General features: G+C 72.9%; 49 protein-coding genes (2 of these 49 running past the window's edge). 19 read left to right on the top strand and 30 right to left on the bottom strand.

The window, feature by feature from the left end:
- Positions 1 to 265, top strand: partial view of a PPK2 family polyphosphate kinase gene (locus ACIQVI_RS00485; protein ID WP_403589551.1) — the end only. Its footprint begins 617 nt before the window's first position; only the last 265 of its 882 coding nucleotides appear in the window; the start codon falls outside the window, past its left edge; its stop codon occupies positions 263 to 265.
- A gap of 101 nt (positions 266 to 366) precedes the next feature.
- On the top strand, positions 367 to 1,251 hold the full coding sequence (locus tag ACIQVI_RS00480; RefSeq protein WP_403589549.1) for a polysaccharide deacetylase family protein: 885 nt from the start codon (positions 367 to 369) through the stop codon (positions 1,249 to 1,251).
- 4 nt (positions 1,252 to 1,255) lie between these two features.
- Here ACIQVI_RS00480 and ACIQVI_RS00475 read toward each other — a convergent pair whose 3' ends face one another.
- The 3 genes from ACIQVI_RS00475 to ACIQVI_RS00465 form a co-directional block, all read right to left on the bottom strand.
- A complete protein-coding gene (locus tag ACIQVI_RS00475; RefSeq protein WP_403589547.1) occupies positions 1,256 to 1,465 on the bottom strand; it encodes a hypothetical protein in 210 nt (69 codons plus the stop codon).
- 68 nt (positions 1,466 to 1,533) lie between these two features.
- Complete coding sequence (locus ACIQVI_RS00470; RefSeq protein WP_403589545.1) at positions 1,534 to 2,184, bottom strand: ABC transporter; 651 nt, start codon at positions 2,182 to 2,184, stop codon at positions 1,534 to 1,536.
- Positions 2,181 to 3,032, bottom strand: a complete 852-nt coding sequence (locus tag ACIQVI_RS00465; RefSeq protein ID WP_403589543.1) for an ATP-binding cassette domain-containing protein — start codon at positions 3,030 to 3,032, stop codon at positions 2,181 to 2,183. Before ACIQVI_RS00465 ends, ACIQVI_RS00470 begins: the two co-directional genes overlap by 4 nt.
- 153 nt (positions 3,033 to 3,185) lie before the next feature.
- On the opposite strand from ACIQVI_RS00465, the gene ACIQVI_RS00460 reads away from it, so the two are divergent.
- From ACIQVI_RS00460 to ACIQVI_RS00450, 3 genes are all read left to right on the top strand, one after another.
- The gene (locus tag ACIQVI_RS00460; protein WP_351972896.1) at positions 3,186 to 3,869 is read left to right on the top strand and encodes a peptidyl-tRNA hydrolase; all 684 of its coding nucleotides are present in this window, start codon (positions 3,186 to 3,188) and stop codon (positions 3,867 to 3,869) included.
- A gap of 114 nt (positions 3,870 to 3,983) precedes the next feature.
- Complete coding sequence (locus tag ACIQVI_RS00455) at positions 3,984 to 5,402, top strand: DUF692 domain-containing protein (RefSeq protein ID WP_403589541.1); 1,419 nt, start codon at positions 3,984 to 3,986, stop codon at positions 5,400 to 5,402.
- 2 nt (positions 5,403 to 5,404) lie between these two features.
- On the top strand, positions 5,405 to 6,466 hold the full coding sequence (locus ACIQVI_RS00450; protein ID WP_403589539.1) for a TIGR04222 domain-containing membrane protein: 1,062 nt from the start codon (positions 5,405 to 5,407) through the stop codon (positions 6,464 to 6,466).
- 213 nt (positions 6,467 to 6,679) lie between these two features.
- On the opposite strand, the gene hemQ is transcribed toward ACIQVI_RS00450, so the two are convergent.
- Entirely contained in the window at positions 6,680 to 7,393 is a 714-nt protein-coding gene (gene hemQ, locus ACIQVI_RS00445) for a hydrogen peroxide-dependent heme synthase (RefSeq protein ID WP_403589538.1), read from the bottom strand.
- A 17-nt stretch (positions 7,394 to 7,410) separates the two neighbouring features.
- Complete coding sequence (hemG, locus tag ACIQVI_RS00440) at positions 7,411 to 8,862, bottom strand: protoporphyrinogen oxidase (protein WP_403589536.1); 1,452 nt, start codon at positions 8,860 to 8,862, stop codon at positions 7,411 to 7,413.
- A gap of 170 nt (positions 8,863 to 9,032) precedes the next feature.
- Here hemG and ACIQVI_RS00435 point away from each other — a divergent pair, with 170 nt between their 5' ends.
- Both ACIQVI_RS00435 and ACIQVI_RS00430 read left to right on the top strand, forming a co-directional pair.
- Entirely contained in the window at positions 9,033 to 10,103 is a 1,071-nt protein-coding gene (locus tag ACIQVI_RS00435) for a DUF4349 domain-containing protein (protein WP_403589534.1), read from the top strand.
- Positions 10,104 to 10,127: 24 nt separating this feature from the next.
- Entirely contained in the window at positions 10,128 to 11,501 is a 1,374-nt protein-coding gene (locus ACIQVI_RS00430) for an FAD-dependent oxidoreductase (RefSeq protein WP_403589532.1), read from the top strand.
- Positions 11,502 to 11,579: 78 nt separating this feature from the next.
- Here the strand turns inward: ACIQVI_RS00430 and hemE are convergent, their stop codons facing one another.
- Positions 11,580 to 12,656: a uroporphyrinogen decarboxylase gene (gene hemE / locus ACIQVI_RS00425; protein ID WP_351974323.1), complete on the bottom strand. Its 1,077-nt coding sequence runs from the start codon at positions 12,654 to 12,656 to the stop codon at positions 11,580 to 11,582.
- Positions 12,657 to 12,747: 91 nt separating this feature from the next.
- Between hemE and ACIQVI_RS00420 the strand changes: the two genes are divergently transcribed.
- The 5 genes from ACIQVI_RS00420 to ACIQVI_RS00400 all read left to right on the top strand — a co-directional run bounded on the left by ACIQVI_RS00420 (position 12,748) and on the right by ACIQVI_RS00400 (position 19,357).
- Complete coding sequence (locus ACIQVI_RS00420) at positions 12,748 to 13,440, top strand: DUF3000 domain-containing protein (RefSeq protein WP_403589530.1); 693 nt, start codon at positions 12,748 to 12,750, stop codon at positions 13,438 to 13,440.
- A 327-nt stretch (positions 13,441 to 13,767) separates the two neighbouring features.
- The gene (locus ACIQVI_RS00415; protein WP_015037008.1) at positions 13,768 to 14,433 is read left to right on the top strand and encodes a response regulator transcription factor; all 666 of its coding nucleotides are present in this window, start codon (positions 13,768 to 13,770) and stop codon (positions 14,431 to 14,433) included.
- An 81-nt stretch (positions 14,434 to 14,514) separates the two neighbouring features.
- On the top strand, positions 14,515 to 15,798 hold the full coding sequence (locus ACIQVI_RS00410; protein ID WP_389669174.1) for an HRDC domain-containing protein: 1,284 nt from the start codon (positions 14,515 to 14,517) through the stop codon (positions 15,796 to 15,798).
- A 218-nt stretch (positions 15,799 to 16,016) separates the two neighbouring features.
- Positions 16,017 to 17,231 (top strand): acetyl-CoA C-acyltransferase, encoded by a 1,215-nt coding sequence (locus ACIQVI_RS00405; protein ID WP_351971079.1) that lies wholly within the window; start codon positions 16,017 to 16,019, stop codon positions 17,229 to 17,231.
- Entirely contained in the window at positions 17,228 to 19,357 is a 2,130-nt protein-coding gene (locus ACIQVI_RS00400; protein WP_403589528.1) for a 3-hydroxyacyl-CoA dehydrogenase NAD-binding domain-containing protein, read from the top strand. The genes ACIQVI_RS00405 and ACIQVI_RS00400 overlap by 4 nt, the downstream gene beginning before the upstream one ends.
- 83 nt (positions 19,358 to 19,440) lie before the next feature.
- Here ACIQVI_RS00400 and ACIQVI_RS00395 read toward each other — a convergent pair whose 3' ends face one another.
- The 10 genes from ACIQVI_RS00395 to ngcE all read right to left on the bottom strand — a co-directional run bounded on the left by ACIQVI_RS00395 (position 19,441) and on the right by ngcE (position 32,942).
- On the bottom strand, positions 19,441 to 20,529 hold the full coding sequence (locus tag ACIQVI_RS00395) for a hypothetical protein (RefSeq protein ID WP_403589526.1): 1,089 nt from the start codon (positions 20,527 to 20,529) through the stop codon (positions 19,441 to 19,443).
- A 110-nt stretch (positions 20,530 to 20,639) separates the two neighbouring features.
- The gene (locus tag ACIQVI_RS00390) at positions 20,640 to 22,118 is read right to left on the bottom strand and encodes an amino acid permease (RefSeq protein WP_403592154.1); all 1,479 of its coding nucleotides are present in this window, start codon (positions 22,116 to 22,118) and stop codon (positions 20,640 to 20,642) included.
- A gap of 200 nt (positions 22,119 to 22,318) precedes the next feature.
- On the bottom strand, positions 22,319 to 24,241 hold the full coding sequence (dxs, locus tag ACIQVI_RS00385; protein ID WP_351971082.1) for a 1-deoxy-D-xylulose-5-phosphate synthase: 1,923 nt from the start codon (positions 24,239 to 24,241) through the stop codon (positions 22,319 to 22,321).
- Positions 24,242 to 24,487: 246 nt separating this feature from the next.
- Positions 24,488 to 25,807, bottom strand: coding sequence for a sugar ABC transporter permease (locus ACIQVI_RS00380; protein WP_403589524.1), 1,320 nt, complete (start codon positions 25,805 to 25,807; stop codon positions 24,488 to 24,490).
- On the bottom strand, positions 25,804 to 26,592 hold the full coding sequence (locus tag ACIQVI_RS00375) for an ATP-binding cassette domain-containing protein (RefSeq protein ID WP_163013871.1): 789 nt from the start codon (positions 26,590 to 26,592) through the stop codon (positions 25,804 to 25,806). Before ACIQVI_RS00375 ends, ACIQVI_RS00380 begins: the two co-directional genes overlap by 4 nt.
- Before the next feature lie 311 nt (positions 26,593 to 26,903).
- Positions 26,904 to 27,968 carry a substrate-binding domain-containing protein gene (locus ACIQVI_RS00370; RefSeq protein WP_351969773.1) on the bottom strand — a complete coding sequence of 355 codons (1,065 nt, stop codon included), beginning with the start codon at positions 27,966 to 27,968 and terminating at the stop codon, positions 26,904 to 26,906.
- Positions 27,969 to 28,090: 122 nt separating this feature from the next.
- Positions 28,091 to 29,302, bottom strand: coding sequence for an ROK family transcriptional regulator (locus ACIQVI_RS00365; protein WP_351969772.1), 1,212 nt, complete (start codon positions 29,300 to 29,302; stop codon positions 28,091 to 28,093).
- Between the two features lie 223 nt (positions 29,303 to 29,525).
- A complete protein-coding gene (locus ACIQVI_RS00360; RefSeq protein WP_351969771.1) occupies positions 29,526 to 30,464 on the bottom strand; it encodes a carbohydrate ABC transporter permease in 939 nt (312 codons plus the stop codon).
- Complete coding sequence (locus ACIQVI_RS00355; RefSeq protein WP_121831248.1) at positions 30,464 to 31,393, bottom strand: carbohydrate ABC transporter permease; 930 nt, start codon at positions 31,391 to 31,393, stop codon at positions 30,464 to 30,466. Before ACIQVI_RS00355 ends, ACIQVI_RS00360 begins: the two co-directional genes overlap by 1 nt.
- Before the next feature lie 106 nt (positions 31,394 to 31,499).
- Positions 31,500 to 32,942 (bottom strand): N-acetylglucosamine/diacetylchitobiose ABC transporter substrate-binding protein, encoded by a 1,443-nt coding sequence (gene ngcE / locus ACIQVI_RS00350; RefSeq protein WP_351969770.1) that lies wholly within the window; start codon positions 32,940 to 32,942, stop codon positions 31,500 to 31,502.
- 543 nt (positions 32,943 to 33,485) lie between these two features.
- Between ngcE and ACIQVI_RS00345 the strand changes: the two genes are divergently transcribed.
- Positions 33,486 to 34,394, top strand: coding sequence for a VCBS repeat-containing protein (locus tag ACIQVI_RS00345; protein ID WP_351969769.1), 909 nt, complete (start codon positions 33,486 to 33,488; stop codon positions 34,392 to 34,394).
- A gap of 92 nt (positions 34,395 to 34,486) precedes the next feature.
- On the opposite strand, the gene acnA is transcribed toward ACIQVI_RS00345, so the two are convergent.
- Entirely contained in the window at positions 34,487 to 37,201 is a 2,715-nt protein-coding gene (gene acnA, locus ACIQVI_RS00340; RefSeq protein WP_351969768.1) for an aconitate hydratase AcnA, read from the bottom strand.
- A gap of 531 nt (positions 37,202 to 37,732) precedes the next feature.
- On the opposite strand from acnA, the gene ACIQVI_RS00335 reads away from it, so the two are divergent.
- Together ACIQVI_RS00335 and ACIQVI_RS00330 are read left to right on the top strand one after the other, a co-directional pair.
- Positions 37,733 to 38,089, top strand: a complete 357-nt coding sequence (locus ACIQVI_RS00335; RefSeq protein WP_351969766.1) for a VOC family protein — start codon at positions 37,733 to 37,735, stop codon at positions 38,087 to 38,089.
- 51 nt (positions 38,090 to 38,140) lie between these two features.
- A complete protein-coding gene (locus tag ACIQVI_RS00330; RefSeq protein ID WP_351969765.1) occupies positions 38,141 to 39,670 on the top strand; it encodes a UDP-N-acetylglucosamine 1-carboxyvinyltransferase in 1,530 nt (509 codons plus the stop codon).
- A 75-nt stretch (positions 39,671 to 39,745) separates the two neighbouring features.
- Here ACIQVI_RS00330 and ACIQVI_RS00325 read toward each other — a convergent pair whose 3' ends face one another.
- Positions 39,746 to 40,834: a hypothetical protein gene (locus tag ACIQVI_RS00325; protein ID WP_403589520.1), complete on the bottom strand. Its 1,089-nt coding sequence runs from the start codon at positions 40,832 to 40,834 to the stop codon at positions 39,746 to 39,748.
- 106 nt (positions 40,835 to 40,940) lie between these two features.
- Between ACIQVI_RS00325 and ACIQVI_RS00320 the strand changes: the two genes are divergently transcribed.
- Positions 40,941 to 41,696: a hypothetical protein gene (locus tag ACIQVI_RS00320; protein WP_403589518.1), complete on the top strand. Its 756-nt coding sequence runs from the start codon at positions 40,941 to 40,943 to the stop codon at positions 41,694 to 41,696.
- Positions 41,697 to 41,764: 68 nt separating this feature from the next.
- Here the strand turns inward: ACIQVI_RS00320 and ACIQVI_RS00315 are convergent, their stop codons facing one another.
- From ACIQVI_RS00315 to ACIQVI_RS00300, 4 genes are all read right to left on the bottom strand, one after another.
- The gene (locus tag ACIQVI_RS00315; protein ID WP_403589516.1) at positions 41,765 to 42,001 is read right to left on the bottom strand and encodes a hypothetical protein; all 237 of its coding nucleotides are present in this window, start codon (positions 41,999 to 42,001) and stop codon (positions 41,765 to 41,767) included.
- Positions 41,998 to 42,573: a hypothetical protein gene (locus ACIQVI_RS00310; RefSeq protein ID WP_403589514.1), complete on the bottom strand. Its 576-nt coding sequence runs from the start codon at positions 42,571 to 42,573 to the stop codon at positions 41,998 to 42,000. Before ACIQVI_RS00310 ends, ACIQVI_RS00315 begins: the two co-directional genes overlap by 4 nt.
- A gap of 49 nt (positions 42,574 to 42,622) precedes the next feature.
- Positions 42,623 to 43,468, bottom strand: a complete 846-nt coding sequence (locus ACIQVI_RS00305; protein WP_351969760.1) for a helix-turn-helix transcriptional regulator — start codon at positions 43,466 to 43,468, stop codon at positions 42,623 to 42,625.
- A 75-nt stretch (positions 43,469 to 43,543) separates the two neighbouring features.
- A complete protein-coding gene (locus tag ACIQVI_RS00300; RefSeq protein WP_351969759.1) occupies positions 43,544 to 43,795 on the bottom strand; it encodes a hypothetical protein in 252 nt (83 codons plus the stop codon).
- A gap of 387 nt (positions 43,796 to 44,182) precedes the next feature.
- Here ACIQVI_RS00300 and ACIQVI_RS00295 point away from each other — a divergent pair, with 387 nt between their 5' ends.
- Positions 44,183 to 44,659, top strand: a complete 477-nt coding sequence (locus ACIQVI_RS00295; RefSeq protein ID WP_403589511.1) for a hypothetical protein — start codon at positions 44,183 to 44,185, stop codon at positions 44,657 to 44,659.
- Here ACIQVI_RS00295 and ACIQVI_RS00290 read toward each other — a convergent pair.
- From ACIQVI_RS00290 to ACIQVI_RS00280, 3 genes are all read right to left on the bottom strand, one after another.
- Positions 44,656 to 46,215: an MFS transporter gene (locus ACIQVI_RS00290; protein ID WP_403589509.1), complete on the bottom strand. Its 1,560-nt coding sequence runs from the start codon at positions 46,213 to 46,215 to the stop codon at positions 44,656 to 44,658. The genes ACIQVI_RS00295 and ACIQVI_RS00290 overlap by 4 nt on opposite strands.
- 98 nt (positions 46,216 to 46,313) lie before the next feature.
- Positions 46,314 to 46,727, bottom strand: a complete 414-nt coding sequence (locus ACIQVI_RS00285; RefSeq protein ID WP_351969756.1) for a RidA family protein — start codon at positions 46,725 to 46,727, stop codon at positions 46,314 to 46,316.
- On the bottom strand, positions 46,724 to 47,887 hold the full coding sequence (locus ACIQVI_RS00280; protein WP_403589507.1) for an acyl-CoA dehydrogenase family protein: 1,164 nt from the start codon (positions 47,885 to 47,887) through the stop codon (positions 46,724 to 46,726). The genes ACIQVI_RS00285 and ACIQVI_RS00280 overlap by 4 nt, the downstream gene beginning before the upstream one ends.
- Positions 47,888 to 48,466: 579 nt before the next feature.
- Here ACIQVI_RS00280 and ACIQVI_RS00275 point away from each other — a divergent pair.
- Positions 48,467 to 50,092 carry an AMP-binding protein gene (locus ACIQVI_RS00275; protein WP_403589505.1) on the top strand — a complete coding sequence of 542 codons (1,626 nt, stop codon included), beginning with the start codon at positions 48,467 to 48,469 and terminating at the stop codon, positions 50,090 to 50,092.
- An 81-nt stretch (positions 50,093 to 50,173) separates the two neighbouring features.
- On the top strand, positions 50,174 to 51,001 hold the full coding sequence (locus ACIQVI_RS00270) for a PaaX family transcriptional regulator C-terminal domain-containing protein (protein WP_403589503.1): 828 nt from the start codon (positions 50,174 to 50,176) through the stop codon (positions 50,999 to 51,001).
- A 13-nt stretch (positions 51,002 to 51,014) separates the two neighbouring features.
- Here the strand turns inward: ACIQVI_RS00270 and ACIQVI_RS00265 are convergent, their stop codons facing one another.
- The 5 genes in view from ACIQVI_RS00265 to ACIQVI_RS00245 are tightly spaced (at most 32 nt apart) and all read right to left on the bottom strand, a layout consistent with a single transcriptional unit that may run on beyond the window.
- Positions 51,015 to 52,001, bottom strand: coding sequence for a UbiA family prenyltransferase (locus ACIQVI_RS00265; RefSeq protein WP_403589501.1), 987 nt, complete (start codon positions 51,999 to 52,001; stop codon positions 51,015 to 51,017).
- Positions 51,998 to 52,849 (bottom strand): class I SAM-dependent methyltransferase, encoded by an 852-nt coding sequence (locus ACIQVI_RS00260; RefSeq protein WP_403589499.1) that lies wholly within the window; start codon positions 52,847 to 52,849, stop codon positions 51,998 to 52,000. Before ACIQVI_RS00260 ends, ACIQVI_RS00265 begins: the two co-directional genes overlap by 4 nt.
- Positions 52,846 to 54,462, bottom strand: a complete 1,617-nt coding sequence (locus tag ACIQVI_RS00255) for an AMP-binding protein (protein WP_403589498.1) — start codon at positions 54,460 to 54,462, stop codon at positions 52,846 to 52,848. The genes ACIQVI_RS00260 and ACIQVI_RS00255 overlap by 4 nt, the downstream gene beginning before the upstream one ends.
- Positions 54,459 to 55,811 (bottom strand): protoporphyrinogen/coproporphyrinogen oxidase, encoded by a 1,353-nt coding sequence (locus ACIQVI_RS00250; protein ID WP_403589496.1) that lies wholly within the window; start codon positions 55,809 to 55,811, stop codon positions 54,459 to 54,461. Before ACIQVI_RS00250 ends, ACIQVI_RS00255 begins: the two co-directional genes overlap by 4 nt.
- Before the next feature lie 32 nt (positions 55,812 to 55,843).
- Positions 55,844 to 56,830, bottom strand: partial view of a DegT/DnrJ/EryC1/StrS family aminotransferase gene (locus ACIQVI_RS00245; RefSeq protein ID WP_403589494.1) — the 3' portion only. The gene runs 237 nt beyond the window's last position; only the last 987 of its 1,224 coding nucleotides appear in the window; the start codon falls outside the window, past its right edge; the stop codon is at positions 55,844 to 55,846.

Raw genomic sequence — 56,830 nt, 5'->3', positions numbered from 1 at the left:
CGACCCCGACAAGCACTGGAAGTTCAACACCGGGGACACCGAGGAACGCGCCCTGTGGCCGGACTACCGGAAGGCCTATGCGCTGGCCCTGGAGCGCTGCGGCACGGACGCGGCCCCCTGGTACGTCGTCCCGGCGGACCGCAAGTGGTACCGGAACTGGGCGATCAGCAAGCTCCTGCTCGAACACCTGGAGGCGCTGGACCCGAAGTACCCGCCGGGGGACTTCGACGTGGAGGAGAGCCGGAAGCGGCTGTTGGCGTCCTGAGCGGCGCCGTCCGGGGGCACGCCGCGGCCCGTCGCGTGGACTCGGGCGCCGGCCCTGCCGGGTCGCGAGCATTAATAACTTTGATCGGATAACTTCCGATCGTGAATATTCCTGTACGAAAAGTGGCGGCTCTCGGCCTGCTGGGCGCCGTCCTCGTCGGCTGCGGCGAAGGCGCCGCCCCCGAGGCCCCGCACGCTCCGGCGGCCGTCGACACCCCCTCGCCACGCGCGAGCGCGACCGCCGCCCGCCCCAAGCCGGGCGCCGAGCCCGCCGCCGCGCCCACCATGGCGCCCGGGCCCGGCGGACTCGCCCCCGTCTACACGCGCCGGGTCGCGAGCTCGCCGAAGAGCGCCGAGAAGGTCGTGGCGCTCACCTTCGACGCCGACATGACGGCCGATCAGGGGCCCCGGGCCGCGCGCGGCGAGCGCTTCGACAACCCGGAGCTGATCGCGACCCTGCGCCGCCTGAAGGTGGACGCGACCGTCTTCATGACGGGCCGCTGGGCGGAGGAGTACCCGGAGCAGGCCAGGTCCATCGGCGGCGACCCGCTCTTCGAGATCGCCAACCACTCGTACAGCCACTACGCCTTCGCGTCCCCCTGCTACGGCCTGCCCACCGTCGCCGGGCCCGACATGGCGGCGGACGTGCGGCGCGCCTTCGACGCCTTCCGCGACGCCGGGGCCCTCAACGTCGTCCCGTACTTCCGCTTCCCCGGCGGCTGCTACGACGACGCGGCCCTGCGCGCCCTCGGCCCCGCCGGGGTGACGGCGGTCCAGTGGGACGTGGTCGGCGGGGACGCCTTCGCGAAGGACCCGGACGCCGTCGCCGAGCAGGTGCTCGACGGCGTGAAGCCCGGTTCGCTCGTGGTCATGCACTGCACGCGCAGCGCCGCGCCCGTCACCGAGCGGGCGATCCGCCGGATCGTCCCGGAGCTGCGGGCCCGCGGCTACCGCTTCGTGAAGGTCTCCGACCTGATGCGCGGCTGAGGGATCAGCCCGAGCAGGCCGTGCGCTGGGCCTCCTGCCACTCGCACACCGGGCAGAGCGTGATCCCCTTGGCCGACTCCGGGTACTCGGTCGGCTCCCGGCACAGCACGCAGGCGGCGAAGGGGCCCTCGGACGCCGGTTCGTGCTGCGGACCGGGCTCGGGGGCGCAGTACGACGCGGACGCGGGCGCGGAGGCGGGCGTGGACTCGGTCATGCGTCCGAGCGTACTCCCGGCGCCCGTCCGGGGCGGGCTCGTTCCGGACGGGCGCCGGGGCGGCCCGCTCACTCCAGCCGGGCCGTGGCGCGGCAGGCGAGGAGCGCCGCCGTCGCCGCGAGGAGCAGGGCGCCCGCGCAGGCGAGCCAGGGCGGGTCGGCGGTCCCCGCGCGGGCCCCGGCGGTCAGGACCGTCATGGCGTGCTTCGCCGGGGAGCCGGTGACCACGAAGGCGAGCAGGGAGCCGAGGAGCAGCGCCGAGAGGGACCAGCCGGAGCCCTTCAGGAAGGGGCGGGAGGCCAGCGCGCCCACGGCGGCGCCCGTGAGGCCGCAGGCCAGCGCCGCGAGGAGCCCGGTGCCGGCCGCGACGGGGACCGGGATCCCGCGCCGGTCGCTCATGAGCGTCACCAGGAGGACGGCGGCCGTGCCGGACAGCAGCGGCCAGGCGGTCCCGGCGAGGAACGCCGCGAGGTGCGCGCGGTCCCGGCCGGCGGCGGCCGCCACCACGTTCCGCGCGGCGGACGGCTCCTGGGTGAGGCAGATCCGCACCGTCCAGGCCGTCACCGGCAGCAGGGCGGCCGCGGTGAACCCGAGCGCGTCGAGCACGGGCTCGGCCGCCTGCACGCCGGCGCCGATGGACACCGCGTACAGGAGGAGCGGCGCGAGCCACCGCTGCGAGCGGAAGAGGAGGCCCGACTGGTAGCGCAGCAGCGCCGTCATGTCCGTACGCCCCCTTCCTCCGTGACGTCGGCCCTCGCCGTACCGAGCCGGTGGACGTGCCAGGAGGCCGCGAGGAGCGCCCCGAGCAGGGCGTCGGAGTGCGCCGCGCCCACCGTGAGGACGGTGGTGCCGTCGGGGCCGGGCGCCACGGCCGGTTCCCCCGGCAGCCGCCCGGGGAGCGCGGCCCCGCCGGAGACGGTGATCCGCACGGGGGCCTCCGGGGGCTCCGCCGCGGGCTCCCGCGCGGGCCGCACCCGCCCCGCCTCCACCCCGTACACCGCGCCCGCCTCGCCCCGCAGCCGGCGCGGGTCGTGGTCGACGAAGACGACCGTCGCGCCCGCCGCGACGCGTGCGCGGACGGCGGCGTCGAGTTCCGCGCGGGCCCCGGCGTCGAGCCCGGTCCAGGCCTCGTCGAGGACGAGGAGGGCGGGGTCGGCCAGCAGCGCCTGGGCGACGGCGACCTTCTGGCTCGTGCCCTTGGAGAGCTCCGCGAGCCCGGTACGGGCGTGCCCGCCGGCCCCGAAGCGCTCCAGCCACTCCCCCGCCCGAACCCGGGCGGCCGCCCGGCCGAGGCCCTGGACGCGGCCGAGGTGGACCAGATAGCCGAGGGCCGTGAACGGCAGCGCGACGGGGAAGCGCTCGGGGACGTACGCGGTGCGGGCGGGCCGTCCGGTGACGCGCCCCTCGGTGGGCGCGTCGATGCCGGCGAGCAGCCGGAGCAGCGTGGACTTCCCGGTGCCGTTGGTGCCGGTGACCCGGACCAGGGCGGCGGGCAGGTCGAGGTCGACCCCGCGCAGCACCCACGGCCCCCGGGGACCGTGCCGGCGCCCGACCCCCTCCAGCCTCAACCGGCCGCGCCCTTCCGCGAGACCGCCACCGGGGAGCCGGGGCGCGCCCCGGCGGAAAGATCGCTCTTCATGGCCGCATCCTGGCGCGGAAGGGACGATTCCCACAAGAATCCCTCGTCACGGCGCCCGTGGCGGCGGTGGCAGACTTGCCGGGTGAGCAGCGAAGAGACCGATGTCCGCGACGAGAAGCCGCAGTTCGTCCTCCCCCTGGTGGTACGGATCGAGCGCGACGCGCCCCCGGCCCGCACCGACGCCCTGGAGACCGCGGCGCGGGCCGTCCTGGAGATCCTGACCGACGGGCGTTCCACCGGCGAGGGCGCGTGGGCGCGGGCCATGACCGACTGGCAGGACGCCCGGATCCGCAAGGTGGTGCGCCGGGCGCGCGGCGCCGAGTGGCGGCGGGCGTGCGCGCTCCCCGGCCTCACGGTCACCGGCGCGGAGGCGGAGGTGCGGGTCTTCCCGCCGGTCCCGCTCGACGGCTGGCCCAAGGACCTGGCCCGCCTCCAGGTCTCGGGCACCGACCTCGACGACCCGGCCGCCCCCGGCCCGGTGCCGGAGGGGGCGGCGGTGCTGTGGTTCAACCCGGACCTGGACATGTCGGCCGGGAAGTCGATGGCCCAGGCGGGGCACGGCGCCCAGCTCCTCTGGTGGGCCATGCCGGAGGACGGGCGCAAGGCCTGGCGCGAGGCGGGCTTCCCCCTCGCCGTGCGCACCGCCCCGGCCGCGGACTGGCCCGCCCTCACGACGAGCGGCCTCCCGGTCGTCCGCGACGCGGGCTTCACGGAGATCGCCCCGGGCTCGGCCACGGTGGTGTCGGCGTTCCCCCGGACCGGCTGAGGACACCGCCGGGGCCCCGAAACCTCAAATGAAGCTCTGAACGTCCCCCTCCCGGGGTTCGAACGTTTCCGCGTGGGCCATCACGTGGACAACTGAGGACCGAAGGAGGGGGACATGACGGAACTCGGCATCGGCATCGGCTGGCGTCCCGAGATCGCGGAGGCGGTGGAGGGACTGGCCGGAGTCGACTGGGTGGAGGTCGTCGCGGAGAACATCTGCGCGGACCATCTGCCCGACTCCCTGACCAGGCTGCGGCGGCGCGGCGTCACGGTCGTCCCGCACGGGGTCTCGCTCGGCCTCGGCGGCGCGGACCGGCCGGACCCGGGGCGCCTCGCGGCGCTCGGCGAGAAGGCGGTGGCGCTGGGGGCGCCGCTGGTCACGGAGCACATCGCGTTCGTACGGGCCGGAGGGGCGCTCACGGCGTCCCCGGCGCTGGAAGCGGGCCACCTGCTGCCCGTGCCCCGCACCCGGGACGCCCTCGACGTGCTCTGCGAGAACGTGCGCATCGCGCAGGACGCGCTGCCCGTGCCGCTCGCCCTGGAGAACATCGCCGCCCTGATCGCCTGGCCGGGCGAGGAGATGTCGGAGGGGCGGTTCCTCGCGGAGCTGGTGGAGCGCACGGGGGTGCGGCTCCTCATCGACGTCGCCAACCTGCACACCAACCACGTCAACCGCGGCGAGGACCCGGCACGGGCCCTCGCCGAACTGCCCGTCGAGGCCATCGCGTACGTGCACGTGGCGGGCGGCGTCGAGCGGGACGGCGTCTGGCACGACACGCACGCCCACCCGGTGCCGCGCCCGGTCCTGGACGTCCTCGCCGACCTCGCGTCCCGGGTCTCGCCGCCCGGGGTGCTCCTGGAGCGGGACGACGACTTCCCTCCGGCGGAGGAGCTGGCGGAGGAACTGACCGTGATCCGGGCGACGGTGTCCGGGGCCGCGTCCGCCCGCCGCGACGCGGGCGCGTCCGCGCGTGCGGACGCGGGGAAGCGGCCCGCCGAGCGTGCGCTGCTCATCGGCGCCGGGGCCCGCGTCTCCGGCGGGCCGATGCCCGGCCCCGTCCCGGAGGCTCCCCCGGCGGTGCCGGAGGAGAATGTCGCGCCCGCGCCCGTCCCCGTACGGGACGAGGGGGCGCGGCAGCGGCTCGGACTCGCGCAGGCCTCGCTGCTGTCGGCGCTCGTCGCCGGGACGCCCGTGCCCGAGGGGTTCGACAGCCGGCGGCTCGGGGTGCAGAGCCGGGCGCTCGCGGCCAAGCGGGCCGGGGTGGTCGCCAAGGTCGCGCCGGAGCTGCCCGGGATCCTGGGCCGGGAGTTCCGGCCCGCGTTCCTCGCGTACGCCAGGTCCCGTCCCATGAGCGGCGGTTACCGCCGGGACGCGCTCGACTTCGCCGAGCACCTGCTGATCGCCGGGCGGCCGGAGGACCCGGTCGCGCACCGCCGACTCACCCGGTGGTGGCAGGAGCGCTCCGGCCACCGCCCGCCCGGCCCCGCCGCACGGCTCGTCCGCGCCGCCCGCCACGCGCTCGTACGGAGATGACCATGGACGTCCTGGTACCCCTCTACTACCTCGCGGGCGCCGTCGCCGTCGCCGTGCTCGTCACCCGGCTCGTCCGGTCCCGCGGCGGCTCCGGCGGGCCGGTGCACGACCGGTACGAGGCCGCCTTCCTCAACGGCGGTCCCGCCAGGGTCGTCGACAGCGCCCTCGCCGCCCTCCAGGCGGACGGCCGGATCGCGGTCGGCGGGCCCGGCATCGTGGCCGTCGTCCGCCCCACCGCGCGCGACCTGGTGGAGCGCGCGGTCCTCCAGGAGCACGCCGCCGCCCCGCACGGGGCCCTGCACCACCTGCGGCTCGCCGTGATGCGGCACCCGGCGGTGCAGGAGATCGGTGACGGGCTCGCGGAGCGCGGCCTCCTCGTGGACCCGGCGACGCGGCGCACCACGACCCGGTGGTGCGCCGTGGTCGCCGCCACGGCGTTCCTGCTGTTCCCGGTCTCCGTCCTCCTCACGATCGTCGACTTCGGCACGAGCGAGGACTTCTCGGTGCCGTTCGTCATCAAGGTGGTGCCGGTGCTGTTCGTCGTCGGGATCACGGCCCTCGTCTGCGGGGCGGTCGCCGCCGGGCGGATCACCCCGGCCGGGCGGCGCGCGGTCGCCGCGTACGGGCGCGAGCGGGGGCACCTCGCGGACGCGGGCCACCTCGTGGCCGTGCACGGACTGCGGGCGCTGCCGGACCCGGTGCTCCGGGAGCAGCTCCTCGCCGCCGCCCGCGTCAACGGGCCGCGGAGGTCCGGACGCGGTGCGCGCGGACGTGGAGGGCACGGGGGGCGCGCGGGGTCGGGGCACCACCACTCCTCCTCGGGCGCGGACGCGCTCGGCGTGGTCACCGTGTGGTGCGCGGACTCCGGCTCCTGCGGCGGAGGGGGCGGAGGCGGAGGCGGCGGGAGTTCCTGCTCGTCGGGCTCGTGCTCCTCCGGCTCGTGCTCGGGAGGGGGCTCCGGCGGCGGTTGCGGCGGGGGCGGGGGCGGCAGCTCGTGCTCGGGGTCGAGCTCCAGCTCGTGTTCCAGCTCCAGTTCCAGCTCGTGCTCCAGTTCCAGCAGCTGACCGCCCGTGCCCTACGCGGAAAGCCCGGGAAAGCCCGGAAAAGGTCCCGGAAATGACGCCGGTGCGGCGCGCGTGAAGCGCGCCGCACCAGGAGCCGGACCCGGTGTCGCTGGAGCGGCGGGCGGATGGTTTCCGCCGGCCGTCTGATCTTCCGGGTCGGGGGGTGGCGCGCCCGGCCGTGGGCCGGGCCGCCACCGGGTCTTCGTACGGCCGTCAGGCCAGGCCCGCCACCAGGTCCGCGACGTCCTTGCGGCGGCCGGTGAAGAACGGGACCTCCTCGCGGACGTGCATCCGCGCCTCGGAGGCGCGCAGGTGGCGCATGAGGTCCACGATGCGGTGCAGCTCGTCGGCCTCGAAGGCGAGGAGCCACTCGTAGTCGCCGAGCGAGAAGGAGGCGACCGTGTTGGCGCGGACGTCGGGGTAGCCGCGGGCCATCTTGCCGTGGTCCGCGAGCATCCGGCGACGGTCCTCGTCCGGCAGCAGGTACCAGTCGTAGGAGCGGACGAAGGGATACACCGAGACGTAGTCGCGCGGGTTCTCGTCGGCCAGGAAGGCCGGGATGTGCGACTTGTTGAACTCGGCCGGGCGGTGCAGCGCCATGTTCGACCAGACCGGCTCCAGGGCGCGGCCCAGACGGGTGCGGCGGAAGAGGTTGTACGCCTCCTGGAGCTCGTCGCTCGTCTCGGCGTGCCACCAGATCATGACGTCGGCGTCGGCGCGCAGACCGGAGAGGTCGTACGTGCCCCGGACGGTGACGTCCTTGGCCGCGAGCTGGTCGAACAGCTCCTGGACCTCGTCGGCGTAGCCGCTCCGGTCCTCGGGCAGGACGTCGCGCAGCTTGAAGACGGACCACAGGGTGTAGCGGATGACCTCGTTGAGGTCCTTCGCCTTCTTACCGGCGTTCGGGATCTTTTCGGGCGCACTCATACGCCCATTCTCGCCCGTCACGAGGAGTGCCCCGCACCCGGGGCCGCCGTTTCCGACGTGGCGATGATCTCGTCGGCCGCGCGGTGGGCCGAGGCGACGCAGGCGGGGACGCCGACGCCGTCGTACGCGGCGCCCGCGATCCGCAGTCCGGGCAGGTCCGCGACGGCCTCGCGGATCCGGGCGACCCGGGCGAGGTGGCCGATCGGGTACTGGGGCAGGCCGCCGGGCCAGCGGGTGACCGTGGTGGCGACGGGGCGGGCGCCGAGGCCGGTGGCGGCGGCGAGGTCCTTGAGGGAGGCGGCGACGAGGTCGGCGTCCTCGCGGTGGATCTGCTCCTCCTCGCCGTGGCGGCCGACGGAGGTGCGCAGCACGAACAGGTCGGGGGCGGCGTCGGCGACCCACCGCCACTTGTGCGAGGAGAAGGTGGAGGCCTTGATCGTGTGGCCGTCGACGGGCGGCACGAGGAAGCCGGAGCCGGTCAGGTCCGGCATCTCCGGGCGGCGGAAGGCGAGGGTGACCAGGGCCATGGAGGCGTACTCGATCGCGCCGAGCTCGCGCGCGGCGGCGGGCGCGTGCTCCGCGAGGAGCGCGGCGGCGGGCCCGGCGGGGGTGGCGAGGACGACGGCGTCGGCGGTGAGGACCCGGTCGCCGCTCACGACCTGCCAGCCGGTGGCCCCGGTGCGGCGCAGCGCCGTCACGGGGGCGCCGAGGAGGATCTCGCCACCGGCGGCGCGGACCGCGTCGGCGACCGCGCCGGGCAGGGTGCCGACGCCGCCCCGGACACCGGCGAAGACGGAGCCGCCGAGGCCGGTGGCGGCGCCCGCCGCGTCGGCCGGGACGGCGGCGCCGGCCCGCTGGACGGCGCGGACGGCGGCGGTGAGCGTGGCGTGCTCGCGGGCGGCCGCGAAGAGGGCGGGGACGGCGGCCTTCATGGAGATGCGGTGGGCGTCCCCGGCGTAGACCCCGCCGAGGAGGGGTTCGACGAGGCGGTCGACGACCTCGTGGCCCATGCGGGCGGCGACGTACGCGCCGATGGCGATGTCGTCGCCGATCTCGGTGGGCGGCAGGTCGAGGTCGGCGGCGATCCGGCGCACGCCCTCCTCGGAGAGGAGGCCCCCGACCGCGCGGGCGTCGCCGGGGACGCCCATGACGTGGCCCTTCGGCATGGGCACGAGGGAGCCCCGGGACCAGACGGACGCGGTGGTGGTGGCGGGGGCCTGGAGCCGGTCGCCGAGGCCGACGGCGCGGGCGAGGGCGATCGCCTCGGGGCGGCGGGCGAGCAGCGACTCGGCGCCGAGGTCCACGGGCGCTCCCGCGATCTCCCCGGCGAGGAGCTTGCCGCCGGGCCGGGCGTCCGCTTCGAGCAGGGTCACCCGGTGACCGGCGAGGGCCAGCCGGTGGGCGGCCGCGAGGCCGGTGATCCCGCCTCCGGCGACGACGACGTGGGGTCCCGTGGTGTCCGCGTTCATGGGACCACTCTCTCAAATCGCCCGCCCGCTCCCGTTCCGAGGCCGGACCGTGACCGCATCGCTACCGCAGGACGGCAACCCGCGCCGCGGGGTCGTGCGTCAAAGGGGCATCGATCATCACCACCTTGGGGGTTCCCGTGCGGAGAGCGAGTACGACGGCCGCCGTCCTGTTGACGGCGTCACTGGTCCTGACGGGCTGCGGGGCGGGCGGTACGGACGCGGGTGACAAGGCGGCGGGCGCGCGGGCCGCGCAGCCCGCCGAGCGGGCGCCGGACGGGGGCACGGCGGACGGCTCCTCGGGGGCTTCGGGGGCCTCCTCGGGCTCCGGATCCGGGGCCGATGCGAGTTCCGGCTCCGGCTCCGCGAAGGCCACGGCGAAGGCGCCGGCCCAGCAGCACGTCATCCGTACCGCCACGCTGTCCGTGGAGGTCGCGGACGCGGCGAAGGCCCTGGTCACGGCCCGCACGGCGGCGCTGGACGCGGGCGGACGGGTCGAGAACGAGTCGACGGAGCGGATCGACGACGCGTACCTCGCCTCGCGGATCGTGCTGCGGGTGCCGCAGGAGAAGTACGACTCCGTTCTCGCCGAACTGGCGGGCACCGGAAAGCTGCTGAACCGCAAGGCCGACGCCGAGGACGTCACCGACCAGGTGGTGGACGTGCAGAGCCGGATCGCCACCCAGCGGGCGAGCGTGGCGCGGGTGCGGGAGCTGATGGACCGGGCGGACCAGCTGTCCGACGTGGTGACCCTGGAGGCCGAGCTGAGCCGGCGCCAGGCGGACCTGGAGGCGCTGCTCGCCCGGCAGTCGTCGCTGAAGGACCGGACGTCGCTGGCGACCATCACCCTCCAGCTCACCGAGAAGCGGAAGGAGCAGCCGAAGGCCGAGGAGCGCGAGGAGGGCCGTCCCGGTTTCCTGGACGCCCTGGCCGGCGGCTGGAACGCCCTGGTCGGCGTGGTGTCCTGGATCCTGATCGTGCTCGCCGCGCTGGCCCCGTGGCTCGCGGTCGGCCTGGTCGCCCTCGTCCTCTGGCGCCGGCTGATCCGTCCCCGCCTCGCCGCCCGCCGTCCCGCGCCGGTGCCGGGGCCGCGCCCCGAGGGACCGGCGGTCGAGCGGAACGCGGCCGGGGCGCCCGTGGGGCCGGAGCCCGCGCGGACCCCGCAGGCCCCGGAGTCCCCGGGGACCCCACAGGCCCCGCAGGCCCCTCAGGCACCGAAGTCCCCGCAGGCCCCCGGGGAGTAGCGTCCGCGAAGTAGCGTCGTCCCCATGAGCGAACGACTGGTGGTCATCGGTGGCGACGCGGCGGGCATGTCCGCCGCGTCGCAGGCGCGCAGGCTCAAGTCCGCGGGGGAGCTGGAGATCGTCGCCTTCGAGCGCGGGCACTTCTCCTCGTACTCGGCCTGCGGCATCCCGTACTGGGTCGGCGGAGACGTCGGCTCGCGCGACGAGCTGATCGCCCGGTCCCCCGAGGAGCACCGGGCCCGTGACATCGGCCTGCGGACGCGGACCGAGGTGACGGAGATCGACGTCGAGCGGCAGCGGGTCCGCTCGCGGGACCTGGAGTCCGGTACGGAGGAGTGGACCGGCTTCGACAAGCTGGTGATCGCGACGGGGGCGCGGCCGCTGCGCCCACCGGTGCCGGGGATCGACGCGCCCGGGGTGCACGGCGTGCAGAACCTGGACGACGGCCAGGCCCTGATCGACGCCCTCTCCGGCGCGGAGGGGCGGCGGGCGGTGGTGATCGGCGCCGGGTACATCGGGGTGGAGATGGCCGAGGCGCTCCTCAACCGGGGGTACGAGGTGACCGTCCTCAACCGGAGCGAGCAGCCGATGGCGACCCTCGACCCGGACATGGGCCGGCTCGTGCACGCGGCGATGGACGGGCTCGGGATCAGGACGGTCAACTCGGCGGAGGTCACGAAGGTCCTGACCGGGCCCGGCGGCCGGGTCCGGGCGGTGGCGACGGACGAGGAGGAGTACCCGGCGGACGTGGTGGTCCTGGGCACGGGCGTGGAGCCGGAGACCTCGCTCGCCCGCGCGGCGGGACTCCCCCTCGGGGCGTACGGCGGGCTGCTCACCGATCTGGCGATGCGGGTCCGGGGGCACGGGAACGTCTGGGCGGGCGGCGACTGCGTGGAGGTCCTGGACCTGGTCTCGGGCCGGATGCGGCACGTGGCCCTCGGGACGCACGCGAACAAGCAGGGCCAGGTCATCGGGTCGAACGTCGGCGGCGACTACGCGACCTTCCCCGGCATGGTGGGCACGGCGGTGTCGAAGGTGTGCGACCTGGAGATCGCGCGGACCGGCCTGCGGGAGAAGGAGGCCCTGGAGGCGGGGCTGCGGTTCGTGACGGTGACGGTCGAGTCGACGAGCCGGGCGGGCTACTACCCGGGGGCCGCGCCGATGACGGTGAAGATGCTGGCCGAGCGGCGGACCGGGCGGCTGCTGGGCACCCAGATCGTGGGCCGGGAGGGCGCGGCGAAGCGGGTGGACGTGGCGGCGGTGGCGCTCACGGCGAAGATGACGGTGGAGGCGATGACGGCCCTGGACCTGGGGTACGCGCCGCCGTTCTCGCCGGTGTGGGACCCGGTGCTCGTCGCGGCCCGCAAGGCGACGGCTGCGGTCCGCGCGGCGGGCTGAGGGCGGGGACGGCGACGGCCGCCGGGGCGGGTGCCCCGGCGGCCGTCGCCGTCGCGTGAGTGCGTGCCCGCGGCCGGGTCAGACGGCCGTGCGGGTGTGGACGTACTCGACGAGGCGGGTCAGCGCGTCCGGGTCGGTGGTCGGCAGGACGCCGTGGCCCAGGTTGAAGACGTGGCCCTCCAGGCCCTCGGCGGCGGCCAGGACCTCGTCCGTCTTGGCCTCGACGGCCTCGCGGGTGGAGAAGAGCACGGCGGGGTCGAGGTTGCCCTGGAGCGCCTTGCCGGGGCCGACGCGGCGGGCGGCCTCGTCCAGCGGGACGCGCCAGTCGACGCCGACGACGTCCGCGCCCGCCTCGCCCATGAGGCCGAGGAGCTCGCCCGTGCCGACGCCGAAGTGGATGCGCGGGACGCCGTATCCGGCGACCGCGTCGAAGACCTTCACGGAGGCGGGCATCACGGAGCGGCGGTAGTCGGCCGGGGCCAGGGCGCCGACCCAGGAGTCGAAGAGCTGCACGGCGGAGGCGCCGGCCTCGATCTGGACCTTGAGGAAGGCCGAGGTGATCTCGGCGAGGCGGTCGAGGAGGTCGGCCCAGAGCTGCGGGTCGCCGTACATGAGCGCCTTGGTGTGCTCGTGGTTGCGCGACGGACCGCCCTCGACGAGGTAGCTCGCGAGGGTGAAGGGCGCGCCGGCGAAACCGATGAGCGGGGTGTCGCCCAGTTCGCCGGTGAGCATCCCGATGGCCTCGGTGACGTAGTGGACGTCCTCGGGGGTCAGGTCGCGCAGCCGGGCCAGGTCGGCGCGGGTGCGGATCGGCTCGGCGACGACCGGGCCGACGCCGGGCTTGATGTCGAGGTCGATGCCGATGGCCTTGAGGGGGACGACGATGTCGCTGAAGTAGATGGCGGCGTCGACCTTGTGCCGGCGCACCGGCTGGAGCGTGATCTCGGTGACCAGCTCGGGCCTCATGCAGGACTCCAGCATGGGGATGCCCTCGCGGACCTTCAGGTACTCGGGGAGGGAGCGCCCGGCCTGCCGCATGAACCAGACGGGGGTGTGCGGCACCGGCTCGCGCCGGCACGCCTTGAGGAACGCGGAGTCGTACGTCCGCGACTGCTGCTTCGTCTGCTGGCCCTGCGGGCTGTCGTTGGCACTCACGCCCAGAATCTTCGCATGTGGCGGGAAGCCGCTCGTCCGGGCCGGGTGTCCCTCCCTGCGCGGCGGCCCCGTTCCGCCTACTCTTCCCCGCATGGCTGCGGCTCAGGGACACTTTTCCGATCATTCCGACGGCGATCGAGGGACGGACGAAACGGCGGGCAGTACGGAGACGAACCCGGTGCCACCGGCTTTCCGGCGAGCGGTGGAGGCCTTGCGCTCGGCGCGGCTGCGGTCCGGGATCGAGGTGGACCCGACCAGGCCGCCGCAGCGGCTGGCGCCGTACGCGTACGCGGTGGAGGCGGCCGTCGTGGACGGCGAGGACGACCTGGCGGACGGGCGGCTCGTCCTGCTGCACGATCCGGACGGGCACGAGGCCTGGAAGGGAACGTTCCGCCTGGTGACGCTGGTCCGGGCGGAGCTGGAGCCGGAGATGGCGGCGGACCCGCTGCTGCCGGAGGTGTGCTGGTCCTGGCTGACCGGGGCCCTGGAGGCGCGGGGGCTCGCGTACGGGGAGGCGAGCGGGACCGTGACGATGGCGGGCTCGCACTACTTCGGCGGGCTCGCGGACCGGCGGCCGGCGACCCAGATCGAGATCCGGGCGTCCTGGACGCCGCGCGAGGGCCTGGGCGGGGCGCCGGACACGGGGGCGCACCTGGCGGCCTGGTGCGACCTGCTCTGCCAGATCGCGGGGCTCCCGCCCGCGCCGGTCGAGCCGGGGGCGGGGACGACCACGGGGGCGGGCGTCGTCTCGCTGCCGCAGCGGCGGGGGCCGCAGCAGGTCTGACGGGTCCCCGGAGCGCTCCGGGGCGCCGTACAGGACGCGCCGTACAGGACGTGTCGCGCGAGACGTGTCGTACGAGACCGTGTCGCACAAGGCGTTCGGAAAGGCGCTCCGGGCTCCCCCGGGAGGGTGAAGTCGCGGGGCCCGCTCGTAGGATGATCGATCAAGCGTCCGAATTGCCCTAATTGTTACTCACCAAATCGTGATCTTTCCCTAAAGGCGGGCGGCCCCGGTGCCGAAGGAGTCAGTGACCCCTTCACAGCACGGGTTCGCCCTCCCGGCTTCTTCCCCGAGCCGGCTCCGTCCCCCACCTTCCCCCCAGGAGGCCTGGTGTCCGTTCTCCTCGAGCAGCCCGCAAGCCTGGTCGCCTACCGCCCGAACAAGCCGACGGCCATGGTCGTCGTGGCCGACCCGCGCGTCCGTTCCACCGTGACCCGCCACCTGTGGGCCCTCGGAGTACGCGACGTGATCGAGGCTTCGTCCATCGCGGAGGCCCGTCCCCGCGTCGGCAACCCGCGCGACATCTGCGTTGCCGACGTCCACCTGCCCGACGGCAGCGGCCTGACCCTGCTGTCCGAGACCCGCGCCGCGGGCTGGCCCAACGGCCTCGCCCTCTCGGCCGCCGACGACATCGGCGCCGTGCGCAACGCCCTCGCGGGCGGCGTGAAGGGCTACGTCGTCACCGGCACCCGGACCAACATCGGTCACCCCACCCGCCCCGGCGCCGCCCCCATCGGCGCCGCGGCGGCCCGTCTGGGCCACCGCCGCCCCCCGGGTGCCCCGAGCCACCCGGGCGGCTACCGCGAGCTCTCCGGCCGTGAGGTCGAGGTGCTGCGGCTCGTCGCGGAGGGCCAGTCGAACAAGGCGATCGGCGTCTCCATGGGCCTGTCCGCCCTGACCGTGAAGAGCCACCTCGCCCGCATCGCCCGCAAGCTGGGCACCGGCGACCGCGCCGGAATGGTCGCGGTGGCCCTGCGGACGGGGATCATCCACTGACGGGCGGTGGACAACCGGCGGGCACCTGTCGACGGAACGTTCCGTCGACAGGTGCCCGCCGTTCACCGATACCCTTGACGGGTGACCGACGCCCAAGAGACCGCAGCAGACGCGGCACTGCGCACCACCGGGGGCGGCCCCCCGGACGACGACGTCCCTGCGAATGGGCTTCCGATCCCGTTGCTGGCGCCCCGCGAAGGGGTTCCGCCCGTCGTCGAGACCGAGGACGCCCTCGCCCGGGTGATCGCCGCCTTCGCCGCCGGAACCGGCCCCGTGGCCGTGGACGCCGAGCGCGCCTCCGGCTACCGCTACGGCCAGCGCGCCTACCTCGTCCAGCTCCGCCGCGAGGGCGCGGGCACCGCCCTGATCGACCCCGTGGGCTGCCCCGACCTCTCCGGGCTCGGCGAGGCGCTCGCCGGATCCGAGTGGATCCTGCACGCCGCCACCCAGGACCTGCCCTGTCTGCGCGACATAGGCATGGTGCCGACCTCCCTCTTCGACACCGAGCTGGCCGGGCGGCTCGCGGGCTTCCCGCGCGTCGGCCTCGGCGCGATGGTCGAGTCCGTCCTCGGCTACGCCCTGGAGAAGGGCCACTCCGCCGTGGACTGGTCGACCCGGCCGCTCCCCGAGCCCTGGCTGCGGTACGCGGCGCTCGACGTGGAGCTCCTGGTCGACCTGCGGGACGCCCTGGAGGAGGAGCTCGACCGGCAGGGGAAGCTGGAGTGGGCGCGCCAGGAGTTCGACGCGATCGCCTCCGCCCCGCCCGCCCCTCCGCGCAAGGACCCGTGGCGCCGGACCTCCGGGATGCACAAGGTGCGCCGCCGCCGCCAGATGGCGGTCGTACGGGAGCTGTGGACGGCCCGCGACCGGGTGGCCCAGCGGCGCGACGTCTCCCCCGGCAAGGTGCTGAGCGACGCGGCGATCGTCGAGGCGGCGCTCGCGGTGCCGGTGAACCTGGCCGCGCTGACCGCCCTGACCGGCTTCGGCCACCGGATGGGCCGGCGCCAGCTGGAGCAGTGGCAGGCGGCGGTGGACCGGGCCAGGGCGCTGCCGGAGAGCGAGCTGCCCCAGCCGGGCCAGCAGCCGGCCGGGCCGCCCCCGCCGCGCGCCTGGGCCGACAAGGACCCGGTCGCGGCGGCCCGCCTGTCGGCGGCGCGCGCGGCGGTCTCGGCGCTCGCGGAGGAGCTGAACCTGCCGCAGGAGAACCTGATCACCCCGGACACCGTGCGCCGGGTCTGCTGGGAGCCGCCGTCCCCGGCCGACGCCGACCGCGTCGCCGCCGCCCTGACGGGCCACGGGGCGCGCCCCTGGCAGGTGGAGCTGGTGACGCCGCTCCTGGAGAAGGCGCTGACGGCGACCGCGTAGCCCTCGGGCGGGCCCCCGCTCACGGAACCCCCGCACCCGGAAGGGTGACGGGGGTTCCACCGTTTTCGGCCATCTCCGGCAGAGTTCCCGGTGTGACCTTCGCCGCTTGGCCCCCGGGGGGTGGGCAGCATGGTTACCCGCAAGTAGCATGGGGGAGCAAGCGCACGCTTAGGCGTGCGCCGCAGCAGTGCCATCCCGCACCCTGGAGGAGAGCCATCGTGCCTCGTACCGTCAGGGACGTCGTCTTCGTCGACGGCGTCCGCACCCCGTTCGGCAAGGCGGGCCCGAAGGGCATCTACCACGAGACCCGCGCCGACGACCTCGTCGTGAAGGCCATCCGGGAGCTGCTGCGCCGCAACCCCGGCCTCGACCCCGCGAAGATCGACGAGGTCGCCATCGCCGCGACCACGCAGATCGGCGACCAGGGTCTGACCCTCGGCCGTACGGCGGGCATCCTCGCCGGCCTGCCCCAGTCGGTGCCGGGCTACTCCATCGACCGCATGTGCGCCGGCGCGCTGACCGCCGTCACCACGACCGCCGGTTCGATCGCCTTCGGCGCGTACGACGCCGTCATCGCCGGTGGCGTCGAGCACATGGGCCGCCACCCCATGGGCGAGGGCGTCGACCCGAACCCGCGCTTCGTGTCGGAGAAGCTGGTCGACGAGGCCGCCCTCTTCATGGGCATGACCGCCGAGAACCTGCACGACCGCTACCCGAGCATCACCAAGCGGCGCGCCGACGAGTACGCCGTGCGCTCGCAGGAGAAGGCCGCCAAGGCGTACGCCGACGGCAAGATCCAGCCGGACCTGGTGCCGATCTCGGTCCGCCGCACCTCCCCCGAGGGCGGCGAGACGGGCTGGGGCCTGGTCACCGCCGACGAGCCGATGCGCCCGGGCACCACCCTGGACTCGCTGGCGAACCTGAAGACGCCGTTCCGCGTCCACGGCAACGTCACCGCGGGCAACGCGGCCGGCCTGAACGACGGCGCCACCGCCTCGATCATCGCCTCCGAGGACTTCGCCCGGGAGAACGGCCTCCCGGTCAAGATGCGCCTGGTCTCGTACTCCTTCGCCGGCGTCGAGCCCGAGGTCATGGGCTACGGCCCGATCCCGGCCACCGAGAAGGCCCTCGCCCAGGCCGGCCTGTCCATCGAGGACATCGGCCTCTTCGAGATCAACGAGGCCTTCGCGGTCCAGGTCCTCGCCTTCCTGGAGCACTACGGCATCGCCGACGACGACGCCCGCGTCAACCAGTACGGCGGCGCCATCGCCTACGGCCACCCGCTCGCCTCCTCCGGCGTCCGTCTGATGACGCAGCTGGCCCGCCAGTTCGAGGAGAACCCGCAGGTCCGCTACGGCCTCAACACCATGTGCGTCGGCTTCGGCATGGGCGCGACGGTCATCTGGGAAAACCCCCACTGGGAGGGCAAGTGAGCACCACCGCCGAGCTTCTGAAGGGCGCCGCCGAGCTCTTCCCGGACGAGGTCGTCACCAGCGCCCACGTACGGCACTTCGAACTGCCCGCAGGTGCGGGCCGGTTCGCCCTGATCACGCTTGACAACGGCTTCGACCACACCAAGCCGACCACCTTCGGTCCGCAGTCCCTCGCCAACCTGAACACGGCGATCGACCAGGTCGAGGCCGAGGCCGCGAACGGCGAGATCACCGGCGTCGGCATCACCGGCAAGCCGTTCATCTTCGCCGTCGGCGCCGACCTCAAGGGCGTCGAGCTGCTGAAGAAGCACGACGAGGCGCTCGCCATCGGCAAGGGCGGCCACGACGTCTTCAAGCGGCTGTCCTCGCTCGCCGTGCCGACCTTCGCGTACTACAACGGCGCGGCCATGGGCGGCGGCGTCGAGGTCGGTCTGCACTGCACCTACCGCACCGTGTCGAAGGCCCTGCCGGCCTTCTCGCTGCCCGAGGTCTTCCTCGGCCTGGTGCCCGGCTGGGGCGGCTGCGCCATCCTGCCGAACCTGATCGGCGCCGAGAAGGCCGTCTCGGTCATCATCGAGAACTCGCTGAACCAGAACCGTCAGCTCAAGGGCAAGCAGGTCTTCGAGCTCGGCATCGCCGACGCGCTGTTCGAGGGCGCGGACTTCCTGGAGCAGTCGCTGATCTGGACGGCCTCCGTCCTGAACGGCACCACCACCGTCGAGCGCCCCGAGGTCGACCGCGGCGAGGCCTGGGACCAGGCCGTCGCCAAGGGCCGCTTCGTCGCCGACTCCAAGGTGCACGGCGCCGCCCCGGCCGCCTACCGCGCCCTCGACATCATCGAGGCCGCCAAGGACGGGGACCTGCAGAAGGGCTTCGACGCCGAGGACCAGGCCCTCGCGGACCTGATCATGGGCGGCGAGCTGCGCTCCGGCATCTACGCCTTCAACCTGGTGCAGAAGCGCGGCAAGCGCCCCGCCGGCGCCCCGGACAAGTCTCTGGCCCGCCCGGTCACCAAGGTCGGCGTCGTCGGCGCCGGTCTGATGGCCTCCCAGCTGGCCCTGCTCTTCCTGCGCCGCCTGGAGGTGCCGGTCGTCCTGACCGACATCGACCAGGAGCGCGTCGACAAGGGCGTCGGCTACGTCCACGCCGAGATCGAGAAGCTGCTCGGCAAGGGCCGCATCAACCAGGACAAGGCCAACCGCCTCAAGGGCCTGGTCTCCGGCGTCCTGGACAAGGCCGTGGGCTTCGCGGACGCGGACTTCGTCATCGAGGCCGTGTTCGAGGAGATGTCCGTCAAGCAGAAGGTGTTCGCGGAGGTCGAGGCGGTCGCCCCGGCGCACGCGATCCTCGCCACCAACACCTCCTCGCTGTCGGTCTCGGAGATGGCCTCCAAGCTCAAGCACCCCGAGCGCGTGGTCGGCTTCCACTTCTTCAACCCGGTCGCGATCCTCCCGCTCCTGGAGATCGTGCGCGGCGAGCAGACGGACGACGCCTCCCTCGCCACCGCCTTCGGCGTGGCGAAGAAGCTGAAGAAGACCGCGGTCCTCACCAAGGACGCCCCGGCGTTCGTCGTGAACCGCATCCTGACCCGCTTCATGGGCGAGATCCAGAACGTCATCGACGAGGGCACCCCCGTCGAGACCGCGGAGAAGGCCATCGAGCCGCTCGGCCTGCCGATGTCGCCGCTGGTCCTCCTGGAGCTGGTCGGCCCGGCGATCGGCCTGCACGTCTCCGAGACGCTGAACCGCTCCTTCCCCGAGCGCTTCACGGTCTCCCCCAACCTGAAGGCGGTCGTCGAGGCCGGCAAGCGCGGCTTCTACGTGTACGACTCCGGGAAGCCGGAGCTCGACCCTGAGGTCGCCGCCCTCCTCAAGCAGGGCGACAGCGTCCTGACCGAGGAGCAGGTCCGCGACCGCGTCCTGGACGCGGTGGCGCAGGAGATCGGCCTGATGCTGGAGGAGGGTGTCGTCGCCGAGGCGCAGGACATCGACCTCTGCCTGATCACGGGCGCGGGCTGGCCCTTCCACCTGGGCGGCATCACGCCGTACCTGGACCGCGAGGGCGTCTCCGAGCGCGTCAACGGCAAGCGTTTCCTGGCGCAGGGCGTGGCGAGCGTCCCGGCGTAACGTCCCCGGGTTCGTACGGACGGCCCCGGCACCTTCCCAAGGTGCCGGGGCCGTTCCCGTTCCCGTACGCGCCCCGCCGGGGGTCAGCGCACCGGGCGCCAGTTCTCCAGTACGAAGCCGTCCGCCGCGGGCCGCTGACGGGTGGTGAGCAGCGAGGTCCCGCCGGCCAGCGCCATCGCGACCAGGCGCCCTTCGAGGTCCCGGGTGAGGGCGGTGGTCAGTTCGCCGTGCCGCTCCCCCGTCTCCGACCAGCGGGCGCCCGCCTCCTCCTGCTCGCTCGGATAGGCGGCGAGGGCCAGCCGGCCGTCCTCGGACCGCTGGGCCAGGACGGTGCAGTCGAAGCCGTCGACGAGGCAGCGGGTGACGGAGAGCGGGCCGGTGCCGACCGCGTCGGTGAGGGGCGTGGGCTTCAGGGAGCGCTCGGGCGACCAGGCGCACACCTTTCCGTCCTGGTCCACGTAGAAGGCCGTGACGTGCCCGGAGGGGCCCTTCACGGCCGCCAGGGTGCCCATGGTGACCGGGGCGGGCAGGAGGTCCTCGCGGATCGGCTTGGCCCCCGACTCGCGCTGCACGTAGCGCAGGAGTCCCGTGGCGTGCGAGGTGTACAGCTCGACGAAGCCCGAGCCGTTGGTGACGGCCACCGGCAGGGGGTCGGTCTTGGAGCCGTGCAGGTCCCACCAGGGGTTCCAGCCGCCCGCGTCCTTCTGGGCCCGCACGCTGATGCCGCCGCCGCCGTTGCGGCAGAAGACGTACGCGCGCCCGATGCCGTCCACGGTCACGGAGGGCGTTCCGGTCCACTGGTAGGAGGCGCCGTTGGGGTGGGTGATCGAGCGCCACTCCAGGGCCGGGCGGCCCGTCTGGTACTGGGTGGTGTGCACCAGCTCGACGTGGTCCGCCCCGCCGCCCGCCACGGGCCGCAGGCCGACGAGGTGGACGTAGCCGTCGGCGCCCTGGCCCGCCGAGAGGCTGGGCAGCAGCGCACCGCCGCCGCCGAGGGACACGGGCCCGCTCCAGCCGCCGCCGTCCTCGGTCCAGCGCACCACTTCGCCGTCCCGGGGCAGATAGACGCTGAATCTGCCCTCCTTGCCCCGGGCCAGCCAGGATCCCCGCAGGCGGGGGGCGGTGGAGGAGCCGTGGGGGTGGGCGGCGGGGGCCTCGGATCGATTCGCCATGAGGGGTGCAGCGCTCCGGTCATCGGGGGGTGCGGGTCGGGTACGAGCCGACTGTAGCGGCCCCTTCGAACGCTCTTCCCCTCGCCCGCCGCCCCGCTCCCGGAGGCCCCTCAGGAGCGGACTTCGCGGCCCTCCCGGGCCAACCGGCTGTGACTCCGCCCGTACAGGAAGTACACGACGATGCCGATCGCCATCCAGACGGCGAACCGGAACCAGGTCTCGCCCGGCAGGTTGAGCATCAGCCAGAACGAGGCCGCGATGGAGAGGATCGGCAGCACGGGCACCCAGGGGGTGCGGAAGGCGCGCGGCAGGTCGGGGCGGGTGCGGCGGAGGACCATGACGCCGATCGCGACGACCACGAAGGCGAAGAGGGTGCCGATGTTCACCAGGGTCGCCAGCTCGTTGATGCTGGTGAAGCCGGCGACGATCGCGATGATCACGCCGAGCAGGACGGTCGGCCGGTACGGGGTCCGGAACCGGGGGTGGGTGACGGAGAAGAAGCGCGGCAGCAGGCCGTCGCGGCTCATGGCGAAGAAGACGCGGGTCTGGCCGAGCAGCAGGATCAGGCAGACGGTGGTGAGGCCGACGGCGGCGCCGAAGCTGATCACGCCCGCGTAGAAGGGGTGGCCGGCGGCTTTGAAGGCGTCGGCGAGCGGGGCGCTCACGGACAGCTCCGTGTAGTGCTGCATACCGGTGACGACGAGGGCGACGGCCACGTAGAGCACGGTGCAGATGAAGAGCGAGCCGAGGATGCCCCGGGGCATGTCCCGCTGCGGCAGCTTGGTCTCCTCGGCGGCGGTGGCCACCACGTCGAAGCCGATGAAGGCGAAGAAGACGACGGAGGCGGCGGTGAAGATGCCCATGACGCCGAAGTTCGTCGGCTCGTAGCCGAAGAGCAGCTGGACCAGCGGGGAGTCCCAGTTGGAGCCGCCGCCCTCCGGGGTGACGGCCGGCGGGATGAAGGGCTTGTAGTTGTCGCCGACGATGAAGAACAGGCCGGCGACGATCACGATCATCACCACGGTCACCTTGATCGCCACGACGAGCGCGGTGATCCGGGCGGAGAGCTTCATGCCCAGGACGAGGACCACGGTGAGGACCAGGACGAGGATGAACGCCAGGATGTCGAAGGTCCCGCCGGGCGCGTCCGGGCCCTCCAGGGCGGCCGGCAGGTGCCAGTCGATGTTGTCCATGAGCGAGCGGACGTAGCCGGACCAGCCGACGGCCACCACCGCCGTCCCGAGGGCGAACTCCAGGACGAGGTCCCAGCCGATGATCCAGGCGGGCAGCTCGCCGATGGAGGCGTACGCGAAGGTGTACGCCGATCCGGCCACCGGCACCGTCGAGGCGAACTCGGCGTAGCACAGGGCGGCGAGGGCGCAGACGATGCCGGCGGCGACGAAGGCGAGGGCCGTCGCCGGGCCGGCGTTCTCCTTGGCGACCTTGCCGGTGAGGACGAAGATGCCGGTGCCGATGATGACGCCGACGCCGAAGACCGTCAGGTCCCAGGCGGACAGGGACTTCTTGAGGGCGTGCTCCGGCTCCTCCGTGTCCCGGATCGACTGCTCGACCGATTTGGTCCGGAACACCCCGGAGTTCGCCCGTGGCTGTTGGTCCGTACTCACCGTGGTACCTCCGCGCTCCGCCCGACGTCGGTCTCGGTGCCTCCGCGGGTCGGAGGCTGTGATGACGTCTGCCCGGACAGAGCCAGAATGCACGCGAATGGGCCGGTCGGCACCCGGGAGGGTGAACCGACCGGCCCAAAGGGTGGTCCCGACGTGCCGCGGGGTCAGTCCCGGGCGGGCTCCGCCGTCTTGGCGCCGCTCTCCTCGTACCTGCCGTCGAGGCGGGAGACGAGGCCGGTGACCTGCCGGGCGACGTCCGGGGCGGTCAGGCCGATCTCGGCGAGGACCTCGGCGCGGGAGGCGTGGTCGAGGAAGCGCGGCGGGATGCCGAAGTCGCGCAGCGGCACGTCCACCCCGGCGTCGCGGAGCGCCTGGGCGACGGCCGAGCCGACGCCGCCGACGCGGCTGTTGTCCTCGACGGTGACGACGACCCGGTGGCGCTCGGCGAGCGGGGCGAGGGCCTCGTCGACGGGCTTGACCCAGCGGGGGTCGACGACGGTGGTGGAGATGCCCTGCCGGTCGAGCAGGTCGGCGATCTCCAGGCACATCGGCGCCAGGGCGCCGACCGAGACCAGGAGGACGTCGGGCCGGTCGGTGCCGGGCTCGCGGAGGACGTCCATGCCGCCGACGCGGCGCAGGGCGGGGACGGCGGGGCCGACCGCGCCCTTGGAGAAGCGGACCACGGTGGGCGCGTCGGTGACCTCGACGGCCTCGCGCAGCTGGGCGCGGACCTGGTCGGCGTCGCGCGGGGCGGCGAGCCGCAGGCCGGGCACGACCTGGAGGATCGACATGTCCCACATGCCGTTGTGGGAGGCGCCGTCGGTGCCGGTGACGCCGGCCCGGTCGAGGACGAAGGTGACGCCGCACTTGTGCAGGGCCACGTCCATCAGGACCTGGTCGAAGGCGCGGTTGAGGAAGGTGGCGTACACCGCGAAGACCGGGTGGAGGCCGCCGGTGGCGAGGCCGGCCGCGGAGACCGCGCCGTGCTGCTCGGCGATGCCGACGTCGAAGACCCGCTCGGGGAAGGCCTTGGCGAACTTGTCGAGGCCGACGGGCTGGAGCATGGCCGCGGTGATGGCGACGACGTCCGGGCGCTCCTTGCCGAGGGCGACCATCTCGTCGGCGAAGACGCCGGTCCAGTCGGCGCCGGAGGTGGCGATCGGGAGGCCGGTGTCGGGGTGGATCTTGCCGACGGCGTGGAAGCGGTCGGCCTCGTCCTGGAGGGCCGGCTGGTAGCCGCGGCCCTTCTCGGTGAGGCAGTGGACGATGACGGGGCCGCCGAAGCGCTTGGCGCGCGTCAGGGCGGACTCCAGGGCCTCGATGTCGTGGCCGTCGATGGGGCCGACGTACTTGAGGCCGAGGTCCTCGAACATGCCCTGGGGGGCGATGAAGTCCTTGAGGCCCTTCTTGGCGCCGTGCAGGGTCTCGTAGAGCGGCTTCCCGACGACCGGGGTGCGCTCCAGGATGTCCTTGCCGCGGGCGAGGAAGCGCTCGTAGCCGTCGGTGGTGCGCAGGGTCGCCAGGTGGTTGGCGAGGCCGCCGATGGTGGGCGCGTAGGAGCGCTCGTTGTCGTTGACGACGATGACGAGCGGGCGGTCCTTGGCGGCGGCGATGTTGTTCAGCGCCTCCCAGGCCATGCCGCCGGTGAGGGCGCCGTCGCCGATGACGGCCACGACGTGGTCGTCCTTCTTCAGGACCTCGTTCGCCTTGGCCAGGCCGTCGGCCCAGCCGAGGACCGTGGAGGCGTGCGAGTTCTCGATGACGTCGTGCTCGGACTCGGCCTGCGAGGGGTAGCCGGAGAGGCCGCCCTTCATCTTGAGCTTCGAGAAGTCCTGGCGGCCGGTGAGCAGCTTGTGGACGTAGCTCTGGTGGCCGGTGTCCCAGAGGACCTTGTCCTTCGGGGAGTCGAACACCCGGTGCAGGGCGATGGTCAGCTCGACCACGCCCAGGTTGGGTCCGAGGTGCCCGCCGGTCTTGGAGACGGCGTCCACGAGGAACGTCCGGATCTCGTCGGCCAGCTGGTCCAGCTGTTCCGGGGAGAGCCGGTCCAGGTCTCGCGGTCCCCTGATACGGGTCAGCAGAGCCACCCGTTCCTCCTTGCGTTTGAGCTGGTCGAGCTTGCCGATTTGTCGAGTCTAATGTTCCGTCTTGGATCGTGGGCAGCGGGCCGGGGAGTGAGGCGTCACTCCGACGGTCTACGGGCCGCTGATCCGTACGGCTCCGTACGGGCGCGTGCACTGCTCCGGACGCACCGGTGCCCGGCGCCGGTTTCACGGCGCCGGGCAGGTGTGGCGAGCGTTACGCGCGCGTGGCGCTCCGGTGAGCGCGGCGCGCTAGGCGCGTCCGGCCGTCTTCTGGGTCTTGCGGGAGACGGAGTCGATGATCACGGCGATGAGCAGGACCGCTCCGGTGATCATGTACTGGATCGCGTTGGAGGACAGGTTCATCTGGTTGAGGCCCTGGACGATCGACTGGATGACCAGGATGCCCAGGAGCGCCGACCAGACCTTGCCGCGTCCGCCGAACAGGGACGTGCCGCCGATGACCGCCGCGGCGATGCACATCATGAGCTGGTTGCCGCCGCCGAGGGAGCGGTCGGCGCCGCCGGTCGCGGAGGCGAGGAACAGGCCGCCGATCGCGCCCATGGTGCCGGAGATCATGAAGACCGAGACCCGGATCCAGGAGACGTTGATGCCGGCGCGGCGGGCGGCCTCGATGCCGCCGCCGACCGCGAAGACCTGGCGGCCGTAGGTGGTGCGGCGCAGGACGAAGTCGGTGACGAGCAGGATCACCAGGAAGATCACCAGGGAGAGGGGCAGGCCCTGCTCCTGGTTGAAGCCGTACGCGGCGACGAGGACCAGGACCGCGAGGACGGCGGTGCGCAGGATGATCTCGCTCTGCGGGCGGTGCGGCAGGTCGGCGGCCTTGCGGCGGTGCGCGTCGCGGAACTGGGCCAGGTAGAAGGCGGCGATCACGACGGCGGCGAGGCCGTAGGCGGCGGCGACGTCGGAGAAGTAGTACTTCGTGAGGTCGTTGACGAAGCTGCCGATCGGGGTGGAGATGGTGGAGCGCTCGCCCATCACCCAGGTCTGCAGGCCGGCCCAGCCGAGGAAGCCGGCGAGGGTGACGACGAAGGCGGGCACGCCGATCTTGGCGAACACGATGCCGTGGAAGGCGCCGATCAGGGTGCCGGACAGGATGCCGAGGAGGATGGCGAGGCCGTCGGGCATGTCGGTGCCGAGGACGCCCCAGACGGAGCCGGCGAGGCCGGCCACGGAGCCGACGGCGAGGTCGATCTCGCCGAGCAGCAGCACGAAGACGATGCCGACGGCCATGATGCCGGGGCCGACCGCGTACAGCGTGATCTGGTCGAGGTTGTACGAGGTGATGAAGTTGCCGGTGAGGGCCTGGAAGACGATGCCGATGACTATGAGGCCGACGACGACGGGCAGCGAGCCGATCTCGCCGGAGCGGATCTTGCGCTTGAACTCGTCGACGTAGCCCTTGAAGCCCTGCTCGCGGACGAGGAGGCGGGGGTCGACGGCGGGGATCGCGGCGGCGGCCGGGGTCTCGGTGGCCGGCGCGTCGGCGTCGGGGGTGCGGGGCTCGGGCACCGCGGCCTCTTCGCTCGCGGCGGGAGGGGTGTTGCTCACTTCGCTACCTCCGCGTTGCGGGCCTGGCGGCGGGTCACGGCGTTGTCCGTGGCACCGGTGATCGCGGCGATGATCTCTTCGTGCGTGGTGGTGGCGACCGGGAAGGTGCCGTTGTTGCGGCCCAGGCGGAGGACGGCCACGGTGTCCGCGACGGCCTTCACGTCGGCCATGTTGTGGCTGATGAGGATGACGCCGAGGCCCTGCTCGCGCAGCCGCTCGACCAGGTCGAGGACCTGGGCGGTCTGCTCGACGCCGAGGGCGGCGGTCGGCTCGTCGAGGATCACGATCTTCGGGTCGCCGACCAGGGCGCGGGCGATGGCCACGACCTGCCGCTGGCCGCCGGAGAGGGCGGCGACGGGGATGCGGACGCTGGGGATGCGGATGGAGAGGGTGGAGAGCAGGTCCTTCGCGCGCTTCTCCATGGCGACCTCGTCGAGGACGCCGCCCTTCTTGATCTCGCGGCCGAGGAACAGATTGGCGACCACGTCGAGGTTGTCGCAGAGGGCGAGGTCCTGGTAGACGGTCGCGACGCCGAGGTTCTGGGAGTCGTGCGGCCGGGAGATCTCGACCCGCTCGCCCTCCCACTCGATGACGCCCTCGTCGATCGGGTGCACGCCGGCGATCGTCTTGACCAGCGTGGACTTTCCCGCTCCGTTGTCGCCGACGAGCGCGACGACCTCACCTGCGTGGACTTCGAGATCGACACCGGAGAGGACCTGGACCGCTCCGAATCGCTTGAAGATCCCGCGCAACGCCAGCACGGGCGTCTGGGACACGTGAACCAACTCCTTCGCCGCCCGCGGACGGCGGCACGTCGCGCCGCCGGTGCAGCGCCAACAAAGTTCTGGGGGGTGGGCTTCGTCCGGCCCCCGGGCCGACAGCGGGGTCTGGGTCGGCCGGGGACCGGACGGGCTTGGGGGAACGGATCCGGGCCCGTCGCCGGTCGCCGTACGGGGTGTTCACCCTCTGTACGCGGGCGGGCGGCGGCCGCGCGTCCGGCGCCGTCTCGGTCGGGAGACGGCCGGGGTGCCGGGCGCGGCCGGGCGGGGATCCGCGGCGCCGGGCCCCGGAGGGCCCGGCGGGGTCGTGCCGGGTGTTACTTGATGCCCAGCTCGGTGCACTTGGCGGCGAGGTCCGCGGTGCAGAGGTCGGCGGCCTTGTAGATGCCGTCCTTGACGACCGTGGTCTGGATGTTGGTCTTGTCGACCACGACCGGCGGGAAGAGCGTGGACGGGACGCCGTCGGTGTCGCCCTGGGCGCCGAGGTCCTTGCCCTGGAGCAGGTTCACCGCGAACTTGGCGGCCTCGGGGGCCAGCTGGAGCGGCGACTTGTAGATCGTGAAGGTCTGGGTGCCGGCGATGATGCGCTGGATGCCCGCGACCTCGGCGTCCTGGCCGCCGACCGGGATGCCCTTGATGCCGGCGTTCTCCAGGGAGGTGACGATGCCGCCCGCCATGCCGTCGTTGGCGGAGTAGACGGCGCCGATCTTGTCCTTGCCGACCGAGGAGATCGCGGCGGACATCTTCTCGCCGGCGATCTTCGGGTCCCACTCGCCGGAGGCCTCGTAGGCGATCTTGCCGACCTTGCCGTCGAGCGCGGTGTGGGCGCCCTTCTTGAACAGGGCGGCGTTCGGGTCCTTCTCGTCGCCGTTGATCATCACGACGTTGGCGGCGGCGGCCTTGTCGCCGAGGGCGGCGAGGAGGGCCTGGCCCTGGAGCTCGCCGACCTTGTTGTTGTCGTGGCTGACGTAGGCGTCGGCGCCCTTGACCGCGCGGTCGTACGCGACGACCTTGACGCCCTTGGCCTTGGCGTCCTTGACCCAGCCCTCGGCCTTGGTGGCGTCGACCGGGTCGAGCGCGATGACCTTGATGCCGTCCGCGATGAACTGGTCGAACTGCTGCTTCTGCTTGACGACGTCGGAGACGGCGTTGTTGTAGACGACCTCGCAGTCGCCGCACGCGGCCGTGACGGCCTTCTCGAACTGGGGCTTGTCCAGGGCCTCGTAGCGCGAGGTCTTGTTCTCGGGAAGGAGCAGGCCGATCTTGGTCGAGCTGCCCTTGTCGCCGCTGTCGTCGCCGCCGGCCTGGCCACAGGCGGCGAGCGAGAGGGCCATCGACACCGCGGCCGTGGCTATGACGGCACGACGCGTCACTGCGTTCATTTGGGGTTGCCTCCCTGACGAGGCCGCGACGTTGCGGCCGAGGTGGCACGAAGTCAACTCGGCCGCAACGTTGACGTCAAGAAGTAAATTCTTAACGAGATGACAACGGTGGTGTTCGTTATCTAAGTGAAGGCAAGCCGGGAGGCCGGAGCGGCGGCGGGCAGGGCGCTCTCCAACAGGGTCGAATCGCCCATTTCGCTCAGCACGAGGGCGAGCGCGCCCAGCACCTCGGCGCGCCCGCCGAGGGCCCCCTGGGCCAGCGAGAGCTGCCGGGCGGCACTGGGGATCGCGTACCGCGAGACGGAGTCCCTGATGGGCGCCAGGACCAGCTCACCGGCCTCCGCGAGGTCGCCGCCGAGCACCACCCGGCTGGGGTTCAGGAGGTTGCAGAGGTTGGCGATGCCGCTGCCGATGTGCCGCCCGACGTCCGCGATCACCCGGCGGCAGCCGGGGTCGCCCTCGCGGGCCAGCTGGACGACCCGCTCCATGGTCAGGTCGGGCCCGTGGCTCGGCTGGAGCAGCGGCAGGACGTAGCGGGCGGCCGTGAAGGTCTCCAGGCAGCCCCGGTTGCCGCAGCGGCAGACCGGGCCCGACTCGTCCAGGGTGATGTGCCCGATCTCCCCCGCGGTGCCGCCGGGGCCCCGGTAGACCCGTCCGTCTATGACCAGACCGGCGCCGACGCCGCTGGCCACCTTGATGTACGCCAGGTCCTTGACGCCCCGGCCGCCGCCCCAGACCAGCTCGCCGAGCGCGCCGAGGTTGGCGTCGTTGTCGACGTGCACGGGGACCCCGAGGCGGCCCGAGAGCTCCTCGGCGGGGTTGATGCCGCTCCACCCCGGCAGGATCGACGTGGAGCCGAGGGTGCCGGAGGAGACGTCGATCGGGCCCGGGACGCCGAGGCCCACGCCGATCACCTTGTCCGGGCCGATCCCGGTGGTCAGGATCAGCCGTTTGACCAGCTGTTCCGCCCGGTCGAAGCCCTCGGCGGCGGAGGCGTCGACGTCGAGCGGCTCGGCCTCCTCGGCGAGCACCTGGTGGGCGAGGTTGCCGACGGCGACCCGGAGGTGGGTGTGGCCGAAGTCGACCCCGATCACGATGCCGGCGTCGCCGGAGAGCGAGACGCTGCGGGCCCGGCGCCCCCCGGCGGAGGTGGGCGTGACCTCGACGGTGCCGCCGTCCTTCAGCTCCCGCACGATGTTGGAGACCGTGGCGGCGGAGAGGCCCGTCGCCCGGGCGATCTCCGCCTGGGTGAGCGAGCCGGCCATGCGCACCGCCCGGACGACCCGTTCGAGATTGGCCCTGTGCAGAGAGGTCTGCGAACCCGGAGTCTCCATCGACTCACTCACTCCCACCGTTTTCTCCAACATGTGAACTCTAAGGGGACGCTTTCGGCTTGGTCCCCGTCAAGACCTTGAGTGACGGAGGTGAGGGTCACACGGTGTTCGCGGCGGGTTTCCCGGGCCGTCCTCCCCCGGCCCCGTACCGCCGGAAGGGCCCCCGGCGCGCGGTGCGCCGGGGGCCCTTCGGGAGCGGTGGGGGCCGGTGCGGCCCGGGGGGTCACTTCACGGCGCCGGCGGTCAGACCGGCCACCACCTGCCGCTGGAAGATGATGTACGCGGCGAGGACCGGGAGCATGGCCATCACCAGGCCGGCGAAGAGTCCGGACCAGTCGCCCTTGTAGCCCTGGCTGACCGCGAGCTGGACGAGCCCCTGCGAGAGCACCTTCCGCTCCGGCTCGGTGTTGAGCACGGTCGGCAGCAGGTACTGGTTCCACTGCCCGAGGAAGTTGAAGATGCCGACGCTGATGAGGCCCGGCTTGGCCATCGGCAGCATCACCTGGAAGAAGGTCCGGGTGTGCGAGGCCCCGTCCACGAAGGCCGCCTCCGCCACCGAGGTCGGCAGGGTGCGGAAGAAGGCCGTGAGGAAGAAGACGGTGAACGGCAGCGAGTACGCGATGTACACGAGGATCAGGCCGTGCAGCGTGTTGAGCAGGGCCATGTTCTGCATCACGTAGAACAGCGGCACGAGCGCCAGGATGATCGGGAAGCTCATCCCGCCGATGAAGAGGAAGTAGATGAAGCGGTTGCCCGGGAACTCGAAGCGGGCCAGGACGTAGGCCGCCATCGAGCCGAAGAGGAGCGTGCCGAGGAGCGAGCCGCCGACCACCAGGATGGTGTTCAGGAAGTAGTCGCTCATGTGGGCTTCGGTCCAGGCCCGCGACCAGTTCTCGAAGTGCAGCCGGTCGGGCAGGGCCCACGGGGAGGTGAAGATCGCCCGGTCGGTCTTGAAGGAGGTCATGACCGCCCAGAGCAGCGGCATGGCGACCATGATCGCCCAGAGGATCAGGATGCCGTGCGAGAAGACGTTGAGGGTGACGCCCTCGCCCTTCGGCTCCTTGCGGGGCGCGGGGGCCTTCGTCTTGGTGACCACGGGGTCCGGTCCCGACGGGGGGCCGGGGTTCTCCACGCCGGCGGGGGTCGTGTCGGTGATCTTCATCAGAACTCCAGCCGCTCGCGCCGGCCCAGCTTCATCACGACGGCCGCGAAGGCCAGGGTCACGACGAGCAGGGCGACGCCGATGGTCGTGGCGTAGGCGGCCTGACCGTCCCGGAACGCCTTCTGGTACACGTACAGCGGCAGGACGATGGTCGAGTAGTCGGGCCCGCCGCCGCTGGGACCGACGGTCATGATCTGGACGACGGCGAAGGACTCGGCGCCGAGGGCGAGGATGCCCATGTAGATCCACCCGGACTGCACGGTGTCCCAGAGCAGCGGCAGGGTGATCTTGAAGAAGGTGGTGAAGCGGTTCGCGCCGTCGAGGAGGGCCGCCTCGTAGAAGTCCTTCGGAATGGACGCCATGCCGGCCGAGAAGAGGACGACGAAGAATCCGACGGTGGACCAGACGAGGACGACCATCACGCAGATGAGGGCGAGGTCCGGGTCTCCGAGCCAGTCCGGCTGGACGCTGCCGAGACCGACGCCCTTCAGTACGGAGTTGATGGCTCCGCTGTTCGGGTTGTACGCGAACTGGAAGAGCAGCGCGACGATCGCGATCGACAGCACCTGCGGGAAGAAATACACGATCTTGTAGAAGGACGACCCGCGCACACCGGCGATGGCCGCTCCCTTGCGGCGCCGACCGCCGACATTGAGCATGAAGGCGAAGAAGAGCGCGAGGCCGACGGTCACCAGCGGCAGCACCACCGCGAAGGTCAGGCTGTGCTGGAGCGATTTCCAGAAGATCTCGTCGTCCAGCATCCTGCTGTAGTTGTCGAATCCGATCATTCCGAATTCGGGGCTCAGTCCGGTCCAGTCCGTGAAGGAGTAGTAGATGGACTGGATGAACGGCCAGATGACGAAGAGCGCGTAGAGCGCGAGGGGGGCCGCCAGGAACCCCACGATGAAACGGTACTTGCCGTGTTGCATTTCCTACCGACCCCGATCTTTCCCGCGCCGGGCACGCCGCTCGTGCCGCGCGCCAAGGGGCCGGGGCCCGCTCCCGGTCGGCGGGAAGGGGCCCCGGCACCGCTCATCAGTGCTTGTAGTGCTTGATCGAGGAGTCCTTGGCCGCCTCGTCGGCGAACTTCTGGATCTTCTTGATCGTCTCGGCCGGGGTGGCGCGGCCGGCCATCATCTCGCCGATGCCGGCGACGCCGATCTTCTCCTTCTGGAGGGCGACGTACCAGTCCTGGAGGCGCGGGTTGACGACGTTCTGGCCGGCCTTCTCCAGGGCGGCGACGCCGGACTTCAGGCCCGGGGAGAGCTCGATGCCGTCGGTGCCGCCGTTGAGGGCGGTCAGGGACTTCACGGACTGCGTGAAGTTCTTGGAGGAGGCCTCGCTGAGCATGATGCGCAGCTGCTCCATGCCGCCCTCGGCGTTCTTCGCCTTGGCCGGGACGATGAAGGGCTCGCCGCCGGCGGCCCAGATGGTGCCGAACGGCATCTTGTCGGAGGCGTCGAGGCCGGTCGGGCCGGAGACGGCCAGGGCGAAGTCGGCCGGCATGGTCTTCGCCGCCTCGTTCTCGACCCAGGAGCCGTTCGGGATGAACAGCGCCTTGCCCTCGGTCCAGGCGGTCTGCGACTGGATGTGGTCGAGGCCGGGCGTGCCCTTGAGGATGTAGCCCTTCTGGACCAGCTCGTAGTACGCCTCGAAGCACGCCTTGACGGCCGGGTGCTCCCAGGCCTTGGGCTCCAGGTTGTCGATGGCGTCGAGGACCTCGCGGCCGCCGACCTTGCCGATCATCGGGTAGAGCGAGAAGGGGACGTAGTACGGGTGCTTGCCCGCGTACGTCCAGGCGGCGATGCCCTTCTTCTTGGCCTTCTCGCAGACGGCCAGCATCTCGTCCCAGGTCTCCGGGTACTTCGCGTCGAGCGAGTCGAGGAGCTTCTGCGAGTACCAGACGCCGTAGACGGTGTAGGCGTAGTTGAGGATCCAACACTGCTCGCCGTCGAACTGGCCCATCTCGACGATGCCGGGCCGCAGGGTGTCGCGGACCTTCTTGCTCGGGTCGTCGACGGACGGCGCGTCGAGCAGCGGGGTGAGGTCGGCGAGCTGCTTCTGGCCGACCAGGACGCCCATGTCCATCTGCTCGGCGCCGGAGTTGTCGATGAGGTCCGGCGGGGTGCCGCCGTTGAAGCGCGGCTGCAGCGTGGTGGTGATCTTCTGGGTCGGGGTGAACTTGACGCTGGCCTTGGGGTAATTCGTCTCGTAGACCTTGATCGCGTCCTTGGCGTACTGCTGTCCGAATCCGCCGTCGAAGAGGACGAAGTCGAGCGGTGCCGACTCGTTCACGCCGAGCGGGTTCTTGTCGGACTTCGTACCCTTCTCGACCTTTCCGTTGCCACCGCTGTCACTGCTCGCACAGGCGGACAGGAACCCCATGGTCGGTACGGAGATCAGACCGATAGCGGCGGAACGCTTGATCAGATCGCGACGGCCGAGGCCCTCATTGGTCTGTGCGGAGGTGGATCCCATGCTCAAGTCCTCGCCTTCATTCAGGACTCAGGCGGTGTACCGGTCGCCCGTTCTCACTCGCCTCAGGCGAAGGGCCCCGCCACCGCGGTCATTTGCAGCCGGGTCGTGCACGCGTCGGTCCGTCGTCGATGGATACGACGGCCTGGACGCGACAGGTATAGTCCACTTCCCTTCGCCTGAGCAAGATCGAAAGCAGGTTTCGACAACCATCTTTCCCGAGTTGAGACCTGCGGGATAACCACGCTGGATCTGCGGCGTTTCGTCCAACCATCCGTCCGCCGACACCCTTGACACGGGTCCGGAACTACCCGTACGGGGGCCGGGACGCGGCCCCGACGGCGCGGCCCGGAGACGCCGAGGGCAAAGGGGGCATACCGTCGAACCGAAACGGTTGTGTCCGGAGCGAAACAGTTGTGTCACAGACCTCCTGTGGGATGAAGGTTCGATGAGAACGATCCGCAATCATGAGGGTCCCGCCGCAGCGCGCCCGGACGAAGGGCGCGGCGGCGCCTTCCTCATTCCGTACGGATCTGGAGTACATACGTGGCCAAGACTTCCGGCCTGAACCGCACGGGCACCCTGTCCCGTATCACCGTGGCCGCCATAACGGCCGCGCTCGTCGGCACCACCACCGCCGCCGTCGCGGCCGACGCGCCGCCGTCCTTCACCCCCGCCGCCGAGCAGTCCTCGAACGCGACCGCCTTCGCGGCCGCGGCCGTCCCGACGCCGCGCAACTACCTCTACGGCGTCGACAGCGCGGGCACCATCTGGGGCTACAAGCCGGTCGGCGGGGGCGTCATCCAGCGCCAGGCGGACAACTCCGGCACCGGCTGGACCTCGCACAAGCACTTCACCCAGGTCGACCTGGACGGCAACGGCGGCTCGAACGGCTTCTACGCCGTCCGCAGCGGCCGTCTGCACTACACCGACGTGGGCGCGCCGCGCGACATCGGCGGCGGCTGGCAGATCTACAACGAGATCATCTCCGCCGGCAACACCGGCGGCGCCGCGTCGGACGACCTGATCGCCCGCGACGGCTACGGCGTGCTGTGGCACTACCTGGGCCACGGCAACGGCAACCTGACCCCGCGTTACCGGGTCGGCGGCGGCTGGGACGCCTACACCCAGATCGCGGGCAAGGGCGACCTGACCCGCGACGGCAAGGCCGACCTCGTCGCCCGCGACAAGTCCGGCGTGCTGTGGCTGTACAAGGGCACGGGCAACTACAAGGCGCCCTTCAGCTCCCGCACCCGCATCGGCGGCGGCTGGAACGAGTACAACGCCCTCGTGTCCACGGGTGACCTGAACTTCGACGGCGTCGCGGACCTCGTCGCCCGCGACAAGGCCGGCGCGCTGTGGCTGTACAAGGGCACGGGCAAGGCCTCCGCCCCGTACAGCGGCCGCGTGCAGATCGGCACCAACGGCTGGAACGGCTTCCGCGAGCTGTTCTGACCGTCCCGCCGGTGAACCGGTGAACGGCGACACGAAAGGGCCCCGCTCCTCCTCCGAGGAGCGGGGCCCGCTTCGTGCTGCCGGATCCGGGGTCAGCCGCGGATCAGGTTGCGGAGCACGTACTGCATGATGCCGCCGTTGCGGTAGTAGTCCGCCTCGCCGGGGGTGTCGATGCGGACGACCGCGTCGAACTCGACGCCGGTGTCGGTGGTGACCTTCACCGTGCGCGGCGTGGTGCCCTCGTTGAGCTCCTCGATGCCGGTGAAGGAGAAGGTCTCCTCGCCGGTCAGGCCGAGGGAGTCGGCGGACTGGCCCTCCGGGAACTGGAGCGGCAGGACGCCCATGCCGATGAGGTTCGAGCGGTGGATGCGCTCGTACGACTCGGTGATGACGGCCTTGACGCCGAGCAGCGCGGTGCCCTTGGCGGCCCAGTCGCGGGACGAGCCGGAGCCGTACTCCTTGCCGCCCAGGATGACGAGCGGGGTGCCCTGCTCGATGTAGTTGCGGGAGGCGTCGTAGATGAAGCTGACCGGGCCGTCCGCCTGGGTGAAGTCGCGGGTGTAGCCGCCCTCGGTGCCCGGCGCGAGCTGGTTGCGCAGGCGGATGTTGGCGAAGGTGCCGCGGATCATGACCTCGTGGTTGCCACGGCGCGAGCCGTAGGAGTTGAAGTCACGACGCTCCACACCGTGCTCGGTGAGGTACTTGCCGGCCGGGGTGTCGGCCTTAATGGCGCCGGCCGGGGAGATGTGGTCGGTGGTGACCGAGTCGCCCAGCTTGGCCAGGACGCGGGCGCCCGTGATGTCGGAGACCGGGGTGGTCTCCATCGTCATGCCCTCGAAGTACGGGGGCTTGCGGACGTAGGTGGACTCGGCGTCCCACTCGAAGGTGTTGCCGGTCGGGATCGGCAGCGCCTGCCACTGGGCATCGCCCGCGAAGACGTCCTGGTAGGACTTGTTGAACATGTCCTCGCCGATGGCGTTGGCGACGACGTCGTTCACCTCGGCCTCGGTCGGCCAGATGTCCGACAGGTAGACCGGCTTGCCGTCCTGGTCGGTGCCCAGGGCCTCCTTGGTGATGTCCACCTTCATGGAGCCGGCGAGGGCGTAGGCGACGACCAGCGGCGGGGAGGCCAGGTAGTTCATCTTGACGTCGGGGTTGATGCGGCCCTCGAAGTTCCGGTTGCCGGAGAGGACCGAGGTGACCGCGAGGTCGTGCTCGTTGACGGCCTTGGAGACCTCCTCCGGCAGCGGGCCGGAGTTGCCGATGCAGGTGGTGCAGCCGTAGCCGACGAGGTTGAAGCCGACCTTGTCGAGGTACGGGGTGAGGCCCGCCTTGTCGAAGTAGTCGGTGACGACCTTCGAGCCCGGGGCGAGGGTGGTCTTGACCCACGGCTTGCGGGTCAGGCCCTTCTCCACGGCCTTCTTCGCGACGAGCGCGGCGGCGACCATGACGTACGGGTTCGAGGTGTTGGTGCAGGAGGTGATCGCGGCGACGGTGACGGCGCCGTGGTCGATCGTGTAGGTGGAGCCGTCGGGGGCGGTCACCTCGACCGGGTTCGACGGGGCGGCGCTCGCGATGGCCGGCGAGTCGGAGGCCGGGAAGGACTCCCGGCCCGCCTCGTCGACGCTGTCGACGTAGTTGCGGACGTCCTGCTTGAACTGCTCGGCGGCGTTCGCGAGGACGATGCGGTCCTGCGGGCGCTTCGGGCCGGCGATGGAGGGGACGACCGTGGAGAGGTCGAGCTCCAGCTTCTCGGAGAAGTCGGGCTCGGCGGCCGGGTCCAGCCAGAGGCCCTGCTCCTTGGCGTACGCCTCGACGAGCGCGACCTGCTGCTCGGAGCGGCCGGTGAGCTTGAGGTAGTTCAGGGTCTCGCCGTCGATCGGGAAGATCGCGGCGGTGGAGCCGAACTCCGGCGACATGTTGCCGATGGTGGCGCGGTTCGCCAGGGAGGTGGCGGCGACGCCCTCGCCGTAGAACTCGACGAACTTGCCGACGACGCCGTGCTTGCGCAGCATCTCGGTGATCGTGAGGACCAGGTCGGTGGCGGTGGTGCCGGGGGTCAGCTCACCGGTCAGCTTGAAGCCGACGACGCGCGGGATGAGCATGGAGACCGGCTGGCCGAGCATCGCGGCCTCGGCCTCGATGCCGCCGACGCCCCAGCCGAGCACGCCGAGGCCGTTGACCATGGTGGTGTGCGAGTCGGTGCCGACGAGGGTGTCGGGGTACGCCTGGCCGTTGCGGACCATGACCGTGCGGGCCAGGTGCTCGATGTTCACCTGGTGGACGATGCCGGTGCCGGGCGGGACGACCTTGAAGTCGTCGAAGGCGGTCTGGCCCCAGCGCAGGAACTGGTAGCGCTCCTTGTTGCGGCCGTACTCCAGCTCGACGTTCTGGCCGAAGGCGTCCTTCGTGCCGAACTTGTCGGCGATGACCGAGTGGTCGATGACCAGCTCGGCCGGGGAGAGCGGGTTGACCTTCGCCGGGTCGCCGCCGAGCTCCTTGACGGCCTCGCGCATGGTGGCGAGGTCGACGACGCAGGGCACACCGGTGAAGTCCTGCATGATCACGCGGGCCGGCGTGAACTGGATCTCCTGGCTCGGCTGAGCCTGCGAGTCCCAGTTGCCGAGGGCCCGGATGTGGTCGGCGGTGATGTTCGCGCCGTCCTCGGTGCGGAGCAGGTTCTCCAGGAGGACCTTCAGGCTGTAAGGGAGGCGCGCGGAGCCCTCGACCTTGTCCAGCTTGAAGATCTCGTACGACTCGTCGCCCACGCGCAGCGTGCTGCGGGCGTCGAAGCTGTTCGCCGACACGACAGTCTCCTTCATCAATGTGCGCGTACTACCGTCATGCTGCCGCCACGACCCCTCGCGGATCCGTTAAGGTAAGGCTAAGTTAGGTAACCCTTACCGGCCGGGCGGCCACGGTGCGCCGTAAGCAGTTATCTCGATGTCGAGATAACTCTAGTGCATCCCCGTCGCTCGGTCATGCCCGGGCGCCCGCGAAGTGTCGGGACGGCGCGCCCGGGAAGTCCGTCGTGCCGTCTTCCCGGCGGCCCCGGACCGCGCGAACACGAGCACGTCCCGACGCTCGCCACCGACCCGCAGCCACTCCTCCAGCACCCCTTCCCGCCGGAAACCCGCGCGCTCGGCGACGGCGACGAGCCCGGTGGCGGCGGCGCCCCGGCCCCGGGTAGAGGTCGGGCACGCGCGGGGCTCGTTCCATACGGGCATCCTGCGTCCTGTCGCGCAGGGCGGCCGCTCGCACCCCGCCCATACGGGCCCGCACCCCCGTACGGACGCGGACGGCTGGCCGTGGCCGCACGGGGGGCCGAGGATCGGAGCATGTTCAGCGGCGTGCACGTGACCTTCTACAGCCGGGACGCGGAGGCGGACCGCGCCTTCCTCCAGGACGTCTTCGGGTTCGAGCACGTGGACGCGGGGGGCGGCTGGCTGGTCTTCAAGCTGCCGCCCGCCGAGATCGCGATGCACCCCACGGAGGGCGAGCCGGGGCACGAGGTGTACCTGATGTGCGAGGACCTCACCCGCACCCTGACGGCCCTGGAGGACCGGGGGGCGGAGATCTCACGGGCCATCAGCGACCGGGGCTGGGGGCTGCTCGCGGCCGTCCGGCTGCCGAGCGGCACCGAACTCCCCCTGTACGAACCGCGTCACCCGACCGCGCACGACCTTTCACCCTGACGGCCCACCCCGGGTCCGATCTTCATCTCATATCTGAGATAACGTGACGCCATGGCAGACGACTACCTCGTACGCATCGGCAAGCTCATCCGTGACGCCCGGCAGCACCGCGGCTGGACCCAGACGCAGCTCGCCGAAGCGCTGGCCACGAGCCAGAGCGCCGTCAACCGGATCGAGCGCGGCAACCAGAACATCAGCCTTGAGATGATCGCCCGGATCGGCGAGGCCCTCGACAGCGAGATCGTGTCGCTGGGGTACGCGGGCCCCATGCACCTTCGGGTCGTCGGCCGCCGCCGGCTCTCCGGCGCCATCGACGTCAAGACCAGCAAGAACGCCTGTGTCGCGCTGCTGTGCGCCTCGCTCCTCAACAAGGGCCGCACGGTCCTGCGCCGGGTCGCCCGCATCGAGGAGGTCTTCCGGCTCCTGGAGGTCCTCAACTCCATCGGGGTGCGCACCCGCTGGATCAACGAGGGCGTGGACCTGGAGATCGTCCCGCCGGCCGAGCTGGACATGGAGTCCATCGACGCCGAGGCCGCGATCCGCACCCGCTCGATCATCATGTTCCTCGGCCCGCTGCTGCACCGCATGGACCGCTTCCGGCTGCCGTACGCCGGCGGCTGCGACCTCGGCACGCGCACGATCGAGCCGCACATGATCGCCCTGCGCCGCTTCGGCCTGGAGGTCACGGCCACCGAGGGGATCTACCACGCGCAGGTCGAGCGCTCGGTCACCCCCGGCCGTCCGATCGTCCTGACCGAGCGCGGCGACACGGTCACCGAGAACGCGCTGCTGGCCGCCGCCCGGCACGACGGCACGACCGTCATCCGCAACGCCTCCTCCAACTACATGGTCCAGGACCTCTGCTTCTTCCTGGAGGCGCTGGGCGTCCGGGTCGACGGCATCGGCACCACCACCCTGACCGTGCACGGCGTGCCGCAGATCGACGTGGACGTCGACTACTCCCCCTCCGAGGACCCGGTCGAGGCGATGAGCCTGGTGGCCGCCGCCGTCGTCACCGAGTCGGAGCTGACGATCCGCCGGGTGCCGATCGAGTTCATGGAGATCGAGCTCGCGGTCCTGGAGGAGATGGGCCTCGACCACGACCGCTCGCCCGAGTACACCGCCGACAACGGCCGCACCCGCCTGGTCGACCTGACGGTCCGCCCCTCCAAGCTGGAGGCGCCGATCGACAAGATCCACCCGATGCCGTTCCCGGGCCTGAACATCGACAACGTCCCCTTCTTCGCGGCCATCGCGGCCACGGCGCAGGGCAAGACCCTGATCCACGACTGGGTCTACGACAACCGGGCCATCTACCTCACCGACCTCAACCGCCTCGGCGGCCGCCTCCAGCTCCTCGACCCCCACCGCGTCCTCGTCGAGGGCCCGACCCGCTGGCGCGCCGCCGAAATGATGTGCCCCCCGGCCCTCCGCCCCGCCGTGGTCGTCCTCCTCGCGATGATGGCCGCCGAGGGCACGTCGGTCCTCCGGAACGTGTACGTCATCAACCGGGGGTACGAGGACCTGGCGGAGCGGCTGAACTCGATCGGGGCGCAGATCGAGATCTTCCGGGACATCTAGTACGCCTTGGCACGACCGCCGCACCCTGTCCGGCCCCGTGATCGCGGGTCGGCGCGGGGTGCGGCGGCGGTCGTGTCAGCGGGACTTCGGCAGGCGCAGGTCGGTGCAGTCGTGGCGGTCGGCCGAGCGTTTCGCGAACGCGTGGAAGGCCGGGAGGCCGAAGGTCTCCTCGCCCTTCTCGCCGGGGAGCCATACCGTGGCCGCCTCGGGCGGTGTGTAGCCGGTGAACAGGGCGCGTTCGGTGTCGCCGGGGCAGCGGGCGGTGGCCCAGAGGGTGCCGCCCCGGGCGCCGGCCTCGCCGGTGACGTCGCGGACGCGCCCCTCGCGCCGGCCGGTCAGGGCGTACGGGCCGAAGCGGGCGGTGAAGGAGTAGCGGCCGTCGAAGTAGTGCGAGGCCGCGACCTCGCAGACCTCGTACACGGCGGACCGGTCGACCGAGGTCTCCCGTACGGTGTCCAGCCGCCGGTCACGGGCGAAGGGCAGGCCCGCGCAGGTGCCGTCCGCACGGTCGGTCGCCTCGTCGCCGGTGACCTCGGGCAGGGACGTGAGGGGCTTCCCCGTCTCGGGCTCGCAGCCCCAGCGCCCGGCCGCCTTGACCGCCGTCGCGAGGGCGAACCGGGTTCCGAAGAGGTGGTCGGTCTCCTCCCACATCATCTCCGGCTCCGCGAACACCTTCTCCACGTCCCCCCGGCTCAGGGGGGAGACCATGCCGACCGTCACGGCGACCCGGTCCGCGCTTCCCCGGCAGCCGAGCAGGACCCGTGCCGAGGAGCCGTCGATCCAGCCCCGCCAGCCCCCGCCCAGCGGGACGGGCAGCAGCACCTCGTCACGGAGCGGCGGCAGCGTGTCCCTCAACTGCTCGGGACCCGGATCGCCACCGGGCAGGAGCGCCACCACGACCTCCCGCCCCCGCGTGCCCAGCCAACAGGTGTGGGCGTCCTTCCTCGCACTGTGGTCGCCCCGCAGTGCGACGTGGTGTCCGAGGCCGTCGAACAACGGGCCCTCCTCGTAGGCCAGTACGCCCCCGCAGTAGGTCTTCATGGCCTCCTCGAAGCGCCAGCGGGCCGCCGTGTCGCTCTCCCGCCACCAGATCCACGTCGCCAGGAGAGCGAGGACCAGCGCCCCCGCCGTCCACGCCGTCAGGCGGACCACCGTCCTGCGCATCAATGCCCGTCCCCTCCGTGAAGGATTCCGAGGATATCCAGGGCGTGTTTCCGCCGATCCGGGCATACCCCGGCGGTGGGCCCGGGGGCGGGCCTACGATCCCGCCGTGGACTCGTACCCGTCTCCCTCCGCGCCCCCGCCCGCCGTACGGCCCCGGTGGCGGCGGCCGGTGTTCGTCGTCGTCGGTGTGCTCCTGGTGTTCGGGGGCGGTCTGCTGTTCTTCGGGGATCCGTCCGGGGAGCCGGGGAGGGTGCCCGGGGAGGCGAAGGGCGGTGTCCGGCCGGGGGGCTCCCCCTCCTCCTCCGTCGCGGCCACGGGCGCTCCCGCCGCGCCTTCGACGCCCGTCGGGCCGCCCCGGCTCGTGGGGAAGGTGCTCAAGGAGGCGCGGGACCTCGCCTCGGAGGCCGGGTACGACGTCGTGACGCACGACGCGTCGGAGAAGAACGCCGGGCAGTGGGACGCGGACGGGTGGAAGGTGTGCTTCCAGACGGCGGCCGGGCAGCGGGGCGGGGAGCGGCCCGTGCTCGACCTCGGGGTGGTGCGCGTCGACGCGCCCTGTCCCGGTGCGGACGGCGAGGAGGTTCCCTGGCCGTCGATGCCGGGCGTCGCCGGGACGGATTTCTTCAAGGCCGAGGAGTTGCTGGGGGCGGTCGGGGTGCGGAAGGTGCGCCCGGAGAGCGTCTACACGGACGTCACGCTGCCCGCCGACCCGAGCACCTGGCGGGTCTGCTTCCAGGAGCCCGCGCCGGGCAGGCGGATCGAGAACCCCCAGTACGCGACCGCCTACCTCAAGCTCGCCCCGCCGGACGCGGGCTGCCCGGACGCGCCGTACGCGCGGCTGCGGCCGGAGCCGACCTCCTGAGCCGTCCGCGCAGCCGTGATCGGCCGGGGCGGGGGCGCGCGTCCCCGTGGGGGCTCTTGTCCGGTGCTTCACGTACCGGGGCGGGGGGCGGGCCAGATGACGAGGGTGTCGTCGTCGAGGGTGACGTACCGGGTCGGGTGGCAGACCCGTACGGCGGTGAAGAGGGTGTCGGTGAGGGTGCCGCGGACGACCACCGCGCCGTCGACGGGTTCGGCGCGCGGTCCTGCCGGGTCGGCGACGGCCGCCTCCAGGGCGCAGGTCCCGTGGTGGTCGGGGACGGGGCAGAGGAACCGGGCCGGCTTCATGAGGGTCCGGGGCGGCCGTGCGGGGCGGTGGTGACGGCCCAGAGCAGGAGAGCGCCGGGGTCGTCGCCGGTGAGGGTGACCGAGCGGTGGTCCTCGACGGCGAGGGAGGTGATCGCCGGTCCGCAGGCGACGGAGGGAAGCCGGTGTCGGGTTCCGTCCGGGGCGAGCGCGGTGGCGGTGACGCCTCCGGTGCCCTGGCAGCGGTAGGCGATCCGGTGCGGCGGCCGGGCGGGTAAGGAGCGGGTGTCCACGAAGACGGAGGCGCCGGGCCGGGACACTCCTGATGAGACGACGCTCTCGCCCGGGGGCCGGTGGGCGGGAAGGTCCGCCAGGAACCGGCGGTGGGCCAGGGTGCCGGGTTCCTCCTTCGTGCCGGCGCCGTCGGCGTCCCGCCTGACGGTGATGGCCCCGGACAGGACGAGGGCGAGGGCGGCCAGCCCGGCGACCGTGACGGTCAGCGTTCCGGAAGCCGGTCCGCCGGTGTGGTCGTAAAAGGTCTCGGGGCCGGGTCCCGGCCCGCGTAACGCCCGGGCGTGGGCGTCGTGCCGGTCTCGGACCGTGTGCCTTCTCATGCCGCCGCTCCTTGGGTCCGGCGGGACCGGCACGGTCGGACCCGCCGCGTCAGCTGTAGGAGTTGAGGGCGGAGGCGATGCGGGCGAAGACCGGGCCGCCGTGCTCGGCCAGGTCGGACAGGCGCTGGAAGTCGCCGGTGTAGAGCTTGAGTTCGTGGTTCTGCTTGACGGTCAGGTAGGCGGAGACGAGCTCGACGTTGACCTGCCGCTCGTCGAAGATCCAGAAGTCCTCGACCGGGGGCATGAGGCTACGGTCCGCGTTGCGGGGGATGATGCCCAGGCGCACGTGCGGCAGGACCGAGAGCTGGATGAGACGGGCGAGTTGGTCCGTCATCAGCTCCGGCGGCCCGATCCGCCGGTAGAGCACCCCTTCCTCCAGGACGATGTGGAACGCCTTGGCCGGGTCGTCGAGCACCGCCTGCCGCTCCGCCCGTACCGCCACGGCCGCCTCGACGTCGTCGGGCAGGTCACGCCTCTTCCGGATGCCGCCGAGGACGGCCCTGGTGTACTCGGGCGTCTGCAGCGGACCGGGGATCAGGTTCTGCGCGTAGGCCCTGAACCTCTTCGTCCGCCCCCACAGCACCCGTACGCTGTCCTGCGCCTGCCGCAGGCCGGCGCGCTCCATCTCCCGCCACTCGACGTACATGCCCTCGATCCCGCGGGCCGCCTCGACGAGTTCACCGATCAGGGCCTCCGCGTCGCACGCCCGCGCCCACGCCTCGATCGTCTCCGGCGACGCGGCGGCGTGTCCGTTCTCGATCCGGCTGCACTTCGACTCGTGCCACCCGCACCGCCTGGCCAGTTCCCGGGCGGAGATCCCCCGGTCTTCGCGCAGGCGGCGCAGTCGCCTTCCGAAGGCGAGGCGGGCTTGTGTGACGCTGGATGAGGTAGGCATTCCGCCAGTGTGCAGGCAGGCGCGAAGGTCCTACGATTCCTGTCGCCACGACGGTATGTGGCGGTCCGTCAGGTTCTAGAGGGCTTTGCCGTCTTCCAGTGTTGCGCCGCCGTGCGGGCCGCTTCCGGCGGTCGGGAACAGGCGCAGGAGCCGACCGGGGAACTCGACCACGGTCTCGTGGTCCGGTACCTTGATCGACGCCAGACGGTCCGGGTCCAGCACCTTCCAGGACTGGAGCAGGTAGCTGTCGGAAACGTCGTCGTAGTAGAGGGTCGGGCTGCCGTTGTTCGGGCTTTCCGGGTCCTTGCACAGCAGATGCAGAGCCACGAGGCCTCCAGGTCTTCCGCGAGTCGATGACCCTCCGAGAGTGACCTGTCGCGCAGGGCTACTGCCACTGGCTTGCGCGAGCTTGCGAAAGAAAGAGGCCTCGGGGTCCGGCCATGCGCGAACTTGCGCGCATATCAGGTTGATAACAGTACGTTGGCAACTATCCATGCCGGTACAAGCCTTTTGGCCCGCGTAGCCCGACTCCGCACTCCCGGAAAGCGGTTGCCCCTCCGCCGCCGCGCCGCGACCGGGCCCGCCGCACAAGCCGCCGCACACCGGCTGAACATGCCTTTCCCGGCACCGGGCGGACCGGAGCCGGTCGTCCGCGCGGACGTGGAGACTTGCGCCCGGCCCGTGTCCGTTGGGCCGTGCGGGCGTTAGCCGTACATGAAGAAGATCATCACCGCATCCGTACTGGTCCTCGCGAGCGCCGTACTCGTGGCCCCCGCGCACGCCGCCCAGCCCTTCGCCCTTCCGGCCGCGCCCGTCTCCGCCCCCGGGGACGTCGACGGCCCGGGCAAGAACCCCGGCACCTCGGCCGCGCCCGGCAAGAACACCGGCAGCTCGGCCGTGCCCAGCAAGAGCACCGGCGGCTCGGCCGTGCCCGGCAAGAGCCCCGGCAAGGGCACCGGCGGGGTCAGGCCGCAGAGGCCGAAGACCATCGCGGGCTCGCTGAACTCCGGCACCCAGGCCCTGGCGGGGAACGCGTTCATCGGGATCAAGGACAAGCTCGTGCAGATCGAGGGGTACGCCGAGGAGAACTTCCCCGACGACTTCATCCTCGTGGCGATGGCCAAGGAGTACGTGTGCGGCGTCAAGCGGCACTTCGACCTCGTCGACCCCGCCAATCCCCGCTGCCTCTAGGAACCGCCCGGCATCATCCCCGCCCCGCCCTTGAGCCGTTCGATGTCCGAGGGGCGGACCTTGATGACGAAGAGGGCGACCAGGGCGCCGACCACGGCGAAGACGGCCGCCGTGACGAAGCCCGCCGAGACGCCCGAGGTGAGGACCTGGTCGCCCCAGGGGGGCGGGAGCTGACCGGTCTCGGCGAAGCGGGCCTTCTCCAGGGGGCCCGCCTGGGCGAGGAAGGCCGGGACCTGCTTCTCCGCCTCGTTGCGGCTGGCCGTGCCGAAGACCGTGACCAGGATCGACAGACCGAGCGAACCGCCGACCTGCTGCATGGCGTTGAGCAGGCCGGACGCGGCGCCCGAGTCGCGCGGTTCGACGTTGGAGAGGGCCATGATGGTCAGCGAGACGAAGATCAGGCCCATGCCCATGCCGAAGACCAGGATCGGGCCGAGGATGCTCCCCAGGTAGGTGGAGTGCACGTCCGTCAGGGTCAGCCAGGACAGGCCCGCCGCCGCCAGGACCGAGCCCGTCACCATGAAGGGCTTCGGGCCGTACCGGGGCAGCAGGTTGGACGTGAGTCCGGCGCCGACCGCGATGATCGCGCTGACCGGCAGGAACGCGAGCCCCGCCCGCAGCGGACTGAAGCCGAGGACCTGCTGCACGAAGAGGGTCAGGAAGAAGAACATGCCGAAGATCGCCGCCGCCAGACAGAGCATCATGGCGTAGGTGCCCGAGCGGTTGCGGTCGGCGAACATGCGCAGCGGGGTGATCGGCTGCTGGGAACGGCGCTCGACCAGGATGAACGCGGCCAGGAAGACGACCGCCGCGACGAACGAACCGATCGTGTACGGATCGCGCCAGCCCTTGTCCGCCGCGCGGATGAACCCGTACACCAGGGCCACCATGCCGATCGTCGAGGTGAGCGCGCCGGTGAGGTCGAAGTGGCCGGGGCGCCGCTCCGACTCCTTGACGTGCCGGGGCGTCAGGAAGGTGATCAGCAGGGCGATGGGCACGTTGACGAAGAAGATCCAGCGCCAGTCGAGCCACTGGACGAGCATCCCGCCCGCCACCAGGCCGATCGCGCTGCCGCCGGCCGAGACGGCGGCGAACACGCCGAAGGCGCGGTTGCGTTCGGGGCCCTCGTCGAAGGTCGTGGTGATGAGGGAGAGCGCGGTCGGCGAGGCGATGGCGCCGCCGACGCCCTGGAGGGCGCGGGCGGCCAGGAGTTGCCACTCGCTCTGGGCCAGCCCGCAGAGCAGCGAGGCCAGTCCGAAGAGCAGCACGCCGAACATGAAGACCCGGCGGCGGCCCAGGATGTCGCCGCAGCGTCCGCCGAGGAGCAGGAGGCCGCCGAAGGTGAGCGTGTAGGCGTTGACGACCCAGGCCAGGCTGGTGGTCGAGAAGTCCAGGGCGCTCTGGATGTGCGGGAGCGCGATGTTCACGATCGTGATGTCGAGGACGACCATCAGCTGACAGGAGGCGATCACGAACAGGGCGATGCCCTTGCCGTCTCCTCCGCTTCCGCGCGGTGCGGTCGCCGCGGGAGCCGTCGGCTTCGGGGTGCTAGGCATGAGCGGTCATGGCGCGTAACGCCCTCACGTGAGGGAGCCGTGGGCCGGTCGGCCCACCTTTTCGACACTAAGCCCGGCCCGGGAGGGCGACCAGTTGATCAAGCGTGCGCGGGCTCGTCCAGGACGGCGAAGCCGTCCAGCTCCACCAGGGCCTGCTCGTCCCAGAGGCGTACGACTCCGATCACGGCCATCGCCGGGTAGTCACGGCCCGCCAGCCTCCGCCAGATGCCGCCCAGTTCGTGGGCGTGGGCGCGGTAGTCCTCGACGTCGGTGGCGTAGACGGTGACCCGGGCGAGGTCGGCGGGGGTGCCGCCGGCGTGGCGCAGGGCGGTGAGGAGGTTGGCGAGGGCGGTGGTGAACTGCTCGGGGAGGGTCTCCCCCACGACCGTGCCGTCGGAGTCGAGCGCGGTCTGTCCGGCGAGGAAGACGAAGCGGGTGCCGGTGGCGGTGACGGCGTGGGTGAAGCCGGTGGGCGGGGCGAGGTCGGCGGGGTTGTGGCGGTGCAGGCTCATGGGGCCGGCTCCTTCCGGGGGGAAGCGTGTCCCTGCTCCTCATGGTGACGGGCGTACAGCTCCTTGGCGATGATCGTGCGCTGGACCTCGGTGGCCCCCTCGTAGATCCGGGGCGCGCGGACCTCGCGGTAGAGGTGTTCGAGCAGGTGGCCGCGCTGGAGGGCGGCGGCGCCGTGCAGCTGGACGGCGGAGTCGACGACGTACTGGGCGGTCTCGGTGGCGAGGAGCTTGGCCATGGCGGAGTACCGGGGCACGTCCGGGTCGCCCCGGTCGTACGCGCTCGCCGCCGCGTGCACGAGGAGGCGGGCGGCCTCGGTACGGGTGGCCATCTCGGCGATCCGGTGGGAGACGGCCTGCAGGTCGGCGAGGACGCCGCCGAAGGCGGGGCGGGCGGCGGTGTGGGCGAGGGCCGCGTCGAGGGCGGCCTGGGCCATGCCGACGGCGAAGGCGCCGACGCTGGGGCGGAAGAGGTTCAGGGTGTCCATGGCGACCCGGAAGCCCCGGTCCGGGGCGCCGAGGAGGTCGTCGGGGCCGACGGGGACGCCGTCGAAGGTGAGGGTGCCGAGCGCGTGCGGGGCGAGCATGTCGAGCGGTTCGCCGCCGAGGCCGGGGCGGTCGGCGGGGACGAGGAAGGCGGTGACGCCCCGGGCGCCCGCGCCGGGGGTGGTGCGGGCGAAGACGGTGGCGAAGTCGGCCTCGGGGGCGTTGGAGATCCAGCGCTTCTCGCCGTGCAGGTGCCAGCCGCCGCGCCCGTCGGGGACGGCGTCGAGGGCGAGCGCGGCGGCGTCGGAGCCGGCGTCCGGTTCGGAGAGCGCGAAGGCGGCGACGGCCCGTCCGGCGGTGGCCTCGGGGAGCCAGCGGGCGCGCTGGGCGGAGGTGCCGTGGGCGGCGACGGGGTGGGTGCCGAGGCCCTGGAGGGCGAGGGCGGTCTCGGCCTCGGTGCAGACCCGGGCGAGGGACTCGCGCAGGAGGCAGAGGTCGAGGGCGCCGGCCTCGAAGAGCCGGGAGAGGAGTCCGAGGTCGCCCAGGGCGGCGACGAGGGGGCGGTTGACCCGGCCGGGTTCGCCCCGCTCCGCGAGGGGCTTCAGGCGTTCGGCGGCGAGGGTGCGGAGCTCCGCACACCAGGTGGTCTGCTCCGGATCGAGCGAGAATGCGGGCATGTGGGCCCTCTCCGGCGCCCTCGGGCGCCCTCGTCACGGCGCTCTGCGGCGCCTCCGTCCCGGCGACGCCGTCCGGCGCCCCGGTCGTAGCGTTGCCGTGCGGCCTGTTCGTAGCGCTGCCGTGCGGCGGCCTCGTGGCGCTGCCGTACGGCGGCCTCGTGGCGGCGGCGCTTTCCGGCGGCCCCGTCGCGGCGGCGCCGCCCGGCGGCCTCGTCGCGGCTTCACCGTCCGGTGCCTCCGTCCCGGCGGGCCAGGGTGCCCTCGTCCCGGCGCTTCCCGGCCCCCTTGCGGGGGCGCCGCCCTCCGGGGCTCGTGGTCCGGCACCCGCCGGCGCCCTCGTACCGGAGGGTCCAGTGCCCCTCAAGGCGCCTGCGGCGCGGGCATCGGGCACCGTTCCTTCCGGGGCGGCACCCGGCGGCGGCCCTGTACCGGCGTCCCCCGGTGCCTTCTCCACCGCACCTCCCGACACCCCCGTTCCGGCGCCCCCGGTCGCCCCTGTCGCGAACCGTTGACTGTCGTCACCGACACGATACGCTCGTCGGGCGACGGGCGACCCCACCACGACAGGGGGACGGACTCATGGAGCTGACACCCTCGGCGCACCTCGACACCTTCGCCCGTGACCGGCTGCCGCCGCCGGAGCTGTGGCCGCGGATCCTGCTCGACGGGCTTCCGGAGCTCGCGTACCCCGACCGGCTCAACTGCGGGGCGGAACTCCTCGACCGCACGGTGGAGCGGTTCGGTGCCGACCGGCCCGCCTTCCACGACGGCGAGGGCGGGGTCTGGAGCTACGGGGAGCTGCGCGACCGGGTCGACCGGATCGCCCACGTCCTCACCTCCGACCTGCGGCTCGTGCCCGGCAACCGGGTGCTCCTGCGCGGGCCTACCACCCCCTGGCTGGCCGCCTGCTGGCTCGCCGTGATGAAGGCCGGCGGGGTCGCCGTCACCGTTCTGGCCCAGCAGCGCGCCCCCGAACTGGCCGTCATGGCGGAAGCGGCCCGCTGCACCCACGCGCTCTGCGACGCCCGCTCCCTCGACGAGCTGCTCGCGGCCCGGATCCCCGGGCTCCGGATCACCCCGTTCGGCGGAGCCGGACCGGACGACCTGCTCGTCCTCGCCGCCCGCCGCCCCGGCCCGTACGAGGCGGTGCCGACCGCCGCCGACGACGTGGCCCTCGTCGCCTTCACCTCCGGCACCACCGGACGGCCCAAGGGCTGCGTCCACTTCCACCGGGACGTCCTGGCCGTCGCCGACACCTTCTCCGCGCACGTCCTGCGCCCGCTGCCCGACGACGTCTTCGCCGGTTCGCCGCCGCTCGCCTTCACCTTCGGCCTCGGCGGGCTCGTCGTCTTCCCCCTGCGGGCCGGGGCGAGCGCGGTCCTCCTCGAACAGGCCGGTCCGAAGCAGCTCCTCGCCGCGATCGAGCGGCACCGGATCTCGGTGCTCTTCACCGCCCCGACCGCCTACCGGGTCATGCTCGACGAGCTGGCCCAGGGCACCGCCCCGGAGACCGGCTCGCTGCGCCGCTGCGTCTCGGCCGGGGAGAACCTGCCGGAGGCGACCTGGCGGTCCTGGTACGCCCGCACGGGCCTGCGCCTGATCAACGGCATCGGCGCGACCGAGCTGCTGCACATCTTCCTGTCGGCCGCCGACGGCGACATCCGCCCCGGCACCACCGGCCGCCCGGTCCCCGGCTGGCACGCCAAGGTCGTCGACCGGGAGGGCCGGGAGGTCCCGGACGGCGAGGAGGGGCTGCTCGCGGTGTGCGGCCCGGTCGGCTGCCGCTACCTGGACGATCCGCGCCAGGCCGAGTACGTGCGGGACGGCTGGAACGTCACGGGCGACACGTACGTCCGCGAACCCGACGGCTGGTTCCGGTACGTCTCCCGGGCCGACGACATGATCATCTCGGCCGGGTACAACATCGCGGGGCCCCAGGTCGAGGAGGTCCTCCTCGACCACCCCGACGTGGTGGAGACGGCGGTGGTGGGCCGCCCGGACGAGCTGCGCGGCCAGGTCGTCGTGGCCTACGCGGTGGTGCGGGACGGGGTGCCGCGCGACTCCAGCACGGCCGCCGCGCTGCGCGCCTTCGTACGGGCCCGCCTCGCCCCGTACAAGTCGCCCCGCGAGATCGTCTTCCTGGACGCGCTGCCGCGCACGGCGACCGGCAAGCTCCAGCGCTTCCGGCTGCGGGAGCCGGTGTGACCCGGCCCGGCGCCGCCCGCGACCGGCGTGACCCCGTCTGACGTGTGCACATCCCCCGCACCCACCGCCTAAAGTGATCACGTGGCCGAGCAGCACACCCCCCGATCCCTGATCGTCTCCCTCTACGGCGCGTACGGGCGCACGTCCGACGACTCGCCGACGCCGGTGGCCGCGCTCGTCCAGCTGCTCGCCGTCCTGGGCGTGGACGCGCCCTCGGTGCGGTCCTCCGTGTCGCGGCTCAAGCGGCGCGGGCTGCTGCTGCCGCGCCGGACGGCGGACGGCGCCGCCGGGTACGCCCTCTCGGACGACGCCCGGCGGCTCCTGGACGACGGCGACCGCCGGATCTACGCCCGGAGCGAGCCGAAGCTGTCCGAGGGCTGGGTCCTGGCCGTCTTCTCGGTGCCCGAGGCCGAGCGGCACAAGCGGCACCTGCTGCGCTCCCGGCTCGCCCGCCTCGGCTTCGGGACGGCGGCGCCGGGCGTCTGGATCGCGCCCGCCCGCCTGTACGAGGAGACGCGCAACACCCTGGAGCGGCTCGGGCTCTCCCCGTACGTGGACCTCTTCCGGGGCGACCACCTGGGGTACGCGGCGACGGCGGAGGCGGTGGCCCGCTGGTGGGACCTGCCCGCGATCGCCGCCCTCCACGAGGAGTTCCTGGCGGCCCACGAGCCGGTCCTGCGGGCGTGGCGGGAGACCCCGGGCGACCCCGGGGACGCCTACCGGGACTACCTGCTCGCCCTCGACTCCTGGCGCCGCCTGCCGTACGCGGACCCCGTCCTCCCGGCCGAACTCCTCCCCGACGACTGGCCGGGCCGCCGGTCGGCGGAGGTCTTCGCCTCCCTGCACGAGCTGCTGCGGGACCGGGGGGCGGAGTTCGTGCGGCCCTTCCTGGCCGGATACGGCACATAGGCCACCGGGCGCGTCAGCCGAGGGCCGCCGCCAGCGGGTGGGACACGACCATCAGGGCGACGCCGAGCCGGTGCACGGCGAAGCCGGTGCGCCGGGCCCGCATGATGTCGCCGCTCCGGAAGCCGAGCAGGTACTGACGGAGCCTCAGCAGCGAGGCGGGCAGCATCAGCAGGACGAACCACCAGGGGGCGAGGCCCGTCGCGCTCGCGCCCGCGACCGTCAGGAACTCGGCCAGGGACAGCGCGCCGATGAACCGCGCGTTGCCCCGCTCCGAGACCAGGGCGGCGACGGTCGGACGGCCCACGGCGCGGTCGCCGTCGACGTCGTTGGTGTTCGAGTAGACCCCGAACATCAGCGGGCCAAAGCCGAAGAGGACGGCCTGCACCAGGAGGAAGCCGGTGGCCTGCCCGGTGACCATGCCGTACGGCAGGATGACGAGCGCGAAGCCCAGGGCGACCAGGTAGACCTCCTGGAAGCCGTGGTAGCTGAGCTTGACGCCGTAGGAGTACTGGAGGGTCACCACCCACAGGACGACGAGCCCGATCGGGGCCCAGGCCGGGCGGTGCGGCGCGAGGAACGCGGTGACCGCGAACAGGACGGCGGCGAGGACGGCGCAGGTCCAGGCGAACCGCAGGGCCTCGGGCACGGTCAGCGTCCCGGCGACCAGCGGCTTGCGCCGCACGTTGCGCAGGGGGTGGTCGGGGCCGTAGTTGGTGATGTCGCTGCCGTCGCGGAAGCCCGTGACGTCGTCGAAGGCGGTCATCGCCATCAGCAGGAGGACCTGCCCGACGAGGAAGACGCCGAAGAGCGCGGCGGTGCGCCCGGTGAGCGCGCCGGCGAACGACACGGCGGCGGACAGGGCGATGAAGGTGCCCAGGTAGTAGTCGTACACGTCGAGCTTGCCGAGCCGCGCGTAGGTCGTGAGCCTGCCGTCCGTACGGGCGGGGGGCGCGGGCGGTCCGGCGGGCGCGGGGGTCGTGGTGAGCGTGGAGTCGGTCATGTCGCCTCGGTGCTGTCCTGGGTGGTGGGGGGCGTGCTCGGTGGTGCGGCGGGTCGGCGGCCCTGTACGGAGTAAAGGACGCCGGTCGCGGCGGCGAACCCCGGGTCGCGCATCAGCGCGTCCAGCCGGTCGAGTTCGGCGCGTGTGAAGCCGGTGTCCAGCAGGCGGGGTGCGAGCTGGGCGAGGTGGTGGAGCTGGAGGCCGAGCGCCGGTGTGCCGGGGGCGCGCAGCAGCACGTGCGGCCGGATCCGGAGGTCGGTCAGGCCCGCGTCGCGGAGCGCGGCCGCCGCCCGGCGGCCCCAGGTGGGGTCGCCGCCGGAGGCGCGCATCAGGGCGGCCTTGGCGTCGGTGAAGCGGGCGTAGAGCCGGGTGTCGTCCTCGGAGGGCGCGAGCAGGCACGGTTCGTGTCCGGCGTCGAACTCGTCGACCTGGAGGAGCCCGCCGGGCGCGAGCGCGTCGGCGAGGCGGCGCAGGACCGCCTGCCGTTCGGGCAGGTGCTGGAGGACCAGTCGGGCCACCACGACGTCGTAACCGCCGCCGGGGAGCGGGTCGGTGACGACGTCGTGGGCGAGGACGGTCAGGCCCGGTTCCGGCGTGATGCGGCCGGGTTTGACGTCGGTGGCGGTGACGGTGCCGCCGGGCGAGACGAGCCGGAGCAGGCCCCGGGCGACGCTGCCCGCGCCGGCCCCGATCTCCAGGCAGCGCATCCCGGGGGCCGCGCCCGCCTCGCGGAGGTGGCCGAGCGTCAGCGGGTCGAGGGCCTCTTCGAGGCTGGCGTGGTGGCGGGCGCTGTGCGGGCTGTCGTTGTCGAAGACGTAGCCGCGCGGGGCGGCGGGGGCCCGGTTCACGTCCAGCGGCCCGTGCCGCAGGTCTCCGTGCTGCCCGTCAGCCGTTCGAGGAGGGGCACGCGCCGGACCTTCCCCGTACCGGTGCGCGGGACCTCGTCCCAGCCGAGCACGACGGGGTCGGCGAGCAGTGGCAGGTCCGCGACGGCCGTCTTCCAGCGGGCGGGTTCGAGGACGCCGTCCTCCGTGACGACGACGGGCAGCGGGGCCGCGTCGGGCCGGGCCAGGACGACGCACTCCAGGGCCTCGGGCAGCCGGTCCTCCAGGACGTCCTCGGTCCGCAGGCAGCTGAACCCGGGGAGGTGGTCGACCTCCCGGTCGAGCAGCCGGACGCTGCCGTCGCGGGCGATCGTCCCGACGTCCCCGGTGTTCCACCAGCCGTCGTGGACCTTGGCCTCCCAGCGCTCCCGCTCGCCCGGGTAGTCGGGGGCGAGCGCCCGGGTGCGGCACAGGAGCAGGCCGGGGGTGCCCGGGGGCACCGGGCGGAAGGTGTCGGGGTCGACGGCCTTCAGCCGGGTCTTCAGGGGGACGGGGCGGCCGAGGTCGCGCACGGTGGTCGGGGTGCCGTCGGCGGCCCGCGCCACGGAGCGGCGGGTGTGGAAGGCGAAGGTCAGCGGGCCGGTCTCGCTCTGGCCCCAGCCCTGCATCCACAGCGGCCGGCGCCGTGCGCTGGCCCCGAGGTAGGAGCGGACGACCGGCGGGTGCACGGCGTCGTAGGTGCTGATGTACGTCCGTACGTCGCGGAAGGGGTTGTCCAGGCGGCGGGTCAGCGGGCGAAGCCGTACGTAGCGGGCCGGGAGGGCCTCGACGACGGTGGGCGGGTGGGCGCGCAGCAGCAGGTCGGCCGTCTCGGGGCGGCCGGTGGAGTCGAGGGTGATGTGGCGGGGCGCGCGGACGGGGGCGACGGCGGTCCAGCAGATGGTGCGGCCGTGGGCGTAGGAGCTGGCGTTGTAGAGGGTGTCGTCGCGGCGCAGTCCGATGCGCGGGACCGGCAGGGTCTCGAACCGGGCGAGGTGGTGGATCAGGGTGCGGGTGGTGTGCGCGACCAGTTTGGGCACGCCGGTGGTGCCGCTGGTGTGGACGACGACCAGGGGCGCGTCGTCGTCGCGGGGGTGCGGGCCCGGGTCGGGGTGTCCGGCCAGGTCGTCGATGTGCACGGCGTTGGGCGGGAGTTCGCCGCCGCCGGGGCCGAGGACGACGGTGGTGCGGGCCGTCCCGGCCAGGTCCGCCGACGGGTCGCGGCCGAGGACGTCGAGGTCGGTGACCAGGACGCGGGGCGCGCAGCGGTCCAGGAGGGCGCGCAGGGCGGCGGGCGGAAGGTGGTCGGAGAGCTTCACGGGGACGGCGCCGGTGCGGACGGCGGCGCAGGCGATCAGGTCGTAGTCCCAGTGGTTGGCCTTGACGATCGCGACGCGTTCGCCGGGTCCGGCCCCGGCGGCGGCGAGCGCGCCCGCCGTCTCCCGTACGAGCAGGGCGAGTTCGGGGACGGTCCACTCGGTGGCGTCGGCCCCGCCCGGCCCCGGGGTGAGGTCGAAGGGGCGGTCGAGGTGGAAGCGGGTGGGGGTCCCGGCGGCGGCGAGCTCGTCGAAGAGGACGCCCAGGTCGTGGGGGGTCATGCGGCGGTCTCCTGCCGGAGGGTGCGGCCCCGGCGCGGGGCGAGGTGGGCGAGGGCGCGGGCGGCGGCGAGCGCGCCCGAGCGGGCGGCGCCCTCGCTGGAGGGGCGGGCGGCGACCCAGTCCCCGGCGTACTCGACGGCGCGGGCCGGGCGGCGCAGGAACGCGCCGCGCAGGGCGAGGGCCCGGGGGGTGAGCTCGGGCATGGCCTGCGGCCAGTGGTGGACGTGGGTGGCGGTGAGGGCCGCGCCGAGTCCCGGTACGTACCGCTCGGCGGCGGCGGTGAGCCGGCGGGCGGCCTCCTCCTCGCCCGCTCCGGCGAGTTCGGGGATGCGGTGCGGGGAGGCGAGCAGGCTGATCAGGCCGCGTCCGGCGGGGGCGCGGTCGGGGCACTTGAGGTGGTCGGCGATGACGCAGGAGAGGAGCGGCTCCCCGGACGCGGGGGTGAGCAGCGCGTAGGCGCCGCCGCGCGGGGCGAGCGGCCGGTCGAGGGCGCAGCTGACCTTGTACATGGGCCGGTACGTGGAGGCGGCCGGGTAGCCGGTGGCGTCGGGGTCGGCGCCGTCGGTGAGCCGCAGGGCGACCGGGGCGGGCACGGCGAGGACGACCGCGCGGGCGGTGAGGGCGGTGCCGTCGACGGTGAGCCGGGCGTGGTCGCCGTGGTCGGTGACCTGCTCGACGCGGTGGCCGTAGCGGGTGTCGAGTCCGGCGGCGAGGCGGGTGGCGAGCAGGTCCATGCCGCCCCGGTAGGTGCGCCAGGCGGAGACCGGTCCGACCGCGAGCAGCAGGCCGACCAGGGGGGCGGCGGCGCTGCGTTCGGCGTCCCAGCCGAAGAAGGCCTCGGACAGCGGCCGGAGCAGGTGGTCGTGGAGGCCGGGGTGGTAGCGGCGGGCGGCGGCGGTGACGGTGTCGGCGCCGAGCGGGGTGTCCTCGGGGTGGTCGTGGTCGAGGGCGGCGCGGTTCCGGCCGCTCCAGGCGAGGAAGCGGGCCAGGGAGGGGCGGGCGGCGGGGACGAGTCCGGCGCCGGTGAGCACGGCGCGGGGTTCGCCGACGCCGTTGTGCGGCCGGCCGTCGCGCCAGACGGCCATGGGGCGGCCGATGCGGGGGACGTCGTCGGGGGTGAGTCCGGCGCGCCGGATGAGCTGCCAGGTGGCGCGGTAGCCCTGGGCGGAGATCTGTTCGGCTCCGGTGTCCATCAGGTAGCCGTCGCGGCGGAGGCTGCGCATCCGGCCGCCGGGGGCGTCGGCGGCTTCGAGGACGCACACCTCGTGGCCGTGGCGGCGCAGTTCGTGGGCGGCGGCGAGGCCGGCGAGTCCGGCGCCGACGACGGCGACGTCGAGGTCAGGGGTCATGCGGGGGTACTCCGTGGGGCTGGGCGGTGCCGTCACCGGCGGGTGCGGAGGGCGTGGGCGCGGACGGCTTCGGTGACGCGCTCGACCTGGGCGTCGGTGAGCCGGTGGTGGACGGGGAGCGACAGCTGCCGGCGGGCGGCGTCCCGGGCGTGCGGCCAGCCGGGACCGGCTGCGGCGGGGGCTCCGGCCGCGACGGATGCTCCGGTCTCGACGGATGCCGCGGCGGGGGCGAAGGCGGCCTGGTCGGGCAGGGTCTTCGGGTAGTAGACGTGGGTGTCGACGCCCTCGGCGGACAGGTGGTCGCGCAGGGCGTCCCGGTCGTCGGCGAGCAGCGTGTAGACGTAGTAACAGCGGCCGTCGGTGCCGGGCGGCGGGGTGGTGACGCCGGGCAGGCCGGTGAGGTGCTCGGTGTAGTGGGCGGCGATGCGGGCCCGGCGTTCCAGCCGGGCGTCGAGGCCGGGAAGCCGGTGCAGCTGGAAGGCGGCCTGGATCTCGTCGAAGCGGCTGTTGACGCCGATCACGTGGTGCAGGCCTCGGTGGACGCCGTCCTGGCCGTGGTTGCGGAGCATACGGACCCGGTGGCCGGTCTCCTCGTCCCGGGTGACGACGGCGCCGCCCTCGCCGGGCATTCCGAACGACTTGACCTGGACGAAGGAGTAGAGCCCGGCGTCCCCCCACAGCCCGGCGGGCGTGCCGTCGAGGACGGCGCCCTGGGCGACGGCGGAGTCCTCGACCAGGCGCAGTCCCTCGGCGGCGGCCAGCGCGGTGAAGCGGGGCATGTCCGCCATGACGGAGAACATGTGGGCGGGCATCAGCGCCTTGGTGCGGGGGGTGATGCGGGCCCGCGCGTCCTCGGGGTCGAGGGTGAGCGTGCGGGGGTCGACGTCGCCGAAGACGGGGACGGCGCCGGTGTGCAGGACGGCGGCGGCGAGCGGGGCGCAGCCGAGGGCGGGGACCACGACCTCGTCGCCGGGTCCGACGCCGAGGGCGGTGAGGATCAGGTGGAGGGCGGAGGTGCC

Source organism: Streptomyces sp. NPDC098101 (assembly GCF_044760185.1).
Taxonomy (GTDB): Bacteria; Actinomycetota; Actinomycetes; order Streptomycetales; family Streptomycetaceae; genus Streptomyces.
The sequence above is the reverse complement of the archived record's forward strand: the minus strand, read 5'-3'. Positions and strand labels throughout refer to the sequence as shown.

Bases quoted from the DNA above. Each gene is read 5' to 3' on its own strand.
- ACIQVI_RS00475 (WP_403589547.1), bottom strand. From the start codon at position 1,465: ATGACCGAGTCCACGCCCGCCTCCGCGCCCGCGTCCGCGTCGTACTGC.
- ACIQVI_RS00470 (WP_403589545.1), bottom strand. From the start codon at position 2,184: ATGACGGCGCTGCTGCGCTACCAGTCGGGCCTCCTCTTCCGCTCGCAG.
- ACIQVI_RS00455 (WP_403589541.1), top strand. From the start codon at position 3,984: ATGACGGAACTCGGCATCGGCATCGGCTGGCGTCCCGAGATCGCGGAG.
- ACIQVI_RS00450 (WP_403589539.1), top strand. From the start codon at position 5,405: ATGGACGTCCTGGTACCCCTCTACTACCTCGCGGGCGCCGTCGCCGTC.
- hemQ (WP_403589538.1), bottom strand. From the start codon at position 7,393: ATGAGTGCGCCCGAAAAGATCCCGAACGCCGGTAAGAAGGCGAAGGAC.
- hemG (WP_403589536.1), bottom strand. From the start codon at position 8,862: ATGAACGCGGACACCACGGGACCCCACGTCGTCGTCGCCGGAGGCGGG.
- ACIQVI_RS00430 (WP_403589532.1), top strand. From the start codon at position 10,128: ATGAGCGAACGACTGGTGGTCATCGGTGGCGACGCGGCGGGCATGTCC.
- ACIQVI_RS00420 (WP_403589530.1), top strand. From the start codon at position 12,748: ATGGCTGCGGCTCAGGGACACTTTTCCGATCATTCCGACGGCGATCGA.
- ACIQVI_RS00395 (WP_403589526.1), bottom strand. From the start codon at position 20,529: ATGGCGAATCGATCCGAGGCCCCCGCCGCCCACCCCCACGGCTCCTCC.
- ACIQVI_RS00370 (WP_351969773.1), bottom strand. From the start codon at position 27,968: ATGAACGCAGTGACGCGTCGTGCCGTCATAGCCACGGCCGCGGTGTCG.
- ACIQVI_RS00365 (WP_351969772.1), bottom strand. From the start codon at position 29,302: ATGGAGACTCCGGGTTCGCAGACCTCTCTGCACAGGGCCAATCTCGAA.
- ACIQVI_RS00360 (WP_351969771.1), bottom strand. From the start codon at position 30,464: ATGAAGATCACCGACACGACCCCCGCCGGCGTGGAGAACCCCGGCCCC.
- ACIQVI_RS00355 (WP_121831248.1), bottom strand. From the start codon at position 31,393: ATGCAACACGGCAAGTACCGTTTCATCGTGGGGTTCCTGGCGGCCCCC.
- ngcE (WP_351969770.1), bottom strand. From the start codon at position 32,942: ATGGGATCCACCTCCGCACAGACCAATGAGGGCCTCGGCCGTCGCGAT.
- ACIQVI_RS00335 (WP_351969766.1), top strand. From the start codon at position 37,733: ATGTTCAGCGGCGTGCACGTGACCTTCTACAGCCGGGACGCGGAGGCG.
- ACIQVI_RS00330 (WP_351969765.1), top strand. From the start codon at position 38,141: ATGGCAGACGACTACCTCGTACGCATCGGCAAGCTCATCCGTGACGCC.
- ACIQVI_RS00325 (WP_403589520.1), bottom strand. From the start codon at position 40,834: ATGCGCAGGACGGTGGTCCGCCTGACGGCGTGGACGGCGGGGGCGCTG.
- ACIQVI_RS00315 (WP_403589516.1), bottom strand. From the start codon at position 42,001: ATGAAGCCGGCCCGGTTCCTCTGCCCCGTCCCCGACCACCACGGGACC.
- ACIQVI_RS00310 (WP_403589514.1), bottom strand. From the start codon at position 42,573: ATGAGAAGGCACACGGTCCGAGACCGGCACGACGCCCACGCCCGGGCG.
- ACIQVI_RS00305 (WP_351969760.1), bottom strand. From the start codon at position 43,468: ATGCCTACCTCATCCAGCGTCACACAAGCCCGCCTCGCCTTCGGAAGG.
- ACIQVI_RS00295 (WP_403589511.1), top strand. From the start codon at position 44,183: ATGAAGAAGATCATCACCGCATCCGTACTGGTCCTCGCGAGCGCCGTA.
- ACIQVI_RS00290 (WP_403589509.1), bottom strand. From the start codon at position 46,215: ATGCCTAGCACCCCGAAGCCGACGGCTCCCGCGGCGACCGCACCGCGC.
- ACIQVI_RS00285 (WP_351969756.1), bottom strand. From the start codon at position 46,727: ATGAGCCTGCACCGCCACAACCCCGCCGACCTCGCCCCGCCCACCGGC.
- ACIQVI_RS00280 (WP_403589507.1), bottom strand. From the start codon at position 47,887: ATGCCCGCATTCTCGCTCGATCCGGAGCAGACCACCTGGTGTGCGGAG.
- ACIQVI_RS00275 (WP_403589505.1), top strand. From the start codon at position 48,467: ATGGAGCTGACACCCTCGGCGCACCTCGACACCTTCGCCCGTGACCGG.
- ACIQVI_RS00265 (WP_403589501.1), bottom strand. From the start codon at position 52,001: ATGACCGACTCCACGCTCACCACGACCCCCGCGCCCGCCGGACCGCCC.
- ACIQVI_RS00255 (WP_403589498.1), bottom strand. From the start codon at position 54,462: ATGACCCCCCACGACCTGGGCGTCCTCTTCGACGAGCTCGCCGCCGCC.
- ACIQVI_RS00250 (WP_403589496.1), bottom strand. From the start codon at position 55,811: ATGACCCCTGACCTCGACGTCGCCGTCGTCGGCGCCGGACTCGCCGGC.